Origin of the sequence: uncultured Fibrobacter sp. (assembly GCF_947166265.1) — a bacterium.
In the GTDB taxonomy this organism is placed as follows: Bacteria; Fibrobacterota; Fibrobacteria; order Fibrobacterales; family Fibrobacteraceae; genus Fibrobacter.
The window spans coordinates 1-57,671 of record NZ_CAMVDO010000005.1 but is presented as its reverse complement, the minus strand read 5'-3'; the positions used below and the strand labels follow the sequence as shown (position 1 = coordinate 57,671).

Genomic DNA, 57,671 nt, shown 5'->3' with positions numbered 1-57,671 from the left:
GTGTTCAGGTTGATGGCCGAGGCGACGGTGCTGCGGCGGTTCCCGTGGAAATCGCCTGTAGAAAGGATGGAAAGCGCTTGGATGCCGATGCCTTCGAATTCACCCTTGGTGGCACGCGGGGCTAAGTTTCTGAAGAAAATCGTGGACTTGCCGCTGCCGCTCTGACCCGTGATGACGCTGAACTTTTGCACCGGGAAATGCGCGGTGACCGGCTTCATGTCGAACAGGGCGAAGTTCTTTATATGGATTGCTTCTTTTTTGGATTGCTTCGCTTCATTATGTTCCGCTCGCAATGACGTTTTCGTCTTTGTACTTTCGCTTCGCTCAAGTACCAACTGTTCGGCTCGGTCATATCCAACTTCGTTGGATACGTCACTCGCCTTATACAGTTGTCGTCTCTCGTCTAAACCTTTAATCCAATTTCCCGTGGGCGATATCGGGTTGCCAAGAACGTCTTTCGCGGTTCCTTGCAACAGAATCTCGCCGCCCTTTTCGCCGGCACCAGGACCCATTTCAATAATCCAGTCGGCTTTCTTGATGAGGGCTGGATTGTGGTCGATGAGCACAAGCGTGTTCCCACGGGACTGCACTTTCTTGAGGACTTTCCAGAGGGCTTCGACGTCGCTCTGGTGCAAGCCGCTGGCGGGTTCGTCGAGAACAATCAGGAGGTTGTTCAGGTGACCAGTGCTGAGGCTCGAAAGCCGAAGTCTTTGGACTTCGCCACCCGACAGGGTGGCGCCTGCACGCCCTGCCGTGAGGTAACCGATATCCAAATCGACAATCGCCTGGATGCGGTCAATTAACGTGCGGAACGCGGGCTGTTGCTTTGCTGTCAGTCGATTGTCGAACAGGGCGTGCAGCTGGCTTTCGAGTTCCGCGAAAGGCGTGTTTAAAATGTCTTGCCACGTGGTACGGATTTTGCGCGGAGCGTCCTTGTGATTTTCGTTGCTTTCGTCCTCGAGGCAGTCTTTGCCCTTGGCGCAGTCCAGCTCAATTGCCGCGTTCAAAAAATTCTTCTTGAGCCGTAAGCCCCTGCAATCGGGGCATTCTTCGCTGCTGTCACCGTCTTCGATGATTCCTGTGCCGCCACATTTTTCGCAAATGCTTGTGCGGGAATATGGCGACAAGTCTTCGGACGCGAGTGGTCTGGAAAGTTGCGCTCCGTGTTCGGGGCAGCGCGGCACCGTGCTGAAAAGTTTCCTGCTCCCGTTGATGTCTAGAATCAATTCGCCGTGCGTGAGTTTCAGAACTCCGTCGACCGCTTCGGCAATACGGGTACGCGTGTTCTCGCGGACAATCACGCGGTCCACGACAATAAAGAATTCCTGGGGAATAATTTCCTTTTCTTTTTCGGTAAGGTCGGCGAGCGAATAGCTGACTCCATCGGCCAAGGCGCGTGTAAAGCCTTGCGCCAGGAACACCGCCGCGAGCTTATCAAGGTTGGGAAAGGGCTTTGAGCCTGCCGAAGGGCCGTTGCTTTCAATCCGCGCAAAAAATTGTAGCTTGCTCCCTTGCGGCAAACTCGCAATTTCGCGGATCATGTCTTCGCGGCTCATGCTTTCCATGGGCTTTCCGCAAACGGGACAGGCAGGTTTTGCATACGCCGCAAACAGTGCACGCAACGTAGAGTCGCATTCCGAGATGCTTAACGCGTAGGCCTTCGCGGGAGTTTCTCCGTGGCTAGGCCCGATGGCGAGGCTTGCCGGTAAGCCTTCGGCGCTATCCAGCGGAATAATGCGACGCCCTCCGAGCAATTCTGCGGCAAACGGCGAAAGCGTTTCTAGGTAACGCCGCTTGGATTCTCCGTGCAGGGTGTCAAGTACAAGCGTCGACTTTCCGCAGCCCGAAGGTCCGCATACCACTGTAATTTTGCCTAGCGGAAACTGGGCGTCTACGTTCTTGAGGTTGTGCAGCCTGCAGCCGCGTATGCTGATGAAGTCGGGCATTACTCCCTAATGGTAAAGCGGAGTTCTCCGAACGGGGTGCAGAAATCCAGATTTTCGAGGTTGTTGGTTTCGATACCCGTGAACATGCGGTAGCCGCCACCAATCGAAACTTCGAGCATCTTGGTGATGCGGTAGTTGAAATGGACCGCCATGTCTGCCGTAAAGAAGTAGTCTTCGGATTCGAACGCTTCGTCGTCGGGCTCCATAACGTAAAGGGCGCCGCCGCCGACTTCTATAGGTACGGAGATTGCAAAGTCGCCGAGCCTAAGCGGGAAAAGTTCCACGAATCCGCCGAACGACATGTACTTGATCATCTGCTTTTCGGGCACGTTGTAGTTGCGGACGTCGCTCAGCACTCTGGATACCCACACACCGGTAGCGACCAGGGGGTTGATGTCCAGGCCGATGCGGAGGTTCGCGAAAATGGCGCCGTCGTCGGCCACGAGTACGTTACCGCCGCTTACACCGATGAACGCTTTCAGACCGTCGTCAGACTTTTCTTCGGGGGTGAAACTTGCGCTGCGGAGTTCCGCATTGGCGAAGGCCGCGAAGGCCACCAGGAGCATTAAAATCTTTTTCATATAAACCTACATCCTGTCTTTGGTCATGTTCAGGTCTTCGGAGGGGCTTCCTTCCCAGTTCCAGATGCGGTCCTTCGATTCTGGCCAAGTGCAAATAGTCCAGACGATGGAATTTCCGCAAAGAACGATGGTCCAGATTCCGAAAACGAGGAAAAGAATGAGCGGAATAAATGCTAGTGAACCGTAGAAAATGGACATCCTGGTCACGAGGGTCGTCTGGATGAGCATCAGGATCCTTACGTAAACCATGATGCTGAACCATGCCAAGAAGGAAATGCCGATAGAAGAAAGGAGCAGTTTTTTCTTGGTGTAGGTCTTGGGGTCGGGTCTTGCCGGCAACGCATAGAGCGTGAGAAAAATAATCAGGATGATGGCCCCGTGGAAAGTTACGTACCAGAAGGCATCTATCAGCGTGTGAAGCACGGAAGGGTCGAAATGCAGGCCGTCTATGACAATGACTGAAAGGGCGTTTTGCACATGGTTCACAAAACCGGCGTAAAGACCGATAATCCCTGCGAAAATGAGCAAAAGGGGCGTGTAGATGCGCAACTGCTTGTGGAGGGGGCGCGAAACCTTGTTTTCCCACACCACGTTGAAGTTCGATTCCAGGCTGCCGAACGCAAGGATGAAGGTGACAAAAAGACCCATGGCACCGATAAAGCCCAACTTTCCGATAGGAACGTGTTCTGCATTTTTAACGATGGCGATAATGGGGTCTATAGGCCAGTCCAGGTTCAGGATGTTCAGCAGGTGGGGCAGGTAGTCCGAAACAAAGCTGCCGAATCCGACCGCGATGGTGATCGAGGTCAGGAGAATCAGCAGGGGAACTACTGCCAAGAAAGTCGTGTAGGTGAGGGCTGCCGCACGGGTGAGCCCATGGAAATATAGGAACGACTTGCCTGCAATGATGGCGATTTTTACGGGCGTGACGGATCGCGCGGCAATCGCGTCGAACATCCTTTCCCATGAAAAATTTTTGAACCATTCGGGCATCATTGTCGGCAAATGTAGAAAAATATGGGTTTATCACGGCCCGTTGTCTACAGTTTGCTCATTTTTATCTTAAAATGTGGACTTTTTATTTTTGTTATATATTTTAAAAACGGCTTGTTTTTGGTAAAAAATATTAAATAGTGTAGACTTTTTATGTAAAAATAGGTTATATTTGGAATAGGTTTCCTGCAAAGGGTGTTGTCCTTGGACTACAAAAAGGAATTAAGTAAGAACTTTTTTGTTTTTTTGAGGATAGATTTGCTTAGAGGTTGCCCAAAAAATGGAGTTTATATGGGTATTGGTTTAAAAACATCGACAATTTTTGCTGGAGCAGTCCTGGCTTTTGGTCTTGCGTCGCCCTCTTTCGCGGCGACCCGCCAAATGGAAAAACTTTCACGCGGCCTTGCGGTAGCGAACACGGGCAAGGGGATGCTCGTGAGTTGGCGCCTCTTGGGCACTGAAAATCCGGACACGGAATTCAACCTTTACCGTGACGGGACGAAAATTGCGTCTATCGGAAAGACTGCTGGCACGAACTATTTGGATGCCGACGGCAAGACGACTTCCAAGTATACGGTCGCCGCCGTGGTGAACGGCAAGGAAGGCAAGGCGGAAGGCGCACTTATCGTGTTGGACCAGAACAGCAAGGGGTTCCCGTACAAGACCATCAAGGGGCTCAATGTGCCTAAGGACCAGACGATGCCGGATGGCTCTACATGCAGCTACAGCCCAAACGACATGAGCGTGGGCGACCTGGATGGCGACGGCGAGCTGGATTTGGTTCTCAAGTGGGATCCGAACAATTCCAAGGACAATTCCCAGTCGGGTTACACGGGATCGGTGTTTATTGACGGCTTGAAGATGGATGGAACCCTCCTGTGGCGTATCGACCTCGGCAAGAATATCCGTGCCGGCGCCCATTACACGCAGTTCATGGTCTACGACTTGGATGGTGACGGTATTGCCGAAATCGTGATGAAAACTTCCGACGGCACTGTCGACGGCAAGGGCAAGGTCATTGGCGACGGTTCCAAGGATTATCGCTCCTCTTCGGGAACGATCATGACCGGTAACGAGTTCCTGACGGTGTTCAAGGGAAATACCGGCGAGGCCATCCATACGATTAACTATTGGCCTGCCCGTGGAAAGATTTCGGGTGATAGCTATGGAAACCGCGATAACCGTATGCTGGCGGCGATTGCCTACCTGGACGGGGTTCACCCGAGTGTCATCATGAGCCGCGGTTACTATACCGAATTCTTTGTGGCTGCCTATGATTTTGACGGCAAGGAACTCAAGACCCGCTGGCAGCACAGTTCCGACAAGAAGGGGCAGGGGCTTTACGGCGAAGGTAACCACAACCTTTCCGTTGGCGACCTGGATGGCGACGGCTTTGACGAAATTGTTATGGGCTCTGCGGCACTCAAGCACGACGGAACCCTCCTTTACCGTACCGGGTTTGGCCATGGCGATGCCATGCACCTGTCCGACATGGATCCCGACAAGCCGGGATTGGAAGTTTACGACGTTCACGAAGAAACTACCAACAAGTACAGCGAAGAATTCCGGGACAAGGAAGGCAATGTGGTGTGGGGAACGTTGCAAAGTACATTGAAATGTAAGGATAAAAACGGAAACGAACATGTCGGTTGCGATAACGGTCGTGGCATGGCGGCCGATGTCGATTCCACGAATCGTGGCTTTGAAATGTGGTCGGGAACCAGCGGCGGAATTCGCACTGTAACTGGAACGACGCTTTCGGCTACGACTCCTTCGGTCAATTTCCGCATTTACTTTGACGGTGACTTGCAAGATGAACTGCTGGATGCCACAGGCAGCGGCGGCAGCGGAGGAAAAATTGAAAAGTGGAATTCCAGCAAGAAAACCGTCGATCGCTACTTCAGCTTCTATGAAGTGAATAGTTCGACTCTGAACAACTACACTAAGGCGAATCCCTGTATTGTAGCCGATCTCTTCGGTGACTGGCGCGAAGAATTCATTGCGCGTTCCAGCACGGATCCTTCGACGATTACGATTTTCCAGACTCCCGTGACGACTCCGCACAGGCTCTACACGCTGATGCATGACCCGCAATACCGTGTGAGTGTTGCCTGGCAGAACGTTGCCTACAACCAGCCGCCCCATGTGAGCTATTACCTGCCCGACATGGTGAAGAATCTGAAGAAACCCGACATTTACATGCTCGGCACCGAAGGTGTCGCGGGCCTCGCTCCTTCTATTTCGAAGGTGGGCGATGGGCTTGAAAACCAGGGAATCCTGCTGGGTAATGCAATCGAGAGCTTCGGCTACAAGTTTATCGGCTGCGACGGCGTGAAGGTGACTGGACTCCCGAAGGGCGTGACCGCGAAGGTAGAGGGTTCGACCGTGACCATTTCGGGAACCCCGACCGAAGCGGGCGTATTTGCCTACACCGTTGTAACCGAAGGTGGTGAGGGTGATGCCGCATTTGCGAAGGGCGTGCTCTCTGTTGCCGCTTCGGGAAATGCTGAAGAGGTTGCGACGAAGAAGGAGGCCTCCAAGGTCGATGCTTCTACACCGGATGCGGGAATTGGCTGGTCCGAGACGACCAATACGGGCTTTGTCGAGAAGGGATACTTCAACTTCGACAATTCCACCGCAAGCTACGGTACGTGGAATCTGTATTCCGAACATACCGCTTCTACCACCATCAGTATCCGCTTTGCAAACGGTGGCAGTGCCGCACGCGATATGGAACTTGTGGTGAACGGAGTCAAGGTAGGGACAGTCTCTATGGATGCGACCGGCGGCTGGACGACTTGGCTTACGACCGATGCGAAGATTGATTTGGCGAAGGGACTCAATACGATTACGCTTAAGTCGACGACTGCCGATGGTGGCGCGAATGTGGATATGTTCTACTTCGATATCGAAGGCGTGAGCGCCTATGCGGGCCAGGTCGACGAGCAGACCACGATAACGCCTGTTGCAGCTTCTGTGCGTGGAATGGTGTTCAACCCCTCGACGGGTGTGTTGTACACCCCGAAGGCAGGCCTTGCTGAAATTTACTTCTACGACTTGTCCGGTGCGATGCGCCTGGGTATCTCGAAGAATGTTTCTGCGGGATCTACAGCGATGGCACTCGACCAAGAACTGCTCCCGAAGGGAATATACTTGGTGAAGGTTAAACTTGACGGAAAGGCTGTTTTTGCGGAGAAATTCGCAAAACAATAAAACACCTCACTGTCTAGTCCCGGTCTTGCGAATGTTAGGCCGGGGCTAGGCTTTTTGGTTTGGGTAAATTATGTTGAATAAGATTTGGCAAACGGTAGTTGTCGCTTCGATGGTTGTCGCCCCGTTACTGTGGGCAAAGGTCACCATCTTTATGTTGGGCGATTCCACTATGCAGGACTGGGCCGAAGGCTATTACCCCAAGCAGGGGCAGGGCCAGGATTTTCATTACTGGTTTGACATCAACAAGGCTGCCGTTGAAAACTGGGGCAAGGGCGGAATGTCCTTGGGTGGTGGCGGTCTCGACAAAAAAGGGAACACCGCTGTCGGTTACTATGACATGTTCTGGAAACACGGCTGTACTTCGGGGAGCAACTGCATTGCCGATAGGGTGCAGGCTGGCGACTATGTGGTGATCCAGTTTGGAATCAATGACGTAAGCTACAGCAACGAAGATTTTTTCCGTTCCAATATGATTCAATTGGTGAAGGAAGTCCGTGCGAAGGGCGCGTATCCGATCATCATGAGTCCGATTCGTCGCCTGTATTACGATTCCCCGACGCAAATCCACAATAGCTATCGCGGCTACCCGGCGCTGAACCAGCATTTGGCGGATTCCTTGAACGTGCCGTTTATCGATATGAGCGAAATGGTCGCGAACTACATGATTTCGGTGGGCGAGCAGTATGCGGCTCAGTTCATCTTCAACTATGCGACCAAGGCAGAATACAGCAATCTTGGCAGTGACCAGACGGACCAGGTGCACTTGCAGATGAACGGTGCGAACGCTTTCGGGCGCATTATTACCGAACAGATGCGCGCCCACAGTGACCCGATTGTGAAAAAACTCGGCGACTACATGGCGCCCATGTACCAGGTCGAAGTCAAGGTGAGCCCCGAAGGTGCTGCCGAAGCGACTTCGATTAACGCCTATTACCCGAAGGGCATGACCGTGATGCTCAAGACTATTCCGAAGAGCGGCAAGAAGTTCTTGGGCTGGTACGACGGTAACGGCAACAAGGTGGGTGCCCCGAGCCGTTCGAACGTGAAGTCTCCTTACATTCATACGTTCGTGATGGGTAGTGCCTCGACGCAGTTCACGGCGGTTTACGAGGGCGGAACGGCGCAGAAATATACCGGCGATGGTGCTGCGTTAACCGCATTCCCGACCACGACCCCGAAGAGCCTTGACGATGTGACCTTTGTTCCGTTTACCCCGATTGAAGGCAGCACGCAGGATACGGTGAAAATTGACAAGGATATCAAGAAATTCTTTGATGCAAGCACTCCGGATACGGCTGGAATCGGCTGGACTCAGAACGAATGGACTGGCTTTACGGGCGAAGGCTATTACAATCTGGATAATACGAATGCCTCGTTTGCCGCATATAAGGTCAAGTTCCCAGGCGCAGGCTATGTGACGCTTGCGGTGCGCTATGCAAACGGCGGATCGTCGGATCGTATGTTCAATGCTTATTTGGACCATGATTACCTTGTGAGTGCACCGCCGACGGGTGGTTGGGACAAGTGGGATACCGCCTACGTGGTGATGGATGCTCCGCAAGGTGAAGCCGAACTCAAGATTATGTCGCTTACAAGCGACGGCGGCCCTAATATTGATGCGTTCGGCTTCAATATCGACGGCGTGTGCCGTATAAGCGAAGGCTGCCCCGAAGTTTCGGGAGATTCTACGGATTCTCTGACGACGATTTTGCGGGGGCCTGCCATGAATGCGGGTGTAAAACTCCGCGGCGATAAGCTTTCGCTTTTGGAAAGGGCAGATGTCGCGCTCTTTGATATGCGTGGGCGCCTAGTGGCTCGCAAGATTGTCGATGGAGCAAGTGAACTGTCGCTTTCTTCGTTGGTGAAAAATGCGGGACTCTATCGCGTTGTCGTGAAACAGGGAAGTGCCAAGTTTGCGACCACATGGGCGAAGGTGAAGTAAATAAAGAGTCTTTCTTCTCCGTCATCTAGGAGCGTGGTTCGGCAGGCTCACCAGCCTCATTAAGATCCCTGAGCTTGCCGAAGGGACGAAAAATCTAGAGATTATTATGAAAAATGTTTTCAAATTTCTTCTAGCAGCGGCCGTGTTCACGGGAGTCGCCGTGAGCGATTCCACGAGTTTCACCGTTCACGTGATCGGGGATTCGACCGTTGCGACCTACAAGGATAATGTCTATCCGCAGACGGGTTGGGGACAAATTCTCGGGAGTTTCTTTGACGGTTCAAGAGTCAGGGTCAATAACGTGGCGATTGGCGGCCGCAGCTCCAAGACGTTTATCCAGGATGGCAAGCTTGAGGGGTTGAAACCGTCCATTCAGAATGGCGACTTTGTTCTAGTGCAGTTTGGACACAACGACCGTTATTTTGGAAGCAAGCCTCGCGAAGTTCCTTTTGATTCGTTGGCCTTCTGGTTACAGCAATACGTGGATGTCGCCAAGGCGGCAGGCGCCACTCCGATTTTCGTGACGCCGATGAACATGAACATGGGCGCGAATGGCCGTAATGTTTTCACGGAATATAATGTTGTCGGTAAGATGCTCGAACTTTCCAAGAAAAACGGAATTCCCTATGTGAACCTGAACGCGAAATCTTACAATGCTTACAGCAAGAGCTGGAATCCGAATTATGTTTCGCGTTATCAGTTCAAGATGTTCCTGAAAGGCGAATATCCCAATTATCCCGATGGCGTTACCAATGACGGAACGACGCATTTCCAGGAGTCGGGCTCCATTGCGCATTGCCAGTGGATTGCCGAAGAACTGGAAGATGCTCTGAAGAACGAAAGCTATATCTCCGCTGAAGCCAAGACGCGGCTTTCCTTGCTGGTGTCGGCACTCAAGCCCCGCTATGACTTGACGGTCAAGGCGAATGTTTCGAATGGCAACGGCTTGATTACCCATAACCAGAAACTGCCCGGTGGTGCTCCGCTTACGTTGCATGTAAGTCCCGGTAGCTTCGGTAAAAAGTTTGTCGGTTGGTACGATGATGACTGCAACAAATTGACTGCGGATTCCAACTATTACGGCCAAAAGACGCTTTACCGTGCCGCAACCTATACCGCTGTTTTTGATGGTGGCCCCGCTTGTGAACCTACGGTTCATGGTGAAGAACAGATAGATGTCAATCCGACTTCCTCTAGTTCCGAAGATCCGCAGTCCTCTGCTTCCATTGATTCCACGCTTTGCTTTGATGGCAAAGCGGATGCCGAATGGCCGTCTCCGATTGACATGGCGAGTCCTGAATCGGGAGATGGTTGGACGGAAGCGAACCACGATGGCTTTACGGGAAAGGGCTTCTTCAATTTTGACAATAGCGCCTATAGTACGGCTACGTATAACATCACCTCCGATCAGTCGGCGTCGAATGCTCGCGTCATGATTCGCTATTCCTTCGTCGGAAATTCGGATCGCGACATGAAGGTTACGATTGATAATGGTGTCTACGACGTGACTTTCAAGTCGACAGGAAGCTGGGACAAGTGGGATTCCGCTTATATTGACGACGTGTGGTTGGATGCACTTGATTTCAAAATGAAGCTTGCTTCGGCCTCGGCCGATGGTGGCCCGAATATTGATATGGTTGCCTTTGATATCAGGGGCGTCTACCGTACGGGCTGTAACCCTGCAAAGGTAAAAGGCGATATTGAATCTTCATCTTCGGAAGGGGACAAGACGTCCATTTCCGGTATGCGCCCTGTTGCGGGTTTTGGGTTCGATGCCGCTCGCAAGACCGTGACGACTTCAGGTGGCTTGCTCAAGGTGCAGGTGATGAATGCCTTGGGAAAGGTGGTTGCCCAGGAAATGCGCCATGTTGCTCCGGGAACGGTTCCGTTGTTGCAAAAAGGCGCCAAAATGCCGTATGGTCGCTATTTTGTGCGGGTGCAGCTCGATGGCCGCCTTCAGATGCAACAATCTGTGAAGTTCTAAGTTCCTGCCGTCTACTAAATTTGTATATTACAATAAAAAATGGAGACTTTATGAAGCTTTTTAAGTTGACCGTATCTATGTGCGCCCTGGCTGCCGCAGTTTCTTTTACCGCATGCGATGATTCTTCTTCGGCATCCGATGACAGCAAGACCAGCTATGATTGCACTGTCAAGGATGGCGTCAAAATCGCCTACCCCAAGGGTGGTGAAACTTTCAAGATTGGTGATGAAGTAACCATCGTTTATGGTGCCGATGTTCAGGATGCTGGATACCGCTTTTTGCTCAAGACGGATGAAGAGGATGAAGGCCTGGATATGGTCTATGAATCTGTAGATCCGAAGTACCTGGATGGAAAGACCTGCAACGAGCAGAAGGTGGTTATTAAAAAGGAATTCTTGCCGGATAGCGTCGAATTGCCCTTGAAGAAGGCCGTTATTCGTGTGTCGCCCTACAATAAGACTGCCAAGGGTGAAAACTCTGGTGCCTTCAAGGTGACCGAGTAGTTGAACGCGACTCTCAAATTTGAAGATTCTTCTGTCACCGTAGCCCTTGTGGGTTGCGGTGGTTTTATTGGTAGCCACTTGTTGCGGGCCATCTTGGAACGCACGAGCTGGCGCGTTTTCGGGGTTGATCTGGATTCGTACCGTATTCAGGAACACTTGGCTAATCCACGGTTCGAGTTTTTGAGTGCGGATCTTGCGGACCCCGAAGTGATTGCGCGCGTTGTTCGGTTCCCGGTGGTGGTGAATCTGGCGGCAATCTGTACGCCTGGGCGTTATATGGCGGAGGCTGCCGAGGTCATTCGTAGCAATTACGATCATCCGCGGGCCTTGGCCGATGCTTGTGCCAAGAACGGTAGCTGGCTGATTCATTTTTCGACTTCCGAAATTTACGGCAAGACGGCGGCGGATTCGGGTGCGCTTCTTGAAGACGAATCCGAAATTGTGCTGGGGCCGGTTTCGGCTAGCCGCTGGAGCTATGCGACGGCAAAGCTGTTGACCGAACGTTACTTGGCGGGGCTTGCAGACCTTGACTGGACGGTAGTTCGCCCCTTCAATTTCGTGGGACCGTTCATGGACTTTATGCCGGGGGTCGATGGCGAAGGAATTCCACGCGTGCTTGCGAATTTTTCGACGGCGCTTGTCCGTGGAGAAACGCTTAAGCTTGTCAATGGCGGTGTCGCCAAGCGTTGCTTTACCTCGGTACACGATGCCGTTGACTTTATGTTCTGCGTGTTTGCTGCGGCCAGCGAACCGGAACGTCGCGAAAGTGTTCTTTCGCAGGCATTTAACGTAGGCAATGCGGCAAACGAAGTGTCCATCGCAGAACTTGCGCAGATGATGCGTTCGGTGTTCGCTTCGGTCAAGGGAATACCCGAAAGTACGGTGCCTGGAGTTGAAACGGTTTCGGGCGAAGACTATTACGGCAAGGGTTACGATGATTCCCTGCGCCGCCTGCCATCGGTTGAAAAGGCGGAACGCTTGCTCGGCTTTAAGGCGAAGATTCCGCTGAAAGAAGCTCTTGAAGAATCCCTTCGGTGGTTCGTTGGGCACTACGTTGATGTCTGTTGATTATTTCATCTTTGTTCCCGCCTATAACGTTGCGTCAACTCTTGCGCCTGTCCTGCAAAAGATTTCAGACGATGTCTGGAAACGTTCGATCGTCCTGGTGATTGACGACGGCTCGGTGGACGATACGCGAGGCTCCTTTGAAAATTTTGTGGCGGCTCTCGATAGCGAATTTGCAGGTGCCCTAAAAAAATCGCGCCTTCGCTATATGCGGTTTGAACAAAATAATGGCTACGGCGCCGTTGTCAAGAAAGGTATTTCCGAAGGGCTCCGCTCCGGTGCGAAGTTTATAGCTTGTCTGCATGGCGATGGGCAGTATCCGGCAGAACAGCTGGACGAATTCTTTAAGTACTTGGAATCTCAAGAAAAAATGGTGACGGATGCGTCGAAAAAGCTTGGCCTGGTGCAGGGCTCGCGTCATCTGATTCGCGGTGGTGCCAAGGCGGGTAAAATGCCCCTGTACAAGCGATTGGGCGGAAGGTTCCTGACGACTGTCGAAAATCTCGCCTTTAAGCAGAAATTGACGGATCGTCATAGCGGATTTATCGTCTATTCCTCGGAATTCTTGAAGACGCTCAATCTTGCAAAACTGAGCCTGAGTTTCGATATCGATCTTGAAATGATTTCGATTGCCGATGCCCGTGGCTTTAAACTTGCGGAACTCCCGATTCCGACGCGTTACGCCGACGAAAAGTCGAACCTGAATGTAATTACATACGGCTTGCGCGTTTTGCGTCAGGTTATACGCCGCTTGGTTGCTTGATTATCTGCCTACTTTTTTGCGTGTTTTCTCTCGTCTCTCGTCTCTAATCTTTCGTCTAAAACATATATTTAGAGCATGGTTAAAGATTTGATTCATGCTTTGAATGGGGTGCTGCTCGGAAAGTCCGAGACGGTGGAACTTTTGGTGATGGCGCTGCTGGCCGATGGTCACGTGCTGGTGGAAGATGTTCCCGGCACGGGAAAGACGACGCTTTCGAAGGCGCTTGCGGCGGCGATTGGCGCGGACTTCGCGCGAATCCAGTTTACGCCGGATTTGTTGCCTGCCGATGTGACGGGCGGTGCGGTATTCAAGGCGAATACAGGAGAATTTGAAATCCGAAAGGGGCCTGTGTTTACGCAGGTGCTGTTGGCCGACGAAATCAACCGAGCCTCGCCACGTACGCAGAGTGCACTCTTGGAAGCGATGGAAGAACGCCAGGTTTCGCTAGAAGGCGAACGCTATAAGCTGCCGGAGCTCTTCATGGTGCTTGCGACCGAAAACCCGGTGGAATTCCACGGCGTGTTTCCGCTACCCGAGGCGCAGATGGACCGTTTTATGGTACGTATTTCCGTAGGCTATCCGAGTGCGGAGACTGAACTTGAAATTTTGCGGGCGCATCGCAACAGTCGTCCGATTGATTCTGTGCGTGCTGTGACGGTTCCTGGAGAGGTCTTGACGGCACGCGGCCAGGTGCAACGAATTCATATTGACGAATCTTTGGAACGCTATGTGATTTCGCTTGTGCAGGCGACGCGTAACGATGGCGGCGTGCGTCTGGCGGCAAGTCCGCGTGCGGGCATGAACCTGGTGCGCATGGCGCAGGCAAGTGCTTTTGTAGAAGGTCGTGACTTCGTGAATCCCGATGACATTCAGCGGGTGTTCTTCCCGGTGATGGAACACCGCGTGTTCGCCAAGGACAGCGGCGACCCTGACGCCAGCAAGAAAATTCTGCAGAACATTTTGAAACAGGTTTCGGTGCCGAAATAGATGTCATTCTTCCACTGGTTCATTCGCTCGATTCCGCGGGCCCCGAAAAAGACGGGGCTCCTGATGGCGATATACTTCTGGTGGCAAGATTACTTTACCGCGGCGGGCCGCGCGCTGGCTTCGCTTTTTCTGCTTTCGATGTTTGCCGGTGCGGTGCCCGGTTTCTGGGCGGCGTGGATTTTTGGCGGACTCGATTTTCTGCTGTTCCTGGGGCTTGTCTTTAGCCTGTTCGTGACGGCGAAGCGGAGTAAGATTGCGGTCGAAAGTGTTTCGGTGAATCGTGTGCGCGAAGGCGAAACGGCAACGGTAACGGCTTATTTGGCGGTCCGTTCGACGATTGACTGTGTGAATTTGGGTGCGAATCGCTTGCCACCGACGCTGACAGGGTTTGAATCGGAAAATGTGAAAATCAAGAAGGGGGAGCCTCCGCGCAAGTTGGAATGCTTCGTGAAAACGACGCATCGCGGCTCCTTTATGCTGAATAAGGTTTCGGCGAATGTACCTGAGATTATGGGGCTTTTGCGGTGGCCTTACGGTTACAATGGTTCCGTAGAATTGCTGGTTTATCCGCGCGCGCTCAAGGTGCAGGAATTCCCGTTCCTAACACAAGGCGCATCGGGCATGGCGTTTGCGCCGTTTTTGATGCCGAGCCTAACCCGAGGCATGAATTTTATTGGCGTGCGGCCTTACCGCGAGGGCGATTCCCTGCGCGACTTGCACCACAAGGCGTTTGCCCGCTACGGAAAGCCTTTCACCAAGGAATTCGAGGTGGAACGCGGAGCGGGCGTGATTTTGCTTCTGGATACGGCGACTCCGAATTTTAAGTCGCGGCAGTACCTGGAACATGCGATTCGCTTGACTGCGGCGGTGGGCGAGTGGCTCCTGGACCGCGAAATCCTCGGACGTTTCTTTATCGACAGCGAAGAGATTGCCTTGGATGGCGGTTCCGAAAGTCGCAAGAATCTTCTGGATGCTCTAGCGAGAATCCCGATGGCCTCCCTTGCGCACGGAAAGCAGCCCGCGCCTTGGTCCCCTGCGGCGCGCCCGATGGATCCGGTGCTTCGCATAGGGCTTTACGAAAACGACGAACCGCTGGTGAACAAGCATGTCGTGGTTGGAATGCTGCCGGCCTCGACCGAAGATAAACTACTGGTGGTTTCACCGAAAGATTTTGAAGGCGAGGGAATTGTGCTATGATGGCAAGCGAGAAAGTAGACATCCGCTACGCCTTCAAGGTGCTGTTCCTCTGCGTTGCCTCGGTGAACCTGGGGAACACCTTTGATTTCCTTTGGTACGGCATATTGTTTGCGCTGCTCTTCGTGGTGATTGGCGTCTTAAATGCGACGCGCCGCCGCGAATTTGCGAAGCGCCCGCGCTACAACAAGATTTTGGCGTACGCGGCGATTGTGCCGCTTGCCCTTTTCTGGGTGATGACACCTTCGGTCGAAAATGGGGTGTCGCCGTATTTGATTTTCTTGCCGGGAGTTTACTTCCTCTACCTGGCGTTGCTGCAGGAACGGAGCCGCGGAAACGGTGGTTTCGAAGTCTTTGTCGCCTTTGACGGTGTGGCGGCATTGCTGTTTGGAATGTACATGGTGCCCCGTGGGTGGGCTCCCGTTGGCCTTGTGGGCTTTATTTTTGCATTGTGCGCCTACAGTCGTCGCGGAACCTCTCCTTACAAGTATCTGCTCTTTTTGTTCGTGATTGCGGCACTCGGTGCCATCTCTTACGGGGGGTGGCAACATTGGAAATCGCAGCGTTACCGCTACGGTGCGAAAATGGCAGAGGACTATTACCAGCGTGAACGCATGATGGGTTTTGATCCGGTTGCGGCCTTGGGGAGCTTCGGGAGCAATTACAATTCCCGCTACAATAGCCAGGTGGTGTTGCGTGTATGGGATGAACATCCGTCAAGATACTTTAAGGCGGCAAGCTATGAAAAGTACGTGGCGGGCATCTGGAAATTGCCGACAAAATTTGCAAAGCGGCTCTACCCTGCCTATTATCAGGTGGACTATGCCGTGCTTGAAACGGCGGATTCACTGACGAGGACCGATTCCCTGCGCGAGGTGGAACAAGTCTGGGTGCAGTCGACACTGAATAATTTTGGATTTGTATTTGCGCCCTACGGTGCTGTGGGTTTTGCGGCGAAAGATGTGGACTCGCTGACTTATTATGCGGGTGGCATGGTGCAGGGCCTGAATAGCAACGGAAAACGCTCCGACTGGCATTATTTTAAGTGCAGGCCTGTCTCGGCGGAGAATGTGCCGGATGCTTGCAAAATTCCGGATTCCCTGCTCACTTCGGGCGAAGGCGACTTGATGGTGGGCGAGCGGTATTGGCCGTTGATCGATACCGTGATTGCGGCGATGCAGTTGCGCGACGCGGACTCGGCGGATTCTGTAGTTGCGGATTCGGCAGCTCTCGCAAAATCGATGCCGGATTCGACGCGGGATTCTGCCGATTCCCTGATTCTCCAGAAAATGCTCGCCTATTTTGTCACGAACTTCTCCTATTCGCTTTCGGTGCCGGGAATTTCTCGCTGGAGTGGCGGCGGAAGTAATATGGAAAAAGACCCGCTCGCGGTTTTCTGGCGCGAAAAGCAGGGATTCTGCGAATACTATGCGACGCTTTCGGCGCTGGTTCTTCGTCGACTTGGAATTCCTGCGCGGTACGTGACGGGCTTTGCAAATCCCGAAATCGCAGAAGGGCGCCCCTATTCGATTTTCCGCCGCAAGCATTCGCATGCATGGGTCGAAGCCTTTGTCGATAACCGCTGGGTAATCTTCGACCCGACGCCTCCCATTTTGCCGCAATTTGCGGATGCTCCCAGCTGGTGGAGCGTCAAATGGGAGGGCGTACGCGGGCGTTTCGCCCGCGTGATGCATGCCCTAAAGGAAGGTGAATGGCGCCGTGTCGTAGACAGTTGGCAGAACCAGTCGACCGCCCTTCTTGAAAGTCCGATTCTGTATTCGGTGCTAGTGATTCTTGTCGTGGGCTTTGTCGGCCGTAAAATCTATGTCGCGTACAAGTTGAATCGCAAGAGACTCACCTTTGTTTCGGCGCGCGCCCTCCATTGGGCCAAGAAACTGGAAGCTTGCGAAAAGGAACTTGCCAAGTCCGGTTTTCGTCGAGAACCTGGTGAAACGGTAGGTGCCTTTATGAAAAGGATTCAAAGTGCTGTAAGCGATAGTCGCCTAGAGCCGCTTCTTGACGTGCTTGCGGAATACGAAAAAAGCCGCTGGTGTCGTTAGCGGCTTTGTTTTCATATCTGTTCCGAAAATTTCGAATTGCAATTTGTTCGATTTTCCACCTGGAAAATGCGGATTACTTTCTTTCGAGCATCACGATGGTTTCGAGGTGCGGGGTGCCGGGGAACAAGTCGAGCGGCTGCACTTCGCGCACGCGGTAACCGTAGCGTTCCCATTCTTTGAGCGAAGCGGGAATTTCATCGGTGCCGCAGAACACATGGGCTACACGAATCGGCTTTCTCATGGCAAGCGCGTGAATCACGCCCGGTTCGCATCCCTTGCGCGGCGGGTCCAGCAGAATCTTTTCGGGTTCGTTCGGAACCGGTCGCGGAAGCCTTGTCTGCACGAACATCTCGTCGATCTTTCCGGCGATGAACTTGTAGTTTTTCTTGAGGTACTTTGCAGATGCTTTCGCACAGTCGATCGACGGACCTTCCCATTCTACGCCGAGTACGGACTTGGCCGCTTCTCCCAACGCAAAACTGAACAGACCGTAACCACAGTAAAGGTCCAGAAAGTGGTCTTCCTTGGTTAGCGAAAGCATGCGGCTTGCCGCCTTGATCAGGTTGTGGATCTGGCTTTCGTTAATCTGGCTGAAACCCGTTACCGGATACTTGAGGCTGAACTTGCCCAGATTCAGGCTGAGTTCGCGCGGTCCGAAAAGCTGCTTGAAGTTGAGTCCTTCGGTGGGGCGTTTTGCTTCGAGGTAGTAGTCGGATTCCGTCGTGTCTACGTAGGCATGTGCCGCGGTGACGTGGAGCGGAGACTGCTGCAGTGCATCCGAAATCAGCTTGAGCTTGCGAACAATGCTCGCGTCGATTTTCTTGATGTTGAAAATCACGACGCGGTACTTGTAGGTGCCACGGATAATAATCCAGTTGAGCGCGTAGGCGAGCGGCTTGTAGGCCGGAGTAATCAGCTTTTCGAACAGGAACTCGTAAATCTTGTTGTGTTCCTCGGGTTCCAGCATTGATTCCTGACGGTCAAATTGCAAGTTGCCCGGCTGCATGAATACGCGGCGCTTGCTCGTGGTGCGGTAAGCGCGGGGAAGCGGACTTGCAATAATCTTTTGCGGAGTTCCCGCCAGGCGGTTCACGTCCCAGAATTCCTGGATGGCATGGTCCTTGATGGAAAGCTCGTCCTTGTAGTCGAGCATGGCAAGCGACTCGCCGTGGGCGGAGTCTGCTTCCCGAGTGTAACCAGGAATCTGGTGTGCGATAGCTTGTTCAAAAAACATGGATGATGTTTCCTACTCTAGATACGTGTATCCGTACAGGCCGCCGCGGTAGATGTTCAGGAATTCCTTGCCTTCTTGCAGGCTGATCTTTCCTTCCTTCACGGAGCGCGACACCCAGTTTTCCATGGTGCGCACAAGGGCCTTGTCGCTGAAGTTCACGTAGTCGAGCACGTCTTCCACGGATTCACCGTCGATCACCTTGTCGATTTCGTAGCCGCCCTTGTCGTTGCACACGATGTGGACGGCGTTCGTATCGCCGAAGAGGTTGTGCAGGTCACCGAGGATTTCCTGGTAGGCGCCCACGAGGTAAACAGCGATGTAGTACGGTTCGCCGTTCTTGAGCTCATGCAACGGGAGCGTGCGGCTCACGTCACCACCGCGCACGAACATGTCGATTTTACCGTCGGAGTCGCAAGTGACATCCTGCAGCGTGGTTTCCACAGTCGGTTCTTCGTTCAGGCGCTGGATCGGCATGAGCGGGAAAACCTGGTCTACGCCCCAGCTGTCCGGCAGGCTCTGGAACAAGCTGAAGTTGCAGAAATACTTCTGGGCCAGAAGGCGCGGAAGTTCGCTCAGTTCATAAGGCGGATGGCGCAAGTCCTTGGCGAGCAGGTCCACCTTGCGTACAATGCTCCAGAACAGGCGTTCGCACATGGCGCGCGTGGGCAAGTCGTAATCGCCGACCTTGAATCCGTTGAGCACGTCGTCGTTCAGCTGAATGGCGTCATGCCAGCTTTCGAGCAGGTTCTTCGGGGTGAGTCCCTTGTAAATGCCGTAAAGATCTTTTAGGGCGTCGGGGGCGTTGTCATCGATTTCGTGGAGGTTCTCGTCGAAGAAAGCCTGACCGGCCGTTTCCAGGACGTTGAACACCAGAATGGAATGGTGTGCGGCAAGCGCACGGCCAGATTCCGCGATGATATTCGGGTGGGCAACCCCTCCGTTTTCGCAGGCTTCGAACATGGCGTACACCACGTCGTTTGCGTATTCCTGAATGGAGTAGTTCACCGAGCTCGCGTTGGAACTGCGGGTGCCGTCGTAATCGACGCCGAGACCGCCGCCCACGTCCACGAATTCCAGGCTCATGCCCATCTTGCGAATCTGCACGTAGAACTGCGAGACTTCGCGCAGGCCCGATTTGATATGGCGGATGTTCGTAATCTGGCTACCCAGGTGGAAGTGGATGAGCTTCATGCAGTCTTCCATCTTCTCTTCTTTGATGTAGTCCAGTGCTTCCAACAGTTCGGAGCTGTTCAGGCCGAACTTGCTGTGGTATCCGCCGGATTCTTCCCACTTGCCGCTACCGGAGCTTGCAAGCTTGATTCGGATGCCGATGTTCGGACGCACGCCAATACGGCGGGAAAGTTCCACGACCAGGTGGAGTTCGTTCATCTTCTCGACGACGACAAAAATCTTCTTGCCCATCTTCTGCGCAAGGAGCGCGAGTTCGATAAAGTCTTCGTCCTTATAGCCGTTGCAGATAATCAGCGAATCCGGATTGTCCATGTTCGCGAGTACGGCGTGCAGTTCCGGCTTGGAACCGGCTTCAAGACCGATGTTGAACTTCTTGCCGTGGCTGACGACTTCTTCGAGCACGGCGCGTTGCTGGTTCACCTTGATCGGGAAGATGCTGTAGTAGCTCCCGTTGAAGCCGTATTCCTTGCGGGCCTTGTTAAAGCATTCGTTAATCTTCTCGATGCGGCTGTCCAGAATATCCGGAAAACGCAGCAGCATCGGAGTCGAAACGTCACGGAGCGAAAGTTCCTGCACGAGTTCGTACAGGTCGATGTCCGGACCGCCATCCTTGAGCGGGTGAACCGTTGCGTGTCCCTTCTCGTTGATGTCGAAGAAGTTCACGCCCCAACCCTTGACATTGTACAAGTCACGGGAATCGTCAATGCGCCATTTTTTCATGTTCAATCCTTCGGATTGCGGTTATGAGGTGTGAGGTCGTGCTTCGCACTTGGAGGTCGGTCACTAACGTTCCCTTTGAGCTTTAGTTTGGTGCCAAAGGCACGATTATTAAAAGCTCATACCTCAAAGCGAGCTTGCGAGCGACCTCGTCGCTCAAATCACTAGTCTACCAGCACCGGGTTGAAGTTTTCCTTCCAGGGGAGGCCGTACTTGGTGAGGGCATCCATGAACGGATCCGGGTCGAATTCTTCCACGGTATGCACACCCGGCTTGTTCCACTTGCCGGTAAGCACCATCATGGCACCGCACATGGCGGGCACGCCGGTGGTGTAGGCGATAGCCTGGCTACCGAGTTCCTTGTAGCATTCCTGGTGGTCGCAAACGTTGTACAGATAGTAGGTCTTGTCCTTGCCGTCCTTCTTGCCCTTGAAAATGCAACCGATGTTGGTCTTGCCCTTGGTGCGGGGACCGAGGCTTGCCGGGTCCGGAAGGAGAGCCTTCAGGAACTGGATCGGCACGATGTCCTGACCCTGGAACTTGATCGGCTGGGTGCTGAGCATGCCCACGTCTTCGAGGCAGCGCATGTGGTCGAGGTAGCTCTGACCGAACGTCATGAAGAAGCGGATGCGCTTCACGCCCGGGATGTTCTGGGCCAGCGATTCAATTTCTTCGTGGTGCAGCAGGTACATGTCCTTCTTGCCCACTTCGTCGAACACGTATTCGCGCTTGATGCTCATGGCCGGGATTTCGACCCAGTGGCCCTTGCCGTTTTCGTCGGTGTCCCAGTAGCTACCCGGAGCGGACACTTCGCGGAGGTTGATTTCGGGGTTGAAGTTCGTCGCGAACTTGTAGCCGTGATCGCCGCCGTTGCAGTCGAGAATGTCGATTTCTTCGATGGTGTCGAACTGGTGCTTGAGGGCGTAGGCGCAGTAGGCCTGGGAAACACCCGGGTCAAAGCCGGAACCGAGGAGCGCCGTGAGGCCGGCCTTTTCAAACTTTTCCTTGTAAGCCCACTGCCAGCTGTAATCGAAGTAGGCGCTGAAACCCTGTTCCTTCACGCGCTTGTCGTAGATCTTGCGCCACTCGGGATCGTCGATGTTTTCGGGTTCGTAGTTCGCCGTGTCCATGTAGTTCACGCCGCATTCCAGGCAGGCGTCCATGATGGCGAGGTCCTGGTATGGAAGCGCGATGTTCATCACGAGGTCGGGCTTGTATTCCTTGATGAGCTTGGCAACGTTTTCGGCCTTGTCAGCATCCACGGCGGCAGTCGTAATGACCGTCTTTGTATTCGGGCGGAGTTCCTGGGCGAGCTTTTCGCAGTTTTCGCGGTGACGGCTCGCGATGCAGATTTCGCTGAAGACTTCGCTGCAGGTGCAGCATTTCTTGATAGCAACCGTGGCGACGGCGCCACAACCGATAATCAAGGCTCTTGCCATTTCAAAGGCTCCTTATGAAGGTGAATTTTTGTTTTGAAGAAAATATAGAAAAGTGGTTGGTAAACAGTAGGCAGTGATTAGTGGTTAGGCAGGTTACAGGGGACAGGTTTCAGGTGTCAGTAAATTGAAATTTTGGTATTTTAATTTGTCTGTAATTAGCTTTGGACTGCCACTTGCGGTCTTCTTTTCTTAAAAAAGAAAGACGGCTCCTGAAAAGAAACCGTCTTTCGTGGGACCTCCGGGACTTGAACCCGGAACCCGCGGGTTATGAGTCCGCTGCTCTAACCAATTGAGCTAAAGTCCCGATGTAGGGCCAAATATAGTCTTTTTGTAATGTTGGAACAGACTTTACAGTCCAAGTTCGCCGAATATGAGCAGGTATTTGGAAATCGTCCTGCACCATTCGTAGTGGAATCCGCTATAGGCGTTCACCACGCACTTGTCCCAGTCGGCCACTTCGGTCTTGTAGACTTTTACGGCGTCCTTTGCACAGCGTAGCATCTGGTGCGGGGCGTTCGCGTCATCGACGAGGAATGCATTTGCTTCTCCCGCCGTTTCGAGTGCGTAGCTGGTGAGCATCGTAGAGACGCCCACGGTACGGCCCGTAATGGGGAGTGTTCCTGCGGCCATCGCCTTGAGGATAATGGAAGAAGACGGCTCACGGAGGTTTGCGGCAAACAGGGCGTCGGAGCCTGCCAGGGTGTCGCGGAGAATCTGGATGTCGTCACCGTCGCATTCGAGGTCCTGCACGCACATCACTTCGGGGTACTGCTGGGCGAAGTCCTTGTAGTAGTTCCACTCGCTGTTCAAGGACGAAATGCCTACGATAAGGAAAACTTCGAGACGGGCGATGTCCGAAAGAATCGTCGCAAGCGTTTCGGAGGTGTTGCCCGCTTCTTCGTCGAGGTGTACGTAGAGCACCAACTTGCCGTCGAAGTTCACGTTCAGCTGTTGCTGTAGGTGTGCGCGGGCCTTGGCCTTGGCTTCCTTGATGGGGAGGTTTTCCTTGTTGAAATCCCAGACCTGGTAGCTTACACCGAACTGGACGCCGATCAGCTTGTCCGCGTTTCGGTTCAAAAAGCCGCTAATGCCACCGGGAAGGTTCGTATTGAGCATCGCATCGCGGTAGCCGGGCGAGGGGAAAAGTACCTTGGTGGCGTACAGGATGCCCACCTTGAGAAGGCTGACCTTTCCCCAGAATTCGTAGCCGTCCATATTGTAGTCTTTACGCGGAAGTCCAATGCGCTCGATTTCGCTAGAGGAAATGTGGAAATCGTAGGTGATGTTATGGACGGTAAAGAAGAACGGAATCTTGCTAGCGTATTCCTGGTAAGTCGTCTTGGCGAGTGCGCCAACCAGGGCGCCACCCCATTCGTGACCAAGAATGGCGTTACTTTCGAACTTGCTTGCTTCGGCGTATGCAAGGGCTGCCGAGGCGAGAAACGCAAACCGGATATGGTTGTCCTGGTACGGTGCGCTCTGTGGCGGGCTGTAGACGTAGGGCCTGCCGAAATATTCTTCGTTATAGATATAGGTATGCAGGGGGTCCTGTTCGGAAACCCAGATTTCGTAGGGCTTGTTCAAAAGCTTTTCTACGCCGCTGTAGACGCAACGGTAGCTTTCGACATTGACCATCAGGTTCTTGAAGAACGGCGAACAGGTAATGACCTTTGTACCGGCGCTTGCAAAAGCGTCGGTCATGCGGTTGACCGCAGTTGCCAGTGGACTGGTTTTTCGCCAGTTACCGGCTTCGGGGCTTACGACAAGGATATTCATTCCCGGACGGTTTCTCCAAAGAAAATTTTACCTATAAAGCTAGTTTCCCTTAAATTTATTTAATTATTTTTTGAAACGTATACAGAAAAAGTAATTTTTTTGTCAAAAAGCCCTTTATCTATCTATATTAGTTGAAAACAATCAACTGAAGGAAACAAAAATGAAAAAAATCCTGATCGCTTCTCTTGCCGCGGCTGTTGCCTTTACGATGGTCGGCTGTAAGGGTACCAACGAAAAGCGCGGCGATGAACACCTCAAGGAAGGCCGTTACCGCAATGCTATCAACTCTTATCTCGAAGCTAAGAAGAAAGGTAGCATGTCCGATGAATTCTACGACAACTTTACGCTTGCCCTGGTTCGCGCCGCCGAAACGGAAGCCAAGAAGGATTTGAACAGCGACCTTATCAACGGCTACTTCGACAAGGCCTCGGTGAACATGGCCGAAGTCCAGAATGCCGAAGTGATCGAAGAATACGTGACGAAGCTTGCAACGATCGGTAAGCAGCAGGCCGCCCAGGAAGGCATGGACTACGGTACCATCGTGAACGCATTTGCAAAGATCGATACCGCTCTTGCAACGGCCAAGGCCAAGGGTGCCGGTGAAGCAGCCGTGAAGGCCATCCGTACCGAAGCTGAAAACGCCTACGTTGCCAAGAACCTCTCCGAAGCCGTGGGCGAATCCGACCCGGTCGTGAGCGAATACCACATCATGAAGATTGCCGAAATGGCTCCGGAAAATGCAGAAGTCAAGGCAGCCCTCAACAAGAGCCGTAAGGGCACTCGCGGTTACTTCCTGATCTTCGGCGAACAGATTGGCGAACCGGTGAGCCGCCGCGTGGACAAGTGGGGCTACGTGATGGCATTCCCGACTCTCAAGATGGCTCCGGGTTCCCTTTCCGGCGAACTGCAGTTCTGGGCTTCTACCGGCAACAACACCGAACTTGACCCGGCTGGCATCAAGGTCGTTTCTACCGACGGTCGCGAAGCGGTGGCCAAGGTGAGCGGCGGCTGGTGCGAAGCTGAAGTGCTCGTGGGCAAGAAGGGCCAGGAAAAGATCGAAAAGAAGAAGCAGGCAATCAAGGCCGGCACCAAGGGCAAGCTCATGAACGAGTTCCAGTGCTCCGTGAACGTCTCCTTCTCTTACGCCAAGGACTTCGTACCGGACTACGTGGAATACAAGGACGGCTTCGGCATCGGCCGCAAGTACCTCGGTCAGTAATAACGGCTTTGAGGTCGCGCTAAGCGCTCTGAGCATTGAGCTGTGAGCGCTCAGGTAAAACCTTAAATTTTTTGAAAGGCGAGAGCAATCTTGCCTTTCTTTTTGTTTATAGGTGGGGAATAAATAGAGGCTAGTTTTGCCTGAAGCCCGTTAGAAGGGGGGGGGCTCTGCGAGAGCCTGGCCGCTAAGCGAACATTCGTCGGCCGAAGGCCGTGGCCATGTGAGCCTAAATGCCCCAGACGTTAAGCTGGGGCTGTGGCGAGAGTGAGACTCTATCACATTTTTAATTATGTGATAGAGTCGAACGGTCTTGATGTCGTGCGGAGCAGGCTGAGTTGGGGCTGAAACGAGGGGAATGCGTTCCCCCCACAAAAAAACACCGGGCAAAAACCCGGTGAAGAAAGCTTTATGCAGGTGCTCTTGTCCGTGAGTAACAAACGCCTCGTATTAACGAGGCGTGGTTACGAGAGCGAGCGCTTTGGGTACGTACTTTTACGATTGGGCGCGAGCGGTCTTGTTAGAAACTAGCCTTGCCGCTCAAACCGAGAGAGAACCGGCCCTTGCCGAACGGGGTGTCGTCGGTCTTGGTGAAGTTGTAGCCGTACCAGACGACGATTTCGGTATTCATGGTCGGGTAGATGTAGTGGTTCATCCCCAGGAACTTGTAGTCGTCCTTGTGCTTTTCCTTGTCGGGGTCGTGGTATTCGAAAGAGACTCCCAAGGTGTACTTCTTGTGGATGTTGAAGCTCGGCTCGATGGCGTACATCATCTGGTCGTCGGTCATCAGCTGCGGCTCGGCATCGTATTCCTTGTCGGTGATGGCGTAGAAGAAGGTGCCTGCCAGGTTGAAGATGGCGTAGTTCATGCTGGGTTCGAGCAAGAAGGAGTGTGTTCCCTTGCCCTTGTAGGGGTGGAGGCCCCAGACCGCGTAGATGCCGTAGTTGAACTTGGAGAAGCTCTTGGAGTAGTCCACTTCGGTACCGAGCACGTAGGTGTGGCTACGGTTGATTTCGGAGCCGAATACCCAGTCGAGGCTCGGGGTGATAATCAAGTGCTCGTCGGTGTGGTTGATGAGCGGGAAACCGTAAGTGGCAAAGAGGGCGATGGTGTGGTCGGTGGCATCGGAGGCGCCCAAGTAAAGGGAGCCGCGTCCGTACTTGTCGTTACCGACATCGAGGCCTACGCCGCGGAGTTTCTGTTCGCGGACTATGACCGCGTAGCGGGAAACGTCGCGCCAGAAGTAGTAGTTGAATGCGCCTGCGCTGTAGGTCATGTCACCGAAGACGAGCGTGACTTCGTGGCTTACGTCCCAGCGGAACTGGACGCCGTCGAAATCGAACGAGTTGTTGCGGCCCTCTGAACCCATGGCGGTGGAACGGGCAAGTCCATGACGGACTTCGGATTCTTCGAGATCGCCGTTCTGGTTGACATAGGTGCTATGAGTGGTCCCCTTGACGATCACGGAAATGTTTTCGTCGAGGTGAGCTTGCAGGGCGAGGTAGATATCCTGGTTGCCTGCGTTGGTGGGATCAAAATCGCTGTCAAAGTAGCTGGCGTAATCCATGTTCACGTCACCGTGGACTTCGATGTCGGCGGCGAGAGCGATGGTGGCAGATGCCATAGCCAGGGGCAAAATCAGTTTGCGCATACGTGTTTTCCAGTAGGATTAAATTTTTCTTGCACAAAGATAGAAATATCCGAGCTGAAAAGCCAAGCATTCGGGGCGTGAAATTTGTAAATTTGCCCATAATCGCCCAGTTTGGTATAGATAGGAGTTTTTTTGTTGATGCTCAAGTCCTTACGCGCTATCCTTTTTTCGGTAATGCTTGTCGCACCGTCTCTCTTTGCGCTCACCGCCGACGAGGCTATGGAAAAATCAAAGGCGTGGTTCAAGTCGGGGAAGGCTTGGAGCCTTGATTTTAGGGTTCAGGTGTTCTACGCGGATTCTCCGGATATCGCCTCGCAGAACGGAAAGCTCCTGGTGGCAGACGGCGACCGCTTTGTGCTCGATATGGCAGGAATCAAGTTCTACAGCGACGGCGAAAGCCTGTGGCAGCACAACGTGGAACAGCGTCAGGTGTTGATCAAGGCGGTCGAAGACCTGTCGAGTTCGCTGCATCCGTCGGAACTTTTGTTCAAGTACCTGAATTGCAAGGCGAAAGAGATTGCCGAGGGCGAGTTTGGGGGGCAGAAACTTTGGGTACTCAAGCTGGACCCGTCCAAGTATGCGGGACAGTTTACGCAAATGGAAGTGTGGCTTTCCAAGAAGGATTTTTCGCCGGTGCGCCTTTTTACGGTGGATCCTTCCGGGAACGGTTCGTGGTACAATATCGTAAACCTCAAGGTGATGAAAAAGGTTTCGGCGGAAGATTTCAAGTATAAGCCGGTAAAGGGTGTCGATGAAATCGACATGCGGTAAGTTTATGAGTTTGATTAGTTTATCAAAAAAAATCCTGGGGGCGTCGCTTGTGCTTTGTGGCGCCTCTGTGCCCGCCTTCGCTGCGGAGACGCTCTTTAGCAACTATACCATGAACGTGAATGAAACGGGCAAGGTGGGGACGCTTTGGGTGTTTTCCCGTGGGGACATCTACAGTGGCGTATCGCTCCTTTCGCTCAGTGTCGAATCGACGGGCATTCGTGTGCTGGATTCGAAACAGGAACAGCTGTCCGATTCCGTGACGGCGGTGAAGTCCAGCTTTTTCAGGGACCTTCAGGCGGAACAGAGGCGAATCCCTTCTGTTTATGCGGGGAAGCTCGGTTACGTGCTTCCGATGATCGGCCTCGATGATGACGGGGCGTTCTTACAGCCGGAAGGTTTTTTCTCGGTGCGTGGAATTGATAATGTTATCGAAAATAGGCTGGATATCCCCGATGCGCTAGAGGATCTGGATACGGCGATGCATTATGCCGTAAGCGGCTTCGCATTCGATTCTACCAAAAAACAGCTATGGATGGCGCGTGGGGCTGCGGGCCTTGGAATTTACGATGTTTCAAGCGGCAAGAAGGGGATGTACCAGCTGAACCTTAAGACGGCAAAGCTCGATACAGCGGGCTTGAACTATAAGTGGAAATCGTCGGTGAATCCGCGTATTTTCGACGTGAAACAACATCCTAGGACCGGTGATTTATGGCTTGCAACGGAAAAGGGTCTGTGGAAATGGACAGGGAACAAGCTTTCTAAGGCTTCAACCGTTCTGGATTCGAGTGCCCGCGTGACGGGACTCTGGATGGGGGGTGAACCTCTGACGGTGATTGCCGAAACTTCGCGAATGGAAAAGGAATCGATGAAGGGGGCGCTGTGGGTACTCCGTGAAGGCGCCAAGGATTTTGCGAAGGTGAATTTCCTGGATTCTGCGGGAAAGGCTCAGAAAAAGGATATCTACGACGATGGTGACTATACGGTAAGCGGTGTTGCCTTTATCGGAAAAACGGCCTTCGTGGGTGTGATGGCTGCGGGTGGCTCGGTTACTGGCTATTTCAAGCTGGATTCAGCGGGTGTTCGCGCCTGGGACAATGACGGAAACAACCAGTGGCTGAATGGCTACGAAACGGGCGTGACGGACCGCGACGAACGCATTACGTCTATCTGCGCGTTCCCCCTCGAAAAGAACGTGACGGGTCTTGCCGTTTCGACTTACGGCAACGGAATTTCCGTGTCGGCGGATTCGGGAAAGACGTGGACTCCCATATTGAATAGGGCCTCTCTCGGCGACGACCTCGGGACTGTTCGCATGGTGCCTTCGGTGATTACGTCGGGCAACGGAAACCAGTCGCTTGTTTCGTACAAGGTTAGCAAGAATTCGAAGATTACGATCGACGTGTTTAGCTACGATATGCGCAAAGTGCGTACGATTGTAAAGGATGCTCCTCGCGGAGCGGATGCCTCTCGCAGCACGAACCCGAAAGAAGATTTCTGGGATGGGCTTGACAAGGCGGGAAGACCCTGCACCATGGGCGTGTACTATGTGCGCGTCAAGGATAACCACGGTCACATCGGCTGGGGTAAGGTGATGACTCTGGGAGGGCACAAATGATGATGCTTAGACGAAAGGATCCAGGAATGGAGAATGAAAAATTAAAAATGGCAAAATCATTTTTCGTTTTTCAGTATTCATTATTCATTTTATTCGTTGCTTTGTTGGCATCTTCTGCGGTTGCGGGGAAACGTGCGACATTGGGTAGCTTTGACGGCTTTGTGGAACGTATGGGTGCGGGTACTCGTGAACTCGGCCGTGGCAATACGGGCTCGGCGGATACCGCTTCGATGCCCGCTGCCTACTGGAACCCGGCTATCCTTGGTTTTCGTGAAGACTTTGCGTATTCCCTGAGTGCCGAAAAGCGCGACCTTGACCGTGCGGGTGGCTCGCTTGGCTTGGAAACTCCGGTTGGCAAGCGTATGGGCGTTGGCTTTGCGATGCTGTACCGTGGCGACCTTGCTTTCGATGTCATTAACGAAGATGACGAAACCATGGGAACGGCGACTCCTTACTTTACCATGATGTATCTTGGCTTTGCCTATCGGGTGACCCGTCTGGATGCCATTGGCTTTTCGCTTTCGATGAGTTACGACAACATGGACATTTCGGAGTATTACGAGGGTGTTGCCGAAGTGGTCGACGATTACCGTAGCCCGGTGACTTTTAACCTGAGCTGGCTTCGTCAGTGGAACAGGAACTGGTCTACCTCCGTTGTGATCCGCAACTTGAGCTTTAGTGAGAACTTGTCTGCAAAGTGGAACAAGAATACCAGCACCGACAACTCCGTCGAAAGTACCGAAGGTGTGCGCCCGAAGGTGTTGCAGATCGGACTCGGGTATCGTTCCAACGTATTGGGGAAACCCGTGTACGCCTGGATGGAAGCGCTTGATTATCAGGTGGCGGACACCTTGCTTGCGTTTGACCCCGATTTGCATGTATGGACGGGCCGCGTGGGCTTTGAATGCGAAATTATTCCCGACGGAACGCTTCGTGTCGGTATGGACGATCTGGACTGGACGGTGGGTGCCGGCTACAAGTTCAGGATTCGCATCGGAAAGACACGGTATCCGTTCGACGTGAACTACGCCTTGATTTACGAAACGGAAGCGGGCCTCTGGACTCCGCTGAGCTTTGGACTCAGGGGCTACATTCCGTGATTTCAAAAATCTATATAGATGGTCTGCGCAGCCTGTCGCTGTTCGAACATGATTTTGGACCGGGAATTACCGTGGTCCATGGGCCGAATGGCTGTGGCAAGACGTCTATCCTGGAATCGGTACATTTGCTTGCGCAGGGGTTCTCTTTCCGCGCTCACGACTTGAAGGAAATGATCTCCTGGAACGGGAGCGAGTTGATTGTCCGCGGTACGTTTGAAGATGCGGGGCGTACGACGTCGCGTGCGGTGCGCGTAGGAAAGCGCTCTTGCGATGTCCGCGAAAACGGGGAGAGCCTAAAGTCCGTTTCTTCGTTGTTTGGAAATATGCCCGCGGTCATTATGCAGCCTTCGGATATCGAACTTTTGCGTGGTGCTCCGGAAGTGCGTCGGCGTTGGCTAGATGAAATCCTTTGCTTCCGCTCGCAGGCGAATGCATCGGTGCTCAAGCGTTATCGCCGAGTGTTGCAACAACGTAATCAGTGGCTTAGGCAGTATAAGCGCGAAGGCGGTGCGACCGGCGGTGAGGAACTTTTTGCGGTTCTCACGGAGCAGTTAGTCGATTTGGGAGCCAAACTCTGGGCGGCGCGTCTGTCGCTTTCGAAAGAGATTTCGCCTGTTATTACAGGGTATTACCGTAGGCTTTCGGGGGGCGTCGACGAAATTACGTGCGCCTACAAGAGTTCGATACTCAAGGAATTGGACGCTCTTGACGGAGCGGAATTCCTGGACGATCAGGAGCTCGATAAGGTTTCTATGGTGGCGGACAAAAGTGTCGCTTATATTGCCTCGGATTCGGGAGAATCTGACGACGGTTCCGTTGACGAGAATGCGTTACGCGAGGCCTACCGCCGTAAACTTTCTGGTTTGGAATTTGCCGAAAAAATCCAGGGGATTACGCTTTCTGGTCCTCATAAGGATGACCTCGGAATATGCATTGGGGCCTCTGAAATGCGGTCTTGCGGGTCGCAGGGGCAGTGCCGCTGTTCGGCGGTTGCCATGCGGTTTGCCGCAGTCGATGTCGCGACCCGTTACCTGAACAAGCCGATTCTTTTGCTCGACGATATTTTTGCTGAACTCGATGTGAAGCGCCGCGATGCGGTGGCGTCCCTTATCCGCGAAAAGGCGTGTCAGGTGATTATCGCGACGCCGCAGCTCGAAGAACTTCCCTTTAGGGCCGATGCCGAGATTCAAATCGGCCATAAAGTTTAAAGACATAAAACGTATTCCTGTCCGTGTCCATTAGGTGCTATTGACGCGGTGTTTGCCCTGACGGGGCTTTTTTTGTATCCGTCAGATTTTTTTGATGCAAAAATAAAAAGAGTTGGTGAACTGATGTTCACCACTTTTCAATCGGACTAGGGGTCGAGGTATGCTTTTTGTATGCTTTCGATGAGAAAAAATGGATGAAAATCTCTGTTTGGGGGTGAAAAACCCTGTCTGTGGGAAAAAAATCTTGCCGAAGTGGGTGAAAATGGGTACATTTACCACGTGTGATAAGTGTTGTGGTAAGTTGTGTCAAGGATTTAAATGGATTTACCGTATTTCATAGGTAACGCCAAGACGGCGATCGACGGAAAGGGAAGGTCTTCCTTCCCCAGGGAACTCCGTCGTCAGCTTTGGCCTACCGAAGGGAACGAGTTCGTGGTCACCCGTGGCCCGGACCACACCCTCCGGTTGTACATGTTGCCTGAGTACGTTAAGTACATGGCCGAAATCGACGCGTTTAAAGACCGCCGTCAAGCCGATGTATTCCGGAAACAACTCGATGCCTGTTTTGTAGAAATGGACGGGCAGAACCGCATTCTTATTCCCAAGAAATTGCTGGATCATGCGGGACTTACGACCGAAGTGGTTTACTCCCCCGGTCGTGGTCGGTCTCTGGAAATGTGGAACCCCGAACGGTTCGAATCTCAGCATAGTATGCAGTCTGAAGAAGATTTGAAGCTGTTCGACGAAATGTTCTACCGCATTGGTTCGACGGAGGGCTTAGATGACAAACGCTGATCTCCGGCAGAATCAATTACAGACAAATGAATTTTCGAATGGTCGCCCTGTGGCGAAGCATTCCGCTGCTGCGACTGCAGGTGTTGAAAACGGCGTGTTCTATCACGATCCGGTGATGCTTAAGGAATGTCTTGAAGGCCTGAATATCAAGCCGAACGGTACCTACGGTGACTGTACCCTGGGTGGCGGCGGACATTCCTATGCGATTGCAAGTCAGTTGAACGAAGATGGGACGCTCCATGCATTCGACCGCGACGAAGAGGCGGTAGCCTTTGCGACAAAGCGTCTTGCAGGCGTAAAGCCCAAGTTCATTGTGCACCCGGTGCGCTTTGGCGAACTGAAGAACGAAATTGCGCCGAATACGCTCGACGGAATCCTTTATGATTTGGGGATCAGCAGCCATCAGGTGGATGACTCCGCTCGCGGCTTTACCTTTGTCGGTAACAATCCGCTCGATTTGCGCATGGACCGCCGCGAAGGAATCTCCGCGCAGCAGTGGCTCAAGACGGTGGACGCCGATACGCTTGCCGTCGCTCTCCGCAAGAATGCCGATATGGATCGCGCCTTCAAGCTTGCGACCCGCTTGATTGAAATGGCTTCGGCGACTGGCGATAAAGATATCTTGCCTTCCGACGTAAAAACGGTGGTGGAGTCTGTTTTCCCCGACAAGAGACGCGAAGTGAATGGCCTCTTGGCTCGCGTATTCCAGGCGATTCGTATGGAAGTGAACGGCGAACTGAAGGAAATTGAAGATAGCCTGCGCGCTGCCGTGGATTGCCTGAAGGTGGGGGGCCGCCTGGTGGTGATGAGCTACCACTCCGTAGAAGACCGTTGCGTCAAGGAAACGGCCGCCGAATTTGAGAAGGCCTGCATTTGCCCGGAGAATTTGCCGGTGTGCATGTGCGGCGGGAATCATCAGCGCTTAAAGAAGGTGAATCGCAAGCCGATTTTGCCTACAAACGAAGAAATTGCGAACAACAGCAGGGCTCGCTCTGCAAAACTAAGGGTGTACGAACGGGTATGAGTGCCGAAAACAAGACATCAGTTTTCTACTCGAACCGCACGATCGTGTGGGGCTTTGCCTGTGCCGTACTCGTGGCGGGCCTGTTGCTGATTTTGCCGCTTTACATGCAGAACTGCCTGACAAGACTTTATACGAAATCACATGAGCTTTCGGCCCAGGTGGGACTTCTGCAACGTGAAATCGTTCTGAAGCGGCTTGAAATCAATAAGCTTTCGTCGCTGGAATCGCTTTCGGAATTTGCCGAAAAATGTGAACTTGACTTAAATGACGTGCCGACCAAGGTGCGCGTATCGGGGGCTCCATGAATATTGTGAATATGGATGCCCTCTCGGTTGGAAAAATGCTAGTGTACGGCGTTATCGGCGTACTCGTGTGGCAGACCTTTACTATCCAGGTGCTGAACCGTGAAATTTACCAGGCCGAAACAAGGCGCACGGTGACGATCACCAAGAATATCTATGCGGAACGCGGCGAAATTCTGGACCGAAACGGAATCGTATTTGCGCAGAACCTCCGCGATACGGGCAAGACCGAAGACTACAGCCGCATTTTCTTGCAAGGGAAACTTGCCTCGCAGATCGTGGGGAAGGTCGGCTACGATGGTGTCGGAAGCATGGGCATGGAACGCATCTTTGACTTGCGTCTCCGTGGTAACGAAGGTTTCCGCGTCGGAATTCAGGATGCGCGCGAACGTGAAATTTATGGCCGCTCCGAAAACGTGGCCGAAGCAAAACCCGGAAAGAACTTGGTGCTCACCATCGACAAGAACATGCAGGAAATTGTCGAAAAGGCGCTCAAGGATGGCGTGAATGAATTCAGTGCGGCCAGTGCCTCTGCTGTGGTGGTGGACCCCTACACGGGCGAAATCCTTGCCATGGCGAGCTATCCGACTTTTGACCCGAATTCCAAGAAACAGGGTGTGGGCCGTATGGCGAAAAACGATATCGTGGCGATGTCGTACGAACCGGGTTCCACCTTCAAGGTGATTACAGCGGCCGCAGCCCTTGAAGACAACATTGTTTCGCCCGATAAGGTATTTGAAAACGAAGGCAAGTGCTGGGATTGGTGGAAAAATAACCCGAAAATCAGAAGCGACAAGCCGATTTGCGATACGCATATCTATGGCGACATGAATATGGAAGAGGCGATGGTTCAGTCGTCGAACATCGTGTTTGCAAAGATTGCCGATATGGTGGGTGCCGAAAGGCTTTACCGGATGGCCCGCAACTTTGGCTTTGGCATGAAGACTTCCGAGAATCTTTATGGCGAAGAATCGGGACGCCTGTATATGCCCTACGAATTGACTCGAGACGAACGTACGCTTAAGACGATGGGCTTTGGACACGCAGTCTCGGTGACGCCGATCCAGATGGTGATGGCCTATGCCGCAGTGGCAAATGGCGGAACCCTGATGGAACCCATGATTGTAAAGGAATGGCGCGATGCCGACGGTAAGCTGGTCGAAAAGAAGGAACCTGTCAAGGTGCGTCGCGTGATTTCGGAACGTACGGCAGCCTCCATTCGCAAGATGTTGAACCGTGTGGTGAATAGCGGTACGGCCAAGCGCGTGGCAAGCAAGAAGATTCCCGACGTTTTATTTGGCGGAAAGACCGGTACGGCCGAAAAGTACAACCAGGAAACGGGTAAGTACGATCGCGAACACCAGGTGGCATCGTTTATCGGCCTTGCTCCGGTCGAAGATGTGCGTTACGTGTGCATGGTCCTGGTGGACGATCCGAATGCCGATAAGCTCTATGGACATACGGGCGGTGCTACGGCGGGCCCCATCTTTAGACGCATCATGGAAGGAATCTACTATCACCCGACGCTTTCGCCTGCGGCCCATGAGCTTACGCTGGTGAGCGAAAGTTCCCCGTGCAAGGGCGATTACGTCGGCCTGCATGTCGATGCGGCCAAGGTGCATGCCCAGTCGAGGCATTGTGCCGTGACTTTTGAAGGTGAAGGAAACCGTGTGATCTCTGCCCGTAGGGACAAGTCGGATTCGCTTGCGCTTGTGCTGACACTTGGAACGATCGAGGCTCAGAAAATGCCCGACCTGAAAGGGCTTTCGCTCAAGGACGCTCTTGAAATTGCCGGAAATATCCGCATAAACGTTGAATATTCCGGTATGGGCCGCGTCGTGTCGCAGTCCCCGAAGGTCGGGGAAGTGCTTCATAAGGGGCAGATTTGCAAGCTTACGCTAAAGGAGAAAGGCTGATGATTTCTGAAACGTTGATGCAGAAATTGAATGTACAAGGCCTCTGCGACGACTCCCGCCGCGTGAAGGCTAATGATTTGTTCTTCTCGATGCCGGGTGAAAAGTCCGACGAATTCGCGAAGAGCGCGGTGGCATCCGGTGCCGTTGCCGTGGTGGGCGAAACGGTCGCTCCCGAGGGACTTACCTCCAAGTGGATTCAGGTGGCAGACGTGAAGGCTGCACGCCTTGAAGCGGCAAGAATTTTCTACAAGGATCCGTTTGCAAAACTTTCTGCCCATGCCGTAACGGGAACGAATGGAAAGACGACGAGTGCTTTCCTGATGGATGCGATGCTTTCGGCTGCAGGCCGCAAGGTGGCGCTCCTGGGGACCATCAAGAACAAGATTGGTGAAAAGTCGGTGCCGGCTACGCTCACGACTCCGGGACTTTTGGATTTGTATGCCTTTGCCGCAAAGGCGGTAGAGGCTGGCTGTACGGATTTGGTGATGGAAGCGTCTTCGCATTCGCTTGACCAGGGCCGTATGGCAGGTGTGCTTTACAAGAGTGCGCTTTTCAGTAACCTGACGCAGGACCATCTCGATTACCATAAGACGATGGATGCCTATTTCGAGGCGAAAAAGCTCTTGTTCACGCGTTACCTCGCAAAAGACGGTGTTGCCGTTGTCAACATCGACGATGCGTATGGAAAGAAACTATACGACTCCCTAGCCGGGATTGGAGCGGACCGGGCGGTGGCTGTCTCGCGTCTAGGGGTCGTTAGCGCTACTGTGAAGCCCGAAGGGGCTGTCGAGAATACCGAAGATGGACTCAAGCTGCGTTTGCCTGCAATTAGTGCGGAAATATTTGAAACTCCGCTGTGCGGCGACTTTAACGTAGATAACGTGATGCTTGTCCTTGCCTGGGCAAAGTCGATTGGAATTGCTGAATCGGCCATGCGCAAGGCCCTTTCTGAAATCCGCGTTCCGGGCCGTTTCGAAAAGGTCTGGAACAAGAATGGCCGCCACGTGATTGTGGACTATGCCCACACTCCCGATGCCCTTGAACGTGTGCTTACGACCGCCCGCAGCCTCTGCCGCGGCAAGCTTTCTTGCGTGTTCGGCTGCGGAGGTGACCGCGACAGGACGAAACGTCCGATTATGGGTGCAATTGCTGAACGCTTGGCTGACAAGGCCTGGCTCACTTCGGATAATCCGCGCACCGAAAATCCGACGGACATCATCAACGATGTTCGCGCCGGCATGAAGACGGACAAGTTTAGCGTGGTCGAAAAGCGCGAAGAGGCAATTGCCAAGGCCTGCGCAGAACTCAAGGATGGCGACTGGCTCGTGATTGCGGGCAAGGGCCACGAAGACTACCAGATTGTGGGTAAGACCAAGCATCATTTTGATGACCGCGAAGAAGCGGTGAAGGCGATGGAAAATGTATAAGCTGGATTTGAAAATCAAGGAACTCTTGGAAATCCTCGAAACCTACTCGGTAGGCGTCGATGGCCGTACCAAGAACCGCAAGGTGAACCTTTGCATGGATTCGCGCGAACCTGCCAAGGGTGTTGTGTTTTGGCCGATCAAGGGTGCCCGATTTGACGCCCACCAGTTTGTGACTCAAATGGAAAAGAATGGAGCTTTGATGAGTGTCGTGAATGCAGATGCCGAAGGCATTGAAAACTTCAAGATGTATGCGCCCGTCGACGATACGACGAAAGCGCTCCTGAAACTCGCCAAGGGCTATCAGAAGAATTTTAAGGTAAAGAAGGTTGCCATTACGGGCAGCAACGGCAAGACCACCACCAAGGAAATGGTGAAGGCCGTCTTGTCGCAGAAGTACAATACGCATGCCACCGCCGGTAACTTCAACAACCACATCGGTGTGCCCATGACGCTGTTCCAGCTCAAGCACAGCCACGAAGCGGCAGTCATCGAAATGGGCACGAGCGGCCCGGATGAAATCCGTCCGCTCTCGCTCGCTGTCGAGCCCGATGTCGCCGTGATTACCAACATCGGCGCCTCTCACCTGGAACGCCTCAAGGATTTGGAGGGCGTGTTTGCCGAAAAGAAGACGATTGTCGCAGGCCTCAAGAAGAATGGCGTACTCATTGTGAACGCCGATGACCCGCGCCTTTGCAAGTGCCGCAGCAACACCAGCTACAAGGTGGTGACCTTTGGCGTAAAGCGCGGCATCATCAAGCCCGAAAAGCTCGAATGGAGCGAAGACAACTGCGCGACCTTCTTTGTGGAACGCACCAAGTTCACTCTGAATGTGCCGGGTATCCATAACCTTTACAACGCCCTCGCCGCTATTGCCGTGGGTCTTCAGTTCAGGGTTCCGAAGGCTGAAATCGCAAAGGCTCTCGCGAATTTCCGTTCGACCAATATGCGCATGGAAATCAAGAACGCAAACGGCTTCAAGATCGTGTCGGACTGCTACAATGCCAATCCGTCTTCGACCAAGATGGCCTTGCAGACGATTGGCAACATGAAGGTGAACCGCCGTATCGCCGTTCTGGGTGATATGCTGGAACTCGGCGCTCAGACGGATGCCTTGCACTTGGAAATGGGTGCGATGGTTCCCGAAATGAATTTTGACATGCTTCTGACCGTGGGTGAAAAGGCGAAGCTTTATGTGAAGGGCGCAAAGTTCAAGGGCATGAAGGCGGCGCATCATTTCGCCTCTGTTCAGGAATTGATTGACACCCTCACCGAGATCGTGGCTGAAGGTGACGTGCTCTTGATTAAGGGCAGCCGCGGTATGCACATGGAACAGGTGGTGGATGCCATGCTCAAGCTTACGAAGGTCAACGCATAGGTTTTTTGAGTAGATGGAAAGGACGACAACAAATACGGGTATGAACAAGCCGCTTTTGCTGGTGGCGTTGTTGCTGATTTGTTTCGGCGTGGCCGTCGTTTATACGGCGTCGGCTCCTTTTGCGACGGGACATGGGCGCCCGGCGGAATTCTACATGATGGCGCACCTTCCTAAGGCCATTTTTGGACTGGTTCTTATGTTGGGACTTGCCCGTTTGGTCGATTATGGACACTGGCTTTGGCTTGGGCGTATCGCCTTTGGTATCGGAGTCATTCTGACGATCGCGGCCCTGATTTCTGGACATGGCGTCAAGGGCGCGAACCGTTGGATCTTAGGAATCCAGCCCTCTGAAATCATGAAGCTTGGTATGCTGATATGCGTTTGCGGAAAGCTTTCGCAGGCAGGGGATAACATCAAGAGTGTCGCCTGTACCTTGATTCAGCCGGGCATTTTCTTTGGACTGACGGCGATTCTTTTGGCCCTGCAGCCGAACTACTCCATGATGATCATGATTACGGCGATTGTCGCCTGCGTCATGCTTGCGGCCGGGGCGAACCTGAAATACATGGGTATCACGGCCGCTGCGGTGGTGCCGATTGCCGCGATGAAACTTTTGATGTCCACGCATTCCAGGGCGAGAATCATGGCGTTCTTGGCCGAAGAAGGCGAAATGACCGCTTCGAACTGGCAGGGAGATCATGCCTTGCAGGCGCTCGGTAACGGTGGCTGGCTTGGAACTGGCTTTGGAATGGGCGTACAGAAACTGGGATACTTGCCCGAAGCTCACAAGGACGTGATTTACGCGGTGATTGGCGAGGAATTCGGATTCCTGGGAACGGCCTTTGTGCTATTCCTGTTTGCGGTCATGTTCTCGCAAGGGTTCAATATTGCAAGGAATTCTTCGACTCGTTTCGGAAAGTACCTGGCGCTCGCCCTTACGCTTTCGCTGTTCTTTAACTTTGTGGTTCATGTCTGCGTTTGTGTGGGGCTTTTCCCGACGACGGGGCAGCCGCTTCCGTTCCTGAGCTTTGGCGGAACGAACCTGATTTATAGCTGCGTGGTGATTGGAATCCTTTTGAACATTTCCAGGCCGACCTCTGGACGTAGGATCAAGGAACCCTACATGAGTGGTAATTCGCTTTCGAGCAGCGTCTTTAGAAACTTTGACTTTACAAGGAGTGGCGTATGAAAAAGTTCCTTTTCGTATGCGGTGGAACCGGTGGCCATATTTTCCCGGCTGTAGCCATTGCGGATAGTCTTAAGAAAATGGGTGTGACTGACATTACTTTTGCCGGTCGCAAGGATTCGATGGAAGAACGCCTGGTGGCGCAAAACTGGCCCTATGAATATATTTCGGCCGTTCCTCTGCATCGTGGCCCGTTTTTGAAGAACCTCGCGCTGCCCTTTAACCTGTCGAAGGCTCTTGTTCGTGCCAAAAGCGTTATTAGGCGCGTAAAGCCCGATGTCGTGGTGGCAACGGGCGGCTACGTGTCGCTTCCGATCGTGATTGCCGCCGGTACGGCGGGCATTCCTGTCTACTTGCAGGAACAGAATGCGGTGGCAGGTGTGGCGAATAAGGTGGGTTCCCGTTACGCGAAGACTGTTTTTGTGACCTCCGAAGATGCGGCAAAGTTTTTCCCCGAAGGCCGTTGCATGATTTTTGGCAATCCGGTTCGCGAACTGCCGTCAGAAGATTCTCTGCCTCGCCCCGCTGAATTTGCAGAAGGCAAGAAGTCCGTGTTTATCGTGGGCGGTTCACAGGGTGCTGTCGGAATCAATAACAAGATTGAAGAAAGCATCAAGACCATTGCCGCCCGAAACGATGTCTCGGTCGTGTGGCAGGTGGGCGTGAAGAACGTGGATTCCATCAGTTCGCGCGTCGGTGAAGTTTCGAATGTGGCGATTCGCGGATTCCTGGATAACATTTATGCCTACATGAAGCATGCCGACCTGATTATCAGCCGTGCAGGTGCATCTGCCCTGGCAGAAATCCTTGCGTTCGGCAAGCCCTCGATTTTGCTCCCGTTCCCGCATGCGACTGCAAACCACCAGGAACACAATGCCCGCGTGGTGGAAAAGGCGGGGGCCGCCCTGGTGGAACTGGATTCCGACGAAAATCACTTGTGGGAAAAGGTGGAATCGCTGTTGGGTGACGAAAATCGCCTCTCTTCTATGGCTTCTGCCGCAAAGAAACTCGGTATGCCCGATGCGGCCGATAAGATCGCCCGCGTCATCCTTGAAAAGGAGAATTGTTTGAATGCAGATTAATGATTGTAAGCGTGTTCGTAGACTCCACTTTGTCGGAATCGGCGGAGCGGGAATGTCCGGTATTGCCGAGGTGCTCCACGAAAACGGATTCGTGGTGAGCGGTTCCGATATGGGCGAAAGCGCCGTCATCGATTACTTGAAGGGACTTGGAATCCGCGTCTTTTCGAAGCATGACGCCTCTAACGTGGCCGATACCGACCTCGTGGTTTATTCATCTGCTGTTCCGCATGACAACCCCGAACTGGTCGAGGCTCGCAACCGCCGTATTCCGGTGATTCGCCGTGCCGAAATGCTCGGTGAGCTGATGCGCATGAAGTACACGCTTTCGATTGCGGGAACGCACGGAAAGACGACGACCACCTCTATCGTGGGCCAAATCTGGGAAGAGGCTGGCCTTGATCCGACCATTATCGTGGGCGGAGTCGTGAAGGGTAAGGGTTCTGGCGCAAAAGTCGGCAAGGGCGATTATCTGATTGCCGAAAGTGACGAATTCGACCGCAGCTTCCTTTCGATGATGCCTTCTTCTGCGATCATCACGAACATTGACGCGGATCACCTGGATACCTACGAAAACATCGAGGATATCAAGGACGCGTTTGTACAGTTTGCAAACAAGATTCCGTTCTACGGACAGGTGATTGTCTGCCTTGACGACCCGAACGTGCAGCAGATTCTGGCGCGCCTCAAGAAGCCCGTGATTACCTACGGTTTTTCGCGTCAGGCGAAGTACCGCGTGGACAACCTGCGCTTTGAAAAGGGTTACCCTGTATTCGAGATTTTGAACGACGGTGCAAGCCTTGGCGAATTTAAGCTCCAGATACCGGGCCGCCATAACGTGCTGAATGCGACCGCCGCCGTAGCGCTCGCCATTGAAGAGGGTATTTCTGCCGACATCGCACGCAAGGCCTGTGCCGAATTCGAAGGCGTCAAGCGTCGCTTTGAATTCATTGGCGAAAAGAACGATGTCCTGGTGTTCGACGACTATGCGCACCACCCGACCGAAGCGACAGCGACCCTGCTCGGTTTCCGCGACGCTTTCCCCGACCGCCGCATTATCGTTGCTTTCCAGCCGCACCTGTTTACGCGTACACGCGACCAGCACGATGCCTTCGGTGGCGCGTTTGCGAACTGCGACGTGCTCCTGGTGACCGATATCTATGCATCCCGCGAAAAGCCGATTGAAGGCGTGACGGGTTCGCTCGTGTCGAACAGCGCTTCTGACCGTGGACACCGCGATGCGCGTTTCGTGGGCGACCAGCTGAACCTGCTTCCGATTCTGAAAGAAGAACTCAAGCCGGGTGATGTGGTGGTGCTGATGGGTGCCGGTAACATCTGGAAACTTGGCGAAAGAATTCTCAAGGAATGCCTGTAGGAGTAAGTGTTGAAAGAACGTAAGACCACATTGCTTGGCCGCCGCATAGGCACCAACGAACGCCTGCGTAAGCAGGAACGTGCTCGCAAGGTGAAGCACGGGTTTGGTTGCGTGTGGCACTGGTTCAAGCGTCGTGGCTGGATCCTGTGCATTGTCGTTGCGGTCCTTGCGACTCTTGCTGTTCACAACCGCTTTTACCTGCAGAAGTTCAACCCACTGGAGCTTCGCCACCTGCAGTATGTCGAAATCGACGGCAACCGTATGCTTTCCTGGGAAGACGTGATGCAGAATGCCCAGATTGAAACGGGAATGTTGATGTCGGAACTCCATGCGGATTCGGTGGAGAAAAACCTGATGCAGCTTCCGCTGATTCTTTCGGCGAAAGTCGAAAAGAAGTTCCCGTCGTCGCTGTACATCAAACTGCAGGAAGCCTCTCCGGTGCTTACGGTACTCGAAGGCGGAAAGGCGACGATCTATTCCGAAAAGGGACTTCCGCTCCCGTATTCGGTGGCGACTGCGATGCGGTTCCCTGTTTTGGAAGTGGACGCTCTCGACAAGGTCAAGATGATGACGCAGTTTCTGCTTTCGATGCGAAAGGAAAGTCCCGAACTGTACGAAAGGGTGTCGCAGCTCACGTGGTCCGAGGAAAACCGTGGAATCCGCGTGTTTTTCAGGGATGTCGGTTTTTCGACGCTTTTTCCTGCGGAAAAATGGAACAAGGATGTGTTTACGTTGTATGAATCCGTCGAAAGAGGATTCCCGAAAGATTTAAGATGTGCCGGTGAGGTGGATATGAGATTTTTTGGCTTTGCCTATGTAAGGAATTATGACAAGAGGTGTGTCAATGGATGATAGACAAGATAAGAAAAAAGAGGAATACATCTTTGGCCTTGACATAGGGGCTTCGAAGATGAACCTTTTTGTGGGCATTTCGGAAGGCGAAAATGTCCGTGTCGTGGAATGCGGAGACTTTCCGCTCAAGAATGCCGACGAGTATGACTCCGTAGTGGAAACGCTCCAGCAGGCAGTCCAGGTCATCGAGAGCTCTACCCGTGTCGACGTTCGCGATGTCTATGTGGGCATTGCCGGCAAGCATGTCCGTTCGTTCAGTTTCCAGGGCATCGTGACGCTTCCTACTGGCGAAGTGAGCGAAGAGGATATCGAAAACGTAAAGAAGCAGGCGAGTACGGTGCCCCCTTCTGCAGGTGAAATCATTCACGTGTTTCCGGGCGAGTATTCTCTGGACGACGAAGAACACATCCGCAATCCGAAGGGCCGCTCGGGCCGCCGCTTGGGGGTTGAAGTCCAGGTGGTGACAGCTCGCCAGAATGCAATGCAGAATTTGGCGAAGTGCATTAACCGTGCGGGCTTGAATGTCGCGGGCTTTGTGCTGGAACCTTTGGCCGCCGCCTATTCGGTGCTGACCGAAGACGAACGCGAATTGGGCGTTGCCCTTGTGGATATCGGTGCGGGTACTGCCGATGTGGCGGTATTCGTAAACGATTCTGTCCGCTTTACGACATCCATTGATTACGCCGGAAACGACATCACGAGCGATATCAGCCGCTGCCTCAACGTGCCGATTTCGCTTTCGAAGGCCGAAGAAATCAAGAAAAAATATGGAACGTGCGTCATTAGCAACTTGATCGAAGACGAAACGTTCCCGGTGCCCGCCGTGGGAAACCGTGGCGATGTTCGTTGCTCGAGAACGCTCTTGGCAAGGGTCATTACGGCACGTGTCGAAGAAATTTTCCAGATGATAGCAGAAAAGCTCAAGAAAAACCAGCTGGATGGAATCATCAACGGTGGTATCGTGCTTACGGGCGGATGCTGCGCCCTGGAAGGAATCGAGGATATCGCTTGCCGTGCCTTTGGTAAGCCGGTCCGAATCGGTCGCCCGAAGGGAATGAGTGGCATTCAGGAAGCCTACCAGAATCCGTCTTATGCGACGGGTATTGGTCTCCTTTACTATGCCAATAAGCAGCAACGCGAAAAGAAAAAGAGCGAAACGGGTGCGCAGATTGCGGTCTCTGTCAAGAAGGGACTCCAGCGCGTCATCGAAATCATCAAAACCTATTTGTAACAAAAACCAACACTCAACATCAGGGAGATAAACACATGAGTGAAACTGAAAACTTCAACTTCGAGATCAAGTCTCGCGTTATGGGCGAGGAACCATCCTTCAACAACGCCAAGGTCAAGGTGTTCGGCGTCGGCGGTGCCGGCGGCAATACCGTGAACCGCATGAAGCGTATGAACATCGAAGGTGTGGAATACTACCACATCAATACCGATGCCATGGCGCTCGACTTGAGCCTTGCCGACCACAAGATTCTGATCGGCGAAAAGACGACCCGCAACCTGGGTGCCGGTATGGATCCTGAAGTCGGTCGCAAGGCAGCCGAAGAAAATATCGACGAAATCAAGGAAGCCATGAAGGGTGCCGACATGGTATTCGTGACTGCCGGTATGGGCGGTGGTACGGGTACGGGTGCTGCCCCGGTGGTGGCAAACATTGCCCGCGAACTGGGAATTCTCACGGTTGCCGTGGTCACCAAGCCGTTCCGCTTCGAAGGTAACGCACGTTCTTCGATTGCCCAGAGGGGTATTACCGCTCTTCGCGAATCGGTCGATACGATTATCGTCGTTGAAAACAAGAAGCTCCTCACGCTTCTCCAGGCCTCGAATCAGAAGGCGACCATGGACGAAGCTTTCAAGATGGCCGACGAAATTCTCGGTAACGCCGTCCAGAGCATTTGCGGCATCATGTTCCACCATGGCCTTGTGCACGTGGACTTTGCCGATATCCGCAAGGTGATGCTCAAGGGCGGTTCCGCTCTCATGGGTACCGGTTACGCTCAGGGCGAAAACCGCGGCATCATGGCGGCCGACATGGCTCTTGCTTCTCCGCTTCTCGAAGACATCAACATCGAAGGCGCTTCCGGCGTGCTCGTGAACGTTGCCCACGGCGAAAACTACTCCTTGCTCGAACATAGCGACGCCATGGACCACATCTACGAAAAGGTCGGCGAAGAAGGCAACCCGAACATTATCATCGGCGACATTACCGATCCGGCACTCGGCGACAAGGTCTGCATCACCATTATCGCAACGGGTTGCGGTGGTACGGCAAAGGCCGCTCAGCAGCATACTTTTGCAAATACTGCCGTAAAGCCCCTGCCGCAGGATTTTATTCCGCGTCCGACGATGACGATGGGTACGCTTGGCCAGGCTCCCGTAGCCCCGGCTCAGGCTGCTCCTGTTGCCACGTCCGAAATCCCGACGGTGCAGAAGGCGACTCCGCGTCCGACCGGTTTCAACGTCTTTGATTTCGGCAAGATTCACGACGATGCGACCGCCTCGATTCCTTCTGTCACGGAAACTCAGGTGATGGCCTCTTTGCAGTCTGCCATGCTTGGCTCCCCGGCTTTCTCTTCTCCGACGTTTGACGCCAAGACTACAGCCGAAGAAGAAGTGGTGTCCCAGGGTTCCGATACGGCTGAATTTTCTGCCGTTGCCGACGAAGACCGTATGAACGGTGGCCGCGGTGGCGTGGAATCGAACAGCTTCAGTGCAAACGAGGCTCCGGCCTATGCAGCACAGAACGAACGTGACGTTCCGGCGTTCCTTCGCCAGAACAAGGCCGCTACCATGATGGAACCGGCCGTTGCAACTGCAACGCGTTCCGAAGCTGCTGAATCGGTGCAGGAAAGCGCGGTGGACTACCGTATGCCCGCTTACCTCCGCAACGCCAATATGAACAACTTCTAATGAAAGCTTGCTGAATGAATCGGCAGGACTGACTACGGGGTGAATGCCCCGGTAGGTTTTGCCGGATTTCTACAAGAATAACACACACACAACGGGTACGCGAGTGCGTACCTACCACAACACAAGGGGTTACCTGGGACTCCCTGCCTAGGTAACCCTTATTGTATGGTGTTGTATTTTTAAGGCTCCGCTACTGCGGAGCCTTTTGCGATTCCACTTTTTAGAATGGAAAAATCAACCGATATACGGTCCTTCAAATAGGGCTAGGCCAAGTCTTTTTCGGATGACGTTCGTTTCGTCATTTGGGTCAACGTTGCTGCCTTGCATAAGCATAGTGCGGTGCTTCAACTGAATCACTTTTATTTCGGGATGTTTTTCTCCATATTACAATCCTCTATGGTTCAGAATTATCCCAAATCGTGCGTATGCGCTTTTAATCTGTTGGCCTGCGGTGACCTTCTGTTTTTCATTTTCAGTAACGTTTATCCTTGTAGCATCCTCGATTTCTTTTACAGTGATTTCCCCTGATAAAGAATGGTCTTTTCATCAATAGCACTGAAAAGTCCATGCGGGAGTCCAGTTACTTCCCATGATGTAATCCCCTCATAAACGAAACCGATTGGATGAATGGTTAAGCCTGCATCGATGGTTTGATCCATGTCTCCATAATCATCATCTAATTCAAACTTAAACGATTTTTCTTCACCCTCCGCAACCGCAGCTGTCACGACGAACAAGGCAAAAACCAGTGCTATAATCTATTTCATATAGTCTTCAACTGACGGACAAATATAAAAATATTGAAACATATCAACAATGTGAAAAATGTCTCGCCGACATTATAAAAAATCCCATTCCTTACCGGAACGGGACTTTTTCGAGCCACCCAGCAGATTTGAACTGCCGACCTGCTGATTACGAATCAGCTGCTCTACCAGCTGAGCTAGAGTGGCATGGTAGGCCAAAATTAGTAAATCAGGGCTGTTTTGTCAAGGTCTGCTGACAATACAATAAAATTTTTCTATGATTGGAACACAAAAATTTAACATGGACGCTAAAAATGGCTAACGAATCGAATACCAACAATTCTGAAATCAAGGAATTTTTTGTCGCACATGGCTCCAAGGTCGTGGCTGCCCTCGTGGTGGTGATGGTCATTGTGGTGGGCGTGGTGCAGTTCCGCGACTACCGTAAGGCTGCCGCCGCTGAACAGGCCGAACTCCTGGGCCCCGGCATGACTCTCCTTTATGCCGACCAGAAGGATTCCGCCCTTGTGGAATTCGAATCCAAGATCAATTCCGGCAAGCTGAGCGGAACGGCTCTTGCAAAGGCCGCCCTTTATGTGGGCAACATCAAGTACCAGGCCGGTGACTTCGATGCCGCAGCGCTTTTCTTCCAGAAGAGCCTTGACAATGCGGGCTCCGTGGCGTTGGTTCGTTCTGCCGCTATGCATGGTCTCGCTGCCGTGAAAATCGAAAAGGGCGACTACTCCGCCGCTGCCGGTCTCCTGGAAAAGTACGTCGGCGAATTTGCCAAGCGCACTGGCGACAAGGAAGACCGTTTCCAGAAGGATGAACCGGTAGACGAAGTCCCGATGGTGGCCGACGCCATGTGGAAGCTCACGCTCGTCTATGATCAGCTCGGTGCTGCCGACAAGGCTAAGAAGACTGCCGAACGCATTCTCGAAGTCTACGGCGATAACCAGAACTACGCCGACAAGGCTAAGAAGTTCCTCGCTCTTTAATCGCGGAATCCCGCATCAAGGGATGCGGGGAACCTCGGTTTAATTTTTGACGTACTTCCGTGAAAGACGAAAGGCGACTCTAGAGAGCCGCCAGTTTTTTTGTATCTGCTTGCTTCGGTAAATGAGGGTCGCTCTGGATTTTTTTGCGGACTGCGTTATCGGCGCCCCTACTCTTTCTTTCGATACTTTGTATGTTTATTTTTACTGATAAAATAATAATTTTGTAATACTTTGTTCGATGCAATTTGTTAGATTTAAGCTAACATTTGAAATTTGGACAAAGAGTACGGACGGTCATCGAAAGGTGGCCGTTCTTTTTTTCACCTTGTGGAGGCGCTTAGCCCATTGTGTCATTCCCGATCAAGTCGGGCGGACAGCACTTAGAGCTTTGCTCTTTAGTGCGCATGGCCACCAGGGTGGGAATCTCCTATAAAGCTAATTTCCAACTAATCATGTATAGCGCATAGTAGAACACTAGGCCGATTCCATCGGTTGCGGCAAGTGGCGTTCCCCAGCGTAGGCTTTTCTTGCTCGGGATAAACCCGCAGAAAAGCCCCGCGACAAAGCCGTAAGCGTGTCCGAGAATATCCGCGTTTTCACCGAGTCCAAGAAACACGGCGAGCGAGGTTGCTCCAAAGAGCGGCGCGAACCTGCGGAGCAGTCCGTGCGTTTCCTTGGGCATCAGCCTAAATTCAATGACTGCAAGGCATCCGATGGCGGCGAATACGAAAGTCGAAAAACCAAGCGAACGGAAGTCCGTCTGCACCGTGAGCGAAACGCAAATGTTGGCGATGGCTGCCGCGATGGCGATAAAGGGGGCCAGTCGCAAAAGTGGAATGCGGAACGTAATCATGTTCATGACGATGTATCCGCAGAGCAGGTTCGAGGCGAGGTGCCGAGTGTCGCCGTGCAAGGTCTGTGCCGTGAGTGAACGCCACCATTCCCCTTTAAGGACCTTGCCGGCGTCGGAGATTCCACGGGAGTGCAGGCTGATTTTGTCCGAGAAATCAATCAGCGTGAAAATCACGGGCGCAAGCAGAACCCATAGGGGCTGCAGGCTGAAGCTGAGCGGAATCGGCGGATTCTCTTCCTTGGGCGGATTTTCCTTTCGGTAAAGGGCGAGCTGCACACGTGCGCGGTCTTCGTGTTCGGGCAGAATGAAAATCTGGAAAGGTCCTTCGATGGTGCGGAAAAGCCTATGCGAAATTCCCTGCGAAAGTAGCACCAGGCTGTCGTCGCGAATCTGCCGGAACGTCCCCTCGGAAATGCAGACGGTTTCAGGGTACTGCAGCTCTTCGGCGTCGTCTGTTGCCGTGTTTTCGGTTCCGGAGCTTGGCTGGATGCTTTCGGGCGGGTGCATTCCCGGTCTGTTTACGGTTTCACCCGGTTCCTTTTCGGAATCTTTGTAGTACACTTCAGAGGGAGTCCGCATGTAGCGCGGTCGCAGCGGCGACATAAAACGTGACATGTGAACCTCCTTGTGGTTGGCTATTTTCAACTATTGGCAACCGCATCTGCGGCTACAAATTCTTGGCTACTGCCAAGAATTCGCAAACCCCATTCCGATGGCAAACTTGATGCGGGTGGGAGCGATGCTTTCGGGGATGACGGGCAGGTCGATTGGTGTAAGCTTTTGTCCTCCGTGCAGGTTTTCGTCTTCGCCAATACGGTTCAGGCCGCGGGCGAGCGTGAGCGAAATGTCGAACGGGGTGCCGTAGAAAATCCTGTTGCTCATACGCAGGGAAAGTCCCACGGAACGGTCCCAGAACCGGTGGTCGGTCAGCTTGTCGTTGTCGAACCACTTGCCTGTCCAGGCGGAGCCGATCTGCGAGAAAAGGTCTACGTAGAAACTGCGAGTCTCGAAAATCCAGGCCCCTTTGCGCCAGTCGTCGTAGACGGGGAAAAGGTAGTGGAGTTCGGCAATGGCGGTGCGCGTCCCTGCGAGCGTGTAGCTTTCTGAGCTACGTAGGTAGGGGTAGCCTTCGAGGAATAGCGGATTGTAGTAGTAGGAGTCGAGCGTGTCTTCCTTGGCGTCGGTGCTCCAGTGGAATATTCCGCCGATCTTTGCGCCTGCGGCAAGGCGCGCCCCGGTAAGCGGGCTTTGCAGACTTCCGTAAAGGTTCAGGCCGATTTCGTTGATGTTGAAGTTTCTGTACTTCGGCTTTGCGAATCCGCTCGAGGTGATGACGAAACTTTCGGCAAATGTCCCTGAGCGGGAAAGGTTCGCGTTCGAGTACTGGTAATAGAGGCGCAGCCCGTTGCCTTGTCCGCTGATTTCGGAACCTTCGGCGTGGTCGCCGTAAAGCCCGAAGGCGGCAAGCGCGCTCAGGCGCTTTTGGTAGGGCCAGTCGAAATTTTCTTCGTAAAAGTTCAGGTTCGCCCAGTCGTAGCCGAGAGCCACCTGCATGGTGTCGATGCTCTTGAAAAGGCTGTATCCGGCGGCACCGACAATCGACTGGATGGTGCTTGCGTTGTGACTTGTGTAGAGGCTATCGCCGTTGTTCTTTTGCACGTCTTCGTTGCGGACGGTGTCCTTGCTGGTGTAGTTGGCGTAACTGTAGCTGAGGGCGAGGTCCAGGGGAGTACTCTTGTTTTCCCAGGCGACAAAGAATTCCTTTTCTTGCCTGGGGTTGAGCCCTTCACTGTTGATGTAGTCGAAACCGTTTCCGAGTTCGAGCAAAAAGCCGATCTGGACCATGTTTTTCTTGAGGGCGTCGGCAAGGATAACGGCAAGGCCAGCCTTGACCTTGAGCTTGCCGTCGCCAAGTACGGTGAGGTCGGGGGCGTTTTCGCTAAAGACGAGCATCGGAACGAATAGCGGAATGTTGGGAATCGGGCGGTAGTCGCGTTCGACGCCCGCAAATTCGATGTCGCCGATTTCGAGCGGCTTTTCGATGCGCTGGGGGAGTGTCCCGTGGAGCGTGATGGTAGCGGGTGCCGGTTTCTGCGTAACGGTCCGAGTGGTATCGGTGATTTTGATGGCGCTATCGCGGAGGGTGACGACCGGGGTACAGGCTACGCTAGAGTCGGGGCGTTGCGGGGTGTCCCCGCTCGAAGGGGTAGCTTCTGCTGTGGCAGAAGCGAGGGGAAGGCTTTCCCCTCCTTCTTCTATTTTGCAGCTGGTGTCAGCCAATTGGATAATGCTGTCTCGTTCGGTGAGGGTGATGGTCGTGTCGTCGATGAGCGGGGGCGTGCTGTAGCTCATCTTGTAGAGCGAAAATCCGTCCTTGTCGTATTCGGTAAAGTAGAGCGTGTCGCCTGCGAGGGCCGGGGTGAATGCGCCGCCGACAACATTAGTGAGCGGACGTTCGGCTCCGGTAGAAAGCGTCTTTTCGATAAGGTTGAAGATTCCGTTCCTGTTGCTTGAGAATACGATCTTGTCGTTGTCGATCCAGTTCACGTCGCGTTCGTCGAAACCTTCGGTGGAGACGATTTTCATGTTCTTTCCGTCGCTGTCGATAATCGCAATGCCGCGGGTCTTGTCGTCAAAGAAACCGAAGGCAATCCGCTTGCCGTCGGGGCTGAATTTAGGACTGTAGATGTTGTAGTAGTCGAACTTGGAATCCGGTACGAAAATGTCCATGGGGTCTTCGACGGTGTAGTCGGTCAGGTCCTTCGGGTAGGGCACCTTGGAAAGCTTGAAGCGTGTGCTGTAGGGTTCGCGCATGGCGAAGACGACCGTGGTTCCTTGGCGGTCGATGGCGGGGTAGACGGCGTCGGCGAGGTAGGTCACCGAAACCATGTTCTTGTTCGTGTCGCTAATGGCGATGTCGAAGTGAGCGTGTCCGTCTTTGTCCCTGTTCTGGTAGTTTACGTAGGCGAGCATCGGCCCTTGTACGCTGTCTTCGTAAACGTCGATACCCTTGTCGAGCCAGGCTTTCTTGAGCTTGAATCCGTGCTTTGCGTATTCGGAAATGTCGATGGTCTCGCTTTCGTTTTCGACTTCGATTTCGCCGATTTCGACACCGTCGATCGTGTTGCTGGAATCCTTCGTATCTTCGGTCGGTTCGGGCTTCTTGTTGATTTCCATCTTGAAAACGCTTCCGTCAAACCAGTCGCCCCCGAAGTTCGAAACCCCGTACAGGTGGTTCCCGGTGATGACGGGGAAATCCTGCCAGAAGGCGTCTTCGGTCATCTTGGTACCTTCGACAAGGGTGCCCAGGCTGTCGCGCTGTGCTTTGTACTGCGCGGTGATGTCTTCTTTCCACTTGTCGTAGAGTTCCTGTTCGCTTAAGCCGAGAACTTTCTGAATGGCGCCGTCGAGCGTGAGCCTATGGTATTTCGACATTTCGTGCCAAATTTTGGGAACGGCGTCTTCGCCGTATTTTTCGCTGATGTAGCGCACAAGCGAAAAACCCTGTGTATAGGGGCCGAGTTCGGCAAACAGCGAATTGTCCGAAAAGTCGTGCATGTAGGGGAGCGTGAGCAGGCTGTCGTTCAGGGCCGCTACGCGGAGCAGCATGTCGCGGTGGGTGTCCCAGGCGTCAAAGCCCATGCGGCTCGATTCGTACTGGGCGGTACCTTCGGCAATCCAGAGCGGCTGCAGCGTGAAGGGAATCGCAGTCGCGAAATCCTGCGTGGTGCGCTCGTTGTAATAGTCAGTGTAGGTGATCTGGAAACCGTAAAGGCTCGGGCTGAACTTGCTTGCGTTCTCGATACTGACCAGGTGGCTGAATTCGTGTGTCACCACGTCCGAAAGCCAGCCGTGGCTGCTACGGATCTTGAAATCCCAGTTGGTGAGCCAGAGGTTGATGGAATTTTCACTTGGGATGGCGTTGCCGTTACTGTAGAGCGCATTGTTGAGGGTTGCGTTCACGCGGCCGGGCAGGTCGTGGTGGTAGCGGTTTACGACGGAATCGTAGACGGCCTCGGCGTAGGCGGAAACCTTGGCGGCGTGGGTGGAGTATTCAACAGGGTAGATAAAGTTGAAGTGGTCTGTTCCGGCGGTTTTCCAGCGAATGTCGCTGTTGTTACCGTAAAAACCTGTGGCGAAAGCGCTTGCCGTCGTCAAAAAAAAGAAAATGAAAAATACCCAGAGGTTTATAGATTGCTTCGTCACTTCGTTCCTCGCAATGACGTGTGAGGCGCGTCTCAGGCTTGTTCCGAAGTCGTGTTCACGTCATGGCATCAAATATCCTACAATATACAAAATACGCCCCTGCCTGAACGTAAAAAGACCGCCCAACCTTATTGCGATTGGGCGGCCTAAGGAGCCTAAATCTTTTGATGTCTAGGGAGTTTCCCTAACGGCTTACTTTTCGAGTCCGAAAGCTTCGGCCATGCCGTCGATAAGCTTGGTTCCCTTGACGCTACCTGCGGCAGATTCGAAGAGCGAGAAGCCTCCGGTGTAGCCCCAGTGAGTGAGCGGGATCTGGAGCGTATCGCTGATTTCTCTCATGGCGGTCATGTAGTTCAGCACGGACTGCGGATCGCTTTCCAGGTTGTAGGCGCCGAATTCGTTGATGATGACCGGCACGTTGTTCCTGACGGCCCATTCCTTAGCCGGAAGGATCAGGTTGAGGATAGCTTCCTTGTTGCCGTTCTTGTAGTAGTTCTTGACGGCGCTCTTGACCCAGGAGGCGGTGGACTTGTTCACGCCGAAGTCGGCGCTGTATTCAGACCATTTTGCCGGATCGTAGGGGAACATCAGGCCCTTGATGGGAGCCGTTTCGGACCAGTTTGCACCCTGGTGCGTGAACACGAACGGTTCGTAGGTGTGCACGGCGTAAACGACGTTGTCATCCTTCAGCGGGTCGCCTGCGGCAAGGTGCTTGATGGCGTACCATTCAGCATCACCGAAGATAATGGTGTGCTTCGTATCGACCGTACGGATGGAGTCGATGTCTTCCTGGGCGGCCTTGCGCCAAGTTGCAGACGGAACCTTACCGTTGCTCATGTCGGGTTCGTTCAGGAGTTCGAAGAAGATGTCTTCGCGTTCGTTGCTGGCGAAGTGGGTGGCAACGTGCTTCCAGACGTTTGCCATCATCTTCGTGTAGTTCGGGTCTTCGGCACTGGTGGCGTTATAGCTGTTGTCGTATTCGTGGTAGTCGATCACGAAAGACATGCCGTGAGCTCCGGTCCATACGGCGAAGGAATCGAGGACGGCGAACAGGTTTTCGTCATCGAACGTGAGTTCCTTATCGGTGCCGGCAACGAATTCGTCACGGTTGGTGGCGTAGTGGTCGAGGTCGATGGGGAGACGGAGCGACTTGATGCCGTTGTCGGCCATCAGCTTGATGTCTGCTTCGTCGAACTTGAACGTGCCCTTGAAGAGAGTCTTGTCTTCTTCAAGCCAGTTGGTGATGTTGATGCCCTTGTTCAGGTACTTCATCGCCTTTTCCTGGAGCGGGTTGGAAATAGCGACATCGCCGATAACGACTTCCGGGATTTCGGGTTCGTTGATGGTCATGTCGGCCTGGTCCTTTTCGACTTCGCTCGTATCTTGCAGATAGATGTTATCGATAAGGACGGAGTCGATCTTTCCGTCGCCCTTGGCCTGGAAACTGATCTTTTCGATGTGGGCGGGGTCGAATGCTACTTTCTTACCCCAGCCACCCTGCGTGAGATCCTTGAAGCGGATGACTGCCTTGGTCCAGGCGGCGGCCGAAGGCTTGAGCTTTGCTAAATGGACGTCGTAGTCGGTCACGTCGGAAGTTTCGATGTGGACTTCGTGAGCACCTCCCTTGTACCAGTAGGTGATTCCGCCAAAGCGGCTGTAGTCTACGTCTGTATCCAAGGTAACGCCCCAACCGACGTAGGGGTCGTATGCGTATTCGCCCTTGTCGAGAGCGTAGTAGACTGCCCATGCATAGTTGGTTCCGTTATCAGTCTTTCTGGCAATCGGGTAACCGTCTTCGCCGACGGGAGTCTTGATTTCGGATGCGCCGTCGCCATCGGAACCGCCGTTGTTGTCGTTATAGGTGTACCAGTAGAATTCACCCTGCAGGGACTGGTTGTCACCATCTTCAAAGTCGTCAATCAGAAGCCCCTTGCCTTCTTCCTTGGGAAGGGTGATGGAAGGTTGGATGTCGGCTGCTTCTTCGGGCATCACGACCTTGCTTCCACCGTTTTCGGTGCTAGAAGTGTCCGGCGTGACGATTGAATCGGCAGGAGTTCTTGCCGTGTCGGCCGGAGTATTCGTAGAGTCGCCGCTCGGAAGCGGATTGTCCGGAATGGAATCTGTCGGGGTGTTGGTGGAGTCCGCCGGAGTCACTTCTTCGGATTCGGGAGTGCTGCTGCTAGAGGAATCGCCTCCGCAGGCGCTCAAGAACGAGAGTGCCGCTGCAGAAAGGAAAATGCTTGTTTTGGTTTTGAAATTCATCTTGACCTCATTTTTGTTTGCTCTTTATAAAATTAAATCGGTGCGAGGCAAAAAAAAAGGATTTCTGTGCAATTTGCGTTTACGCAAGTAAACTCTTGAACCGTGTGCATTGCTTTTTTTTATTACATGCGACCGTTGCCGAAACACTCCTTTTTACCCTTTTGCCCTTAAATCTATCCTCGAAAAATAAATATGGTTCTAGGAAAATAGCTTATTTTTGTGTCAGTGTATCAATTGTTTTTTTTGCGCGTTCCCTAACCACCAACCACTAACCACCAACCACCAACCCCTGCCCCCTATTTACTATCTTTACTTTATGCGTTTTTTCTCCGAGAACTATCACAAGTCCATTTGCTTTGCCCGTAAGGAAAAGCCCGTGGAATTGCATTGGGAAACGCAGAAAAATCCCGACCGGCGTTACCTGAAATCGAACAGGATTGACTTGCACAAGGGTGAATTTCCCGCGCTCGATTTTATTTCGGGCGACAATTTATGTCCGGTGGGTGTGTACGTCGTGGTGCGCCAGCGCTCCATTCCCGATGGCGTGTACGCCTATGATGCTGCAGGCCGTGGCAAGGCCTTGGATTCGGCAGGGCAGCTGGTTCGCATCGGCGGTAAGGACGAAATGAAAAAGATCGTGGCGGCTTTCCCCGACAAGGACTTTGCAGAAGAAGCTCCGCTGCTCTATATTTTTACGGGAATTTTGGAACGTTCCGTTTGGCACTTCAGGGAATCGGCTTATGCCCAGGTGATGCAGGATGTAGGGGCTTGCGCAGGTAGCGTCATGTTGCAATCTAAATCCAAGGGTGCGAAAGTCTTTGCCTTGGGTGGCTTTGTCGACGACGAAATCGCGATTGTACTTAATTTGTGTGCAACGGAGGTTCCTCTTGCCGCCTTGGCTGTATTCCCCGAGTATAGCGAACTTGCGTTTGATTCGGCAGACGAGGGCGTCGGAGAAACGGCCTATTCCAACCGTAGCGAAATGGATTTTGCCGCAGGCGACTTGACGGAGTTGCAAGTGGCTGATGGTTCTGCCTCTTACGATGCCTCGCGGTATTCGGCTCTTTTTATGCGGCAGAACCGTGCAGAAAATATTACGGATCTTTCGAAGTGCATCCGCATTCGTAGGCTTTCGGCTCAGGCGCTTCCTGGCGACGAATTTCCGCTCACGCCCGCAAAGTTCGATGTTGCTCATTACCTGAAGTCGCTTAAGGATACCGAAATTTCTTCAAGAAATTTTATGCCTTTCAAGAAAGTTTCCCTGGACCTGGATGATTTTTCGAGTATGCTCCGCTGGCTCGAGGCCGGACAGATTCATTTGTTCGGAGCGGGACTCCTGAAAATCTGGGTGGTCGCTTTTGACGTGATGTTTGTGTACCCCGGCGTTTACCGCTACGTGCCTGTACGCAAGTCCATCTACATGCAGTCGGTGGCGGTGAATGTTAAAAAGTTCGCGAAATGCCATTCAAGCCCCGAAGAAGCCGATAACGTAGCCTTTGCGCTTCTGTTGACGGCGGACTTGAACGAGTCATGCAATCTGCTCGGGGAGCGAGCCTACCGCTATATGAACCTGAACGCGGGCTATATCGCGCAGTCGATGCTTCTTTCGGGAAATATGCTCCGGAAGTCGGTGCGTAGCGAACGTTTCTTTTTTCATGACGATCTTAGAAAGCTGTGCTACATTCCCGAAAACGAAAGCATAGTCGCCGAAATCCTGGTGGGAAAGGCGTAAATTATTCGATAATGCTGATGATAATCGGGGCAACGACGGCTGTAAATAGCCCAGCCACACCGATAGAAAGGCTGCTCATGGCGCCCTGAACTTCGCCCAGTTCCATAGCCCTGGTGGTGCCGAGTGCGTGGCTTGCTGTACCGATGGCGATTCCCTGTGCCACCTTGTGCTTGATGCGGCAGAACTTGCATACGGCGGGGGCGGCGACGGCTCCCGTGATACCTGTAATGGTGATGGCGATAATCGTGACCGAGGGAATGCCTCCGATTTGTTCCGAAACGACAGAACCCATGGGAATCGTGATGGATTTGGGGAGCAACGAGAGCATGAGGGTATCGCTGAGTTTTATCAGCCTGCTCACGACGATGACGCAGGCCATCGAGGTGAGGCTCCCTGCAAAGATTCCCGCGAGGATTGGCTTCCAGAATTTTTTGAGGCTTGCAATTTGCCTGTACAGCGGAACCGCAAGAACAACGGTTGCGGGCGAAAGCAGAAGGGAAATGTAGTTGCCGCCAATGTTGTAGCTTTCGAGGCTGATTCCCGTGGTAAGCAAGAAGCCCACGATGAGGATGTTTGCAATCAGCAGCGGGTTCAGGAAGGAATACTTGAATTTCTTGCTGATGGCAACACCGATTTCAAATGCAACGAGTGAAAGCAAAATGCCGAACAGGGGGGAGTTTATGATTTCGTTCATCTTGCAACTCCGTCTGTATGGTTACGGGCTGCTGCCCGCTTGGCGAGGCGTTCTGCACGGCGCGCCAGGTTTTCGCGGTATTCCTGCTTGCGGATGAGAATTTGCGTCATTCGGCCACCGACTGCGATGGTGACGAGCGTGAAGGCTATGCACAGGAACAGGAGCAGGTGCCATTTGGAAAGGACGTCGTCGCCGACGGCCATAATGGCGATGCTCGGGGGCAAGAAAAATAGCGCAAGGTGGTTCAGGAAAAAGCTTGAAACTCCGGAAATTTGTTCGGGCTTAAGGACCTTGAGGCAAAGGAGAATGAGCAACAAGACCATGCCGATAATATTCCCCGGAAGGGGAATGCCCACGATGCGGTGAAGAAATTCCCCGGCAAGGCAGATGGCGAAAATGACGGCAAGTTGAAGCGGAGTTCTCATTTCGCGCCCAAATGTAGCAAATTACAGCATCTGTCATCCAAAAGAAAAGACCAGGTCTTCGACGTTATGATGAGCGGGAAAAGGGTTTGACGTCTCGCCAGAACCCGCTACGCGGCTGGCTCGCCGCCCTCCGGGCTTATCGCTGCGCTCAAAGTCCAAAATTCTTTTCACGGGCTAACGCCCACAAAAGAATTTTGTCGAACCCTCTTCTCGGGTTCTCAACCCATTTGCCATACTGGTAAAACAAAAAGACCAGACTTTAGCTTTTCTTAGAAGGAAAAGGGTTTGACGTCTCGCCAGGACCCGCTACGCGGCTGGCTCGCCGCCCTCCGGGCTTATCGCTGCGCTCAAAGTCC

At 53.1% G+C, this 57,671-nt stretch carries 42 protein-coding genes and 2 tRNA genes (1 of these 44 running past the window's edge); 28 read left to right on the top strand and 16 right to left on the bottom strand.

The window, feature by feature from the left end; genetic code table 11:
- The 3 genes in view from Q0W37_RS04145 to Q0W37_RS04135 are tightly spaced (at most 6 nt apart) and all read right to left on the bottom strand, a layout consistent with a single transcriptional unit that may run on beyond the window.
- On the bottom strand, positions 1–1,946 hold the 5' portion of the coding sequence (locus tag Q0W37_RS04145) for an ABC transporter (RefSeq protein ID WP_297699057.1). 586 nt of this gene lie to the left of the window's left edge; 1,946 of the gene's 2,532 nt are visible here — the first part of the coding sequence; it begins with the start codon at positions 1,944–1,946; its stop codon lies beyond the left edge, outside the window.
- Positions 1,946–2,527, bottom strand: coding sequence for a hypothetical protein (locus Q0W37_RS04140; protein WP_297699055.1), 582 nt, complete (start codon positions 2,525–2,527; stop codon positions 1,946–1,948). The genes Q0W37_RS04145 and Q0W37_RS04140 overlap by 1 nt, the downstream gene beginning before the upstream one ends.
- Before the next feature lie 6 nt (positions 2,528–2,533).
- A complete protein-coding gene (locus tag Q0W37_RS04135; RefSeq protein ID WP_297699053.1) occupies positions 2,534–3,484 on the bottom strand; it encodes a YihY/virulence factor BrkB family protein in 951 nt (316 codons plus the stop codon).
- 417 nt (positions 3,485–3,901) lie between these two features.
- On the opposite strand from Q0W37_RS04135, the gene Q0W37_RS04130 reads away from it, so the two are divergent.
- The 9 genes from Q0W37_RS04130 to Q0W37_RS04090 all read left to right on the top strand — a co-directional run bounded on the left by Q0W37_RS04130 (position 3,902) and on the right by Q0W37_RS04090 (position 17,231).
- The gene (locus Q0W37_RS04130; protein WP_297699051.1) at positions 3,902–6,733 is read left to right on the top strand and encodes a carbohydrate-binding protein; all 2,832 of its coding nucleotides are present in this window, start codon (positions 3,902–3,904) and stop codon (positions 6,731–6,733) included.
- A 70-nt stretch (positions 6,734–6,803) separates the two neighbouring features.
- Positions 6,804–8,675 carry a GDSL-type esterase/lipase family protein gene (locus Q0W37_RS04125; RefSeq protein ID WP_297699049.1) on the top strand — a complete coding sequence of 624 codons (1,872 nt, stop codon included), beginning with the start codon at positions 6,804–6,806 and terminating at the stop codon, positions 8,673–8,675.
- Positions 8,676–8,781: 106 nt separating this feature from the next.
- Positions 8,782–10,659 (top strand): GDSL-type esterase/lipase family protein, encoded by a 1,878-nt coding sequence (locus tag Q0W37_RS04120; RefSeq protein WP_297699047.1) that lies wholly within the window; start codon positions 8,782–8,784, stop codon positions 10,657–10,659.
- A 50-nt stretch (positions 10,660–10,709) separates the two neighbouring features.
- The gene (locus tag Q0W37_RS04115; RefSeq protein ID WP_297699045.1) at positions 10,710–11,162 is read left to right on the top strand and encodes a hypothetical protein; all 453 of its coding nucleotides are present in this window, start codon (positions 10,710–10,712) and stop codon (positions 11,160–11,162) included.
- On the top strand, positions 11,163–12,230 hold the full coding sequence (locus Q0W37_RS04110; protein WP_297699043.1) for an NAD-dependent epimerase/dehydratase family protein: 1,068 nt from the start codon (positions 11,163–11,165) through the stop codon (positions 12,228–12,230).
- Positions 12,220–12,990: a glycosyltransferase family 2 protein gene (locus Q0W37_RS04105; protein ID WP_297699041.1), complete on the top strand. Its 771-nt coding sequence runs from the start codon at positions 12,220–12,222 to the stop codon at positions 12,988–12,990. The genes Q0W37_RS04110 and Q0W37_RS04105 overlap by 11 nt, the downstream gene beginning before the upstream one ends.
- Positions 12,991–13,065: 75 nt before the next feature.
- Positions 13,066–13,977, top strand: a complete 912-nt coding sequence (locus Q0W37_RS04100) for a MoxR family ATPase (RefSeq protein WP_297699038.1) — start codon at positions 13,066–13,068, stop codon at positions 13,975–13,977.
- On the top strand, positions 13,978–15,174 hold the full coding sequence (locus Q0W37_RS04095; RefSeq protein WP_297699036.1) for a DUF58 domain-containing protein: 1,197 nt from the start codon (positions 13,978–13,980) through the stop codon (positions 15,172–15,174).
- Complete coding sequence (locus Q0W37_RS04090) at positions 15,171–17,231, top strand: transglutaminase family protein (RefSeq protein WP_297699034.1); 2,061 nt, start codon at positions 15,171–15,173, stop codon at positions 17,229–17,231. The genes Q0W37_RS04095 and Q0W37_RS04090 overlap by 4 nt, the downstream gene beginning before the upstream one ends.
- Positions 17,232–17,304: 73 nt before the next feature.
- Here Q0W37_RS04090 and Q0W37_RS04085 read toward each other — a convergent pair whose 3' ends face one another.
- The 5 genes from Q0W37_RS04085 to Q0W37_RS04065 all read right to left on the bottom strand — a co-directional run bounded on the left by Q0W37_RS04085 (position 17,305) and on the right by Q0W37_RS04065 (position 23,588).
- A complete protein-coding gene (locus Q0W37_RS04085; RefSeq protein ID WP_297699032.1) occupies positions 17,305–18,465 on the bottom strand; it encodes a class I SAM-dependent RNA methyltransferase in 1,161 nt (386 codons plus the stop codon).
- Positions 18,466–18,477: 12 nt separating this feature from the next.
- Positions 18,478–20,376 (bottom strand): biosynthetic arginine decarboxylase, encoded by a 1,899-nt coding sequence (gene speA, locus Q0W37_RS04080; protein WP_297699030.1) that lies wholly within the window; start codon positions 20,374–20,376, stop codon positions 18,478–18,480.
- Positions 20,377–20,537: 161 nt separating this feature from the next.
- On the bottom strand, positions 20,538–21,812 hold the full coding sequence (locus tag Q0W37_RS04075) for a saccharopine dehydrogenase family protein (protein ID WP_297699028.1): 1,275 nt from the start codon (positions 21,810–21,812) through the stop codon (positions 20,538–20,540).
- A gap of 230 nt (positions 21,813–22,042) precedes the next feature.
- Positions 22,043–22,116: transfer RNA gene (locus Q0W37_RS04070), tRNA-Ile, on the bottom strand.
- Between the two features lie 44 nt (positions 22,117–22,160).
- Positions 22,161–23,588 (bottom strand): glycogen synthase, encoded by a 1,428-nt coding sequence (locus Q0W37_RS04065; RefSeq protein ID WP_297699026.1) that lies wholly within the window; start codon positions 23,586–23,588, stop codon positions 22,161–22,163.
- A 160-nt stretch (positions 23,589–23,748) separates the two neighbouring features.
- Between Q0W37_RS04065 and Q0W37_RS04060 the strand changes: the two genes are divergently transcribed.
- Positions 23,749–24,807 carry a hypothetical protein gene (locus Q0W37_RS04060; RefSeq protein WP_297699024.1) on the top strand — a complete coding sequence of 353 codons (1,059 nt, stop codon included), beginning with the start codon at positions 23,749–23,751 and terminating at the stop codon, positions 24,805–24,807.
- A gap of 517 nt (positions 24,808–25,324) precedes the next feature.
- Here Q0W37_RS04060 and Q0W37_RS04055 read toward each other — a convergent pair.
- Positions 25,325–26,455 carry a hypothetical protein gene (locus Q0W37_RS04055; RefSeq protein ID WP_297699022.1) on the bottom strand — a complete coding sequence of 377 codons (1,131 nt, stop codon included), beginning with the start codon at positions 26,453–26,455 and terminating at the stop codon, positions 25,325–25,327.
- Between the two features lie 138 nt (positions 26,456–26,593).
- On the opposite strand from Q0W37_RS04055, the gene Q0W37_RS04050 reads away from it, so the two are divergent.
- The 16 genes from Q0W37_RS04050 (at position 26,594) to ftsZ (ending at position 45,399) form a co-directional block, all read left to right on the top strand.
- Positions 26,594–27,226 carry an outer-membrane lipoprotein carrier protein LolA gene (locus tag Q0W37_RS04050; RefSeq protein WP_297699020.1) on the top strand — a complete coding sequence of 211 codons (633 nt, stop codon included), beginning with the start codon at positions 26,594–26,596 and terminating at the stop codon, positions 27,224–27,226.
- Between the two features lie 10 nt (positions 27,227–27,236).
- Entirely contained in the window at positions 27,237–28,841 is a 1,605-nt protein-coding gene (locus Q0W37_RS04045) for a hypothetical protein (protein ID WP_297699018.1), read from the top strand.
- Between the two features lie 47 nt (positions 28,842–28,888).
- Positions 28,889–29,941 carry a hypothetical protein gene (locus Q0W37_RS04040; RefSeq protein ID WP_297699016.1) on the top strand — a complete coding sequence of 351 codons (1,053 nt, stop codon included), beginning with the start codon at positions 28,889–28,891 and terminating at the stop codon, positions 29,939–29,941.
- The gene (locus Q0W37_RS04035) at positions 29,938–31,149 is read left to right on the top strand and encodes a DNA replication/repair protein RecF (RefSeq protein WP_297699014.1); all 1,212 of its coding nucleotides are present in this window, start codon (positions 29,938–29,940) and stop codon (positions 31,147–31,149) included. Before Q0W37_RS04040 ends, Q0W37_RS04035 begins: the two co-directional genes overlap by 4 nt.
- Before the next feature lie 318 nt (positions 31,150–31,467).
- A complete protein-coding gene (locus Q0W37_RS04030; protein ID WP_297699012.1) occupies positions 31,468–31,944 on the top strand; it encodes an MraZ family transcriptional regulator in 477 nt (158 codons plus the stop codon).
- Positions 31,931–32,968 carry a 16S rRNA (cytosine(1402)-N(4))-methyltransferase RsmH gene (gene rsmH, locus Q0W37_RS04025; RefSeq protein ID WP_297699010.1) on the top strand — a complete coding sequence of 346 codons (1,038 nt, stop codon included), beginning with the start codon at positions 31,931–31,933 and terminating at the stop codon, positions 32,966–32,968. Before Q0W37_RS04030 ends, rsmH begins: the two co-directional genes overlap by 14 nt.
- Positions 32,965–33,273, top strand: a complete 309-nt coding sequence (locus Q0W37_RS04020; protein WP_297699008.1) for a hypothetical protein — start codon at positions 32,965–32,967, stop codon at positions 33,271–33,273. The genes rsmH and Q0W37_RS04020 overlap by 4 nt, the downstream gene beginning before the upstream one ends.
- The gene (locus tag Q0W37_RS04015; protein ID WP_297699005.1) at positions 33,270–35,186 is read left to right on the top strand and encodes a penicillin-binding protein; all 1,917 of its coding nucleotides are present in this window, start codon (positions 33,270–33,272) and stop codon (positions 35,184–35,186) included. Before Q0W37_RS04020 ends, Q0W37_RS04015 begins: the two co-directional genes overlap by 4 nt.
- Positions 35,186–36,613 (top strand): UDP-N-acetylmuramoyl-L-alanyl-D-glutamate--2,6-diaminopimelate ligase, encoded by a 1,428-nt coding sequence (locus Q0W37_RS04010; protein WP_297699003.1) that lies wholly within the window; start codon positions 35,186–35,188, stop codon positions 36,611–36,613. Before Q0W37_RS04015 ends, Q0W37_RS04010 begins: the two co-directional genes overlap by 1 nt.
- Complete coding sequence (murF, locus tag Q0W37_RS04005) at positions 36,606–37,988, top strand: UDP-N-acetylmuramoyl-tripeptide--D-alanyl-D-alanine ligase (RefSeq protein WP_297699001.1); 1,383 nt, start codon at positions 36,606–36,608, stop codon at positions 37,986–37,988. The genes Q0W37_RS04010 and murF overlap by 8 nt, the downstream gene beginning before the upstream one ends.
- A gap of 40 nt (positions 37,989–38,028) precedes the next feature.
- On the top strand, positions 38,029–39,177 hold the full coding sequence (locus tag Q0W37_RS04000; protein WP_297698999.1) for an FtsW/RodA/SpoVE family cell cycle protein: 1,149 nt from the start codon (positions 38,029–38,031) through the stop codon (positions 39,175–39,177).
- Positions 39,174–40,256: an undecaprenyldiphospho-muramoylpentapeptide beta-N-acetylglucosaminyltransferase gene (murG, locus tag Q0W37_RS03995; protein WP_297698998.1), complete on the top strand. Its 1,083-nt coding sequence runs from the start codon at positions 39,174–39,176 to the stop codon at positions 40,254–40,256. Before Q0W37_RS04000 ends, murG begins: the two co-directional genes overlap by 4 nt.
- Complete coding sequence (gene murC / locus Q0W37_RS03990) at positions 40,246–41,628, top strand: UDP-N-acetylmuramate--L-alanine ligase (protein WP_297698996.1); 1,383 nt, start codon at positions 40,246–40,248, stop codon at positions 41,626–41,628. The genes murG and murC overlap by 11 nt, the downstream gene beginning before the upstream one ends.
- Before the next feature lie 9 nt (positions 41,629–41,637).
- Positions 41,638–42,480, top strand: coding sequence for an FtsQ-type POTRA domain-containing protein (locus Q0W37_RS03985; RefSeq protein ID WP_297698994.1), 843 nt, complete (start codon positions 41,638–41,640; stop codon positions 42,478–42,480).
- Positions 42,473–43,711, top strand: a complete 1,239-nt coding sequence (gene ftsA / locus Q0W37_RS03980; RefSeq protein WP_297698992.1) for a cell division protein FtsA — start codon at positions 42,473–42,475, stop codon at positions 43,709–43,711. Before Q0W37_RS03985 ends, ftsA begins: the two co-directional genes overlap by 8 nt.
- Positions 43,712–43,746: 35 nt before the next feature.
- Positions 43,747–45,399 carry a cell division protein FtsZ gene (ftsZ, locus tag Q0W37_RS03975; protein ID WP_297698990.1) on the top strand — a complete coding sequence of 551 codons (1,653 nt, stop codon included), beginning with the start codon at positions 43,747–43,749 and terminating at the stop codon, positions 45,397–45,399.
- 509 nt (positions 45,400–45,908) lie between these two features.
- On the opposite strand, the gene Q0W37_RS03970 is transcribed toward ftsZ, so the two are convergent.
- Both Q0W37_RS03970 and Q0W37_RS03965 read right to left on the bottom strand, forming a co-directional pair.
- Positions 45,909–46,136: a hypothetical protein gene (locus tag Q0W37_RS03970; RefSeq protein ID WP_297698988.1), complete on the bottom strand. Its 228-nt coding sequence runs from the start codon at positions 46,134–46,136 to the stop codon at positions 45,909–45,911.
- Between the two features lie 143 nt (positions 46,137–46,279).
- Positions 46,280–46,352 (bottom strand) — tRNA-Thr (locus Q0W37_RS03965).
- Positions 46,353–46,459: 107 nt separating this feature from the next.
- On the opposite strand from Q0W37_RS03965, the gene Q0W37_RS03960 reads away from it, so the two are divergent.
- The gene (locus Q0W37_RS03960; RefSeq protein WP_297698986.1) at positions 46,460–47,143 is read left to right on the top strand and encodes a tetratricopeptide repeat protein; all 684 of its coding nucleotides are present in this window, start codon (positions 46,460–46,462) and stop codon (positions 47,141–47,143) included.
- Positions 47,144–47,570: 427 nt separating this feature from the next.
- Here Q0W37_RS03960 and Q0W37_RS03955 read toward each other — a convergent pair whose 3' ends face one another.
- The 3 genes from Q0W37_RS03955 to Q0W37_RS03945 form a co-directional block, all read right to left on the bottom strand.
- A complete protein-coding gene (locus tag Q0W37_RS03955; RefSeq protein ID WP_297698984.1) occupies positions 47,571–48,611 on the bottom strand; it encodes a rhomboid family intramembrane serine protease in 1,041 nt (346 codons plus the stop codon).
- 66 nt (positions 48,612–48,677) lie between these two features.
- Positions 48,678–52,202, bottom strand: a complete 3,525-nt coding sequence (locus tag Q0W37_RS03950; protein ID WP_297698982.1) for a hypothetical protein — start codon at positions 52,200–52,202, stop codon at positions 48,678–48,680.
- A gap of 192 nt (positions 52,203–52,394) precedes the next feature.
- The gene (locus Q0W37_RS03945; protein ID WP_297698980.1) at positions 52,395–54,464 is read right to left on the bottom strand and encodes a cellulase family glycosylhydrolase; all 2,070 of its coding nucleotides are present in this window, start codon (positions 54,462–54,464) and stop codon (positions 52,395–52,397) included.
- A gap of 316 nt (positions 54,465–54,780) precedes the next feature.
- On the opposite strand from Q0W37_RS03945, the gene Q0W37_RS03940 reads away from it, so the two are divergent.
- On the top strand, positions 54,781–56,196 hold the full coding sequence (locus Q0W37_RS03940) for a nitroreductase family protein (RefSeq protein WP_297698978.1): 1,416 nt from the start codon (positions 54,781–54,783) through the stop codon (positions 56,194–56,196).
- A 1-nt stretch (position 56,197) separates the two neighbouring features.
- On the opposite strand, the gene Q0W37_RS03935 is transcribed toward Q0W37_RS03940, so the two are convergent.
- Positions 56,198–56,890, bottom strand: coding sequence for an LrgB family protein (locus Q0W37_RS03935; protein ID WP_297698976.1), 693 nt, complete (start codon positions 56,888–56,890; stop codon positions 56,198–56,200).
- Positions 56,887–57,315, bottom strand: a complete 429-nt coding sequence (locus Q0W37_RS03930; protein WP_297698974.1) for a CidA/LrgA family protein — start codon at positions 57,313–57,315, stop codon at positions 56,887–56,889. Before Q0W37_RS03930 ends, Q0W37_RS03935 begins: the two co-directional genes overlap by 4 nt.
- Positions 57,316–57,671: the final 356 nt, after the last annotated feature.

What these genes read in the sequence shown, in the direction of transcription:
- Q0W37_RS04140 (WP_297699055.1), bottom strand. Translation starts at nt 2,527, where the DNA reads ATGAAAAAGATTTTAATGCTCCTGGTGGCCTTCGCGGCCTTCGCCAAT.
- Q0W37_RS04135 (WP_297699053.1), bottom strand. Translation starts at nt 3,484, where the DNA reads ATGTTCGACGCGATTGCCGCGCGATCCGTCACGCCCGTAAAAATCGCC.
- Q0W37_RS04130 (WP_297699051.1), top strand. Translation starts at nt 3,902, where the DNA reads ATGGAAAAACTTTCACGCGGCCTTGCGGTAGCGAACACGGGCAAGGGG.
- Q0W37_RS04125 (WP_297699049.1), top strand. Translation starts at nt 6,804, where the DNA reads ATGTTGAATAAGATTTGGCAAACGGTAGTTGTCGCTTCGATGGTTGTC.
- Q0W37_RS04120 (WP_297699047.1), top strand. Translation starts at nt 8,782, where the DNA reads ATGAAAAATGTTTTCAAATTTCTTCTAGCAGCGGCCGTGTTCACGGGA.
- Q0W37_RS04115 (WP_297699045.1), top strand. Translation starts at nt 10,710, where the DNA reads ATGAAGCTTTTTAAGTTGACCGTATCTATGTGCGCCCTGGCTGCCGCA.
- Q0W37_RS04105 (WP_297699041.1), top strand. Translation starts at nt 12,220, where the DNA reads ATGTCTGTTGATTATTTCATCTTTGTTCCCGCCTATAACGTTGCGTCA.
- Q0W37_RS04100 (WP_297699038.1), top strand. Translation starts at nt 13,066, where the DNA reads ATGGTTAAAGATTTGATTCATGCTTTGAATGGGGTGCTGCTCGGAAAG.
- Q0W37_RS04095 (WP_297699036.1), top strand. Translation starts at nt 13,978, where the DNA reads ATGTCATTCTTCCACTGGTTCATTCGCTCGATTCCGCGGGCCCCGAAA.
- Q0W37_RS04090 (WP_297699034.1), top strand. Translation starts at nt 15,171, where the DNA reads ATGATGGCAAGCGAGAAAGTAGACATCCGCTACGCCTTCAAGGTGCTG.
- Q0W37_RS04085 (WP_297699032.1), bottom strand. Translation starts at nt 18,465, where the DNA reads ATGTTTTTTGAACAAGCTATCGCACACCAGATTCCTGGTTACACTCGG.
- speA (WP_297699030.1), bottom strand. Translation starts at nt 20,376, where the DNA reads ATGAAAAAATGGCGCATTGACGATTCCCGTGACTTGTACAATGTCAAG.
- Q0W37_RS04075 (WP_297699028.1), bottom strand. Translation starts at nt 21,812, where the DNA reads ATGGCAAGAGCCTTGATTATCGGTTGTGGCGCCGTCGCCACGGTTGCT.
- Q0W37_RS04065 (WP_297699026.1), bottom strand. Translation starts at nt 23,588, where the DNA reads ATGAATATCCTTGTCGTAAGCCCCGAAGCCGGTAACTGGCGAAAAACC.
- Q0W37_RS04060 (WP_297699024.1), top strand. Translation starts at nt 23,749, where the DNA reads ATGAAAAAAATCCTGATCGCTTCTCTTGCCGCGGCTGTTGCCTTTACG.
- Q0W37_RS04055 (WP_297699022.1), bottom strand. Translation starts at nt 26,455, where the DNA reads ATGCGCAAACTGATTTTGCCCCTGGCTATGGCATCTGCCACCATCGCT.
- Q0W37_RS04050 (WP_297699020.1), top strand. Translation starts at nt 26,594, where the DNA reads ATGCTCAAGTCCTTACGCGCTATCCTTTTTTCGGTAATGCTTGTCGCA.
- Q0W37_RS04040 (WP_297699016.1), top strand. Translation starts at nt 28,889, where the DNA reads ATGGCAAAATCATTTTTCGTTTTTCAGTATTCATTATTCATTTTATTC.
- Q0W37_RS04030 (WP_297699012.1), top strand. Translation starts at nt 31,468, where the DNA reads ATGGATTTACCGTATTTCATAGGTAACGCCAAGACGGCGATCGACGGA.
- rsmH (WP_297699010.1), top strand. Translation starts at nt 31,931, where the DNA reads ATGACAAACGCTGATCTCCGGCAGAATCAATTACAGACAAATGAATTT.
- Q0W37_RS04020 (WP_297699008.1), top strand. Translation starts at nt 32,965, where the DNA reads ATGAGTGCCGAAAACAAGACATCAGTTTTCTACTCGAACCGCACGATC.
- Q0W37_RS04015 (WP_297699005.1), top strand. Translation starts at nt 33,270, where the DNA reads ATGAATATTGTGAATATGGATGCCCTCTCGGTTGGAAAAATGCTAGTG.
- Q0W37_RS04010 (WP_297699003.1), top strand. Translation starts at nt 35,186, where the DNA reads ATGATTTCTGAAACGTTGATGCAGAAATTGAATGTACAAGGCCTCTGC.
- murF (WP_297699001.1), top strand. Translation starts at nt 36,606, where the DNA reads ATGTATAAGCTGGATTTGAAAATCAAGGAACTCTTGGAAATCCTCGAA.
- Q0W37_RS04000 (WP_297698999.1), top strand. Translation starts at nt 38,029, where the DNA reads ATGAACAAGCCGCTTTTGCTGGTGGCGTTGTTGCTGATTTGTTTCGGC.
- murG (WP_297698998.1), top strand. Translation starts at nt 39,174, where the DNA reads ATGAAAAAGTTCCTTTTCGTATGCGGTGGAACCGGTGGCCATATTTTC.
- murC (WP_297698996.1), top strand. Translation starts at nt 40,246, where the DNA reads ATGCAGATTAATGATTGTAAGCGTGTTCGTAGACTCCACTTTGTCGGA.
- ftsA (WP_297698992.1), top strand. Translation starts at nt 42,473, where the DNA reads ATGGATGATAGACAAGATAAGAAAAAAGAGGAATACATCTTTGGCCTT.
- ftsZ (WP_297698990.1), top strand. Translation starts at nt 43,747, where the DNA reads ATGAGTGAAACTGAAAACTTCAACTTCGAGATCAAGTCTCGCGTTATG.
- Q0W37_RS03960 (WP_297698986.1), top strand. Translation starts at nt 46,460, where the DNA reads ATGGCTAACGAATCGAATACCAACAATTCTGAAATCAAGGAATTTTTT.
- Q0W37_RS03955 (WP_297698984.1), bottom strand. Translation starts at nt 48,611, where the DNA reads ATGTCACGTTTTATGTCGCCGCTGCGACCGCGCTACATGCGGACTCCC.
- Q0W37_RS03945 (WP_297698980.1), bottom strand. Translation starts at nt 54,464, where the DNA reads ATGAATTTCAAAACCAAAACAAGCATTTTCCTTTCTGCAGCGGCACTC.
- Q0W37_RS03940 (WP_297698978.1), top strand. Translation starts at nt 54,781, where the DNA reads ATGCGTTTTTTCTCCGAGAACTATCACAAGTCCATTTGCTTTGCCCGT.
- Q0W37_RS03935 (WP_297698976.1), bottom strand. Translation starts at nt 56,890, where the DNA reads ATGAACGAAATCATAAACTCCCCCCTGTTCGGCATTTTGCTTTCACTC.
- Q0W37_RS03930 (WP_297698974.1), bottom strand. Translation starts at nt 57,315, where the DNA reads ATGAGAACTCCGCTTCAACTTGCCGTCATTTTCGCCATCTGCCTTGCC.